Annotated in this window: 47 protein-coding genes (1 of these 47 running past the window's edge); 36 read left to right on the forward strand and 11 right to left on the reverse strand. The window is 64.1% G+C overall.

What is annotated here, in order from left to right; all coding sequences use genetic code 11:
- Window positions 1–218 precede the first annotated feature (218 nt).
- The gene (locus P5705_RS17140; protein ID WP_277462054.1) at window positions 219–1,169 is read left to right on the forward strand and encodes a transposase; all 951 of its coding nucleotides are present in this window, start codon (window positions 219–221) and stop codon (window positions 1,167–1,169) included.
- A gap of 223 nt (window positions 1,170–1,392) precedes the next feature.
- On the opposite strand, the gene P5705_RS17145 is transcribed toward P5705_RS17140, so the two are convergent.
- The 5 genes from P5705_RS17145 to P5705_RS17165 all read right to left on the reverse strand — a co-directional run bounded on the left by P5705_RS17145 (window position 1,393) and on the right by P5705_RS17165 (window position 6,337).
- Entirely contained in the window at window positions 1,393–1,848 is a 456-nt protein-coding gene (locus P5705_RS17145) for an REP-associated tyrosine transposase (protein ID WP_277462056.1), read from the reverse strand.
- A 184-nt stretch (window positions 1,849–2,032) separates the two neighbouring features.
- Complete coding sequence (gene speA / locus P5705_RS17150) at window positions 2,033–3,946, reverse strand: arginine decarboxylase (RefSeq protein WP_011535862.1); 1,914 nt, start codon at window positions 3,944–3,946, stop codon at window positions 2,033–2,035.
- A 152-nt stretch (window positions 3,947–4,098) separates the two neighbouring features.
- The gene (locus tag P5705_RS17155; RefSeq protein WP_277462058.1) at window positions 4,099–4,470 is read right to left on the reverse strand and encodes a translation initiation factor Sui1; all 372 of its coding nucleotides are present in this window, start codon (window positions 4,468–4,470) and stop codon (window positions 4,099–4,101) included.
- Between the two features lie 261 nt (window positions 4,471–4,731).
- The gene (locus tag P5705_RS17160) at window positions 4,732–5,268 is read right to left on the reverse strand and encodes an NUDIX hydrolase (protein ID WP_277462059.1); all 537 of its coding nucleotides are present in this window, start codon (window positions 5,266–5,268) and stop codon (window positions 4,732–4,734) included.
- 1 nt (window position 5,269) lies between these two features.
- The gene (locus P5705_RS17165; RefSeq protein ID WP_213658463.1) at window positions 5,270–6,337 is read right to left on the reverse strand and encodes a DUF2333 family protein; all 1,068 of its coding nucleotides are present in this window, start codon (window positions 6,335–6,337) and stop codon (window positions 5,270–5,272) included.
- A 247-nt stretch (window positions 6,338–6,584) separates the two neighbouring features.
- Here P5705_RS17165 and P5705_RS17170 point away from each other — a divergent pair, with 247 nt between their 5' ends.
- From P5705_RS17170 to P5705_RS17235, 14 genes are all read left to right on the forward strand, one after another.
- A complete protein-coding gene (locus P5705_RS17170; RefSeq protein WP_277462061.1) occupies window positions 6,585–8,201 on the forward strand; it encodes a response regulator in 1,617 nt (538 codons plus the stop codon).
- 1,378 nt (window positions 8,202–9,579) lie between these two features.
- Entirely contained in the window at window positions 9,580–10,359 is a 780-nt protein-coding gene (locus P5705_RS26450) for a methyl-accepting chemotaxis protein (protein ID WP_431196954.1), read from the forward strand.
- Between the two features lie 226 nt (window positions 10,360–10,585).
- Window positions 10,586–12,343: a protein-disulfide reductase DsbD gene (locus tag P5705_RS17180; RefSeq protein WP_277462063.1), complete on the forward strand. Its 1,758-nt coding sequence runs from the start codon at window positions 10,586–10,588 to the stop codon at window positions 12,341–12,343.
- 177 nt (window positions 12,344–12,520) lie between these two features.
- Entirely contained in the window at window positions 12,521–12,973 is a 453-nt protein-coding gene (gene aroQ / locus P5705_RS17185; RefSeq protein ID WP_011535870.1) for a type II 3-dehydroquinate dehydratase, read from the forward strand.
- A gap of 98 nt (window positions 12,974–13,071) precedes the next feature.
- Entirely contained in the window at window positions 13,072–13,539 is a 468-nt protein-coding gene (gene accB, locus P5705_RS17190; RefSeq protein ID WP_277462066.1) for an acetyl-CoA carboxylase biotin carboxyl carrier protein, read from the forward strand.
- A gap of 17 nt (window positions 13,540–13,556) precedes the next feature.
- Window positions 13,557–14,912 (forward strand): acetyl-CoA carboxylase biotin carboxylase subunit, encoded by a 1,356-nt coding sequence (gene accC / locus P5705_RS17195; RefSeq protein WP_277462067.1) that lies wholly within the window; start codon window positions 13,557–13,559, stop codon window positions 14,910–14,912.
- A gap of 310 nt (window positions 14,913–15,222) precedes the next feature.
- A complete protein-coding gene (gene prmA, locus P5705_RS17200) occupies window positions 15,223–16,101 on the forward strand; it encodes a 50S ribosomal protein L11 methyltransferase (protein WP_277462068.1) in 879 nt (292 codons plus the stop codon).
- Between the two features lie 43 nt (window positions 16,102–16,144).
- Window positions 16,145–17,482, forward strand: a complete 1,338-nt coding sequence (locus P5705_RS17205; RefSeq protein ID WP_277462069.1) for a DUF3426 domain-containing protein — start codon at window positions 16,145–16,147, stop codon at window positions 17,480–17,482.
- A 311-nt stretch (window positions 17,483–17,793) separates the two neighbouring features.
- Window positions 17,794–18,807 (forward strand): tRNA dihydrouridine synthase DusB, encoded by a 1,014-nt coding sequence (gene dusB, locus P5705_RS17210; protein ID WP_277462070.1) that lies wholly within the window; start codon window positions 17,794–17,796, stop codon window positions 18,805–18,807.
- The gene (fis, locus tag P5705_RS17215; RefSeq protein ID WP_011535876.1) at window positions 18,804–19,124 is read left to right on the forward strand and encodes a DNA-binding transcriptional regulator Fis; all 321 of its coding nucleotides are present in this window, start codon (window positions 18,804–18,806) and stop codon (window positions 19,122–19,124) included. The genes dusB and fis overlap by 4 nt, the downstream gene beginning before the upstream one ends.
- 79 nt (window positions 19,125–19,203) lie before the next feature.
- Window positions 19,204–20,811 (forward strand): bifunctional phosphoribosylaminoimidazolecarboxamide formyltransferase/IMP cyclohydrolase, encoded by a 1,608-nt coding sequence (purH, locus tag P5705_RS17220; RefSeq protein ID WP_277462071.1) that lies wholly within the window; start codon window positions 19,204–19,206, stop codon window positions 20,809–20,811.
- 132 nt (window positions 20,812–20,943) lie between these two features.
- The gene (gene purD, locus P5705_RS17225; protein ID WP_277462072.1) at window positions 20,944–22,239 is read left to right on the forward strand and encodes a phosphoribosylamine--glycine ligase; all 1,296 of its coding nucleotides are present in this window, start codon (window positions 20,944–20,946) and stop codon (window positions 22,237–22,239) included.
- Between the two features lie 135 nt (window positions 22,240–22,374).
- On the forward strand, window positions 22,375–25,149 hold the full coding sequence (locus P5705_RS17230) for a hybrid sensor histidine kinase/response regulator (RefSeq protein WP_277462073.1): 2,775 nt from the start codon (window positions 22,375–22,377) through the stop codon (window positions 25,147–25,149).
- A 130-nt stretch (window positions 25,150–25,279) separates the two neighbouring features.
- The gene (locus tag P5705_RS17235; RefSeq protein WP_011535880.1) at window positions 25,280–25,876 is read left to right on the forward strand and encodes a MarC family protein; all 597 of its coding nucleotides are present in this window, start codon (window positions 25,280–25,282) and stop codon (window positions 25,874–25,876) included.
- A gap of 56 nt (window positions 25,877–25,932) precedes the next feature.
- Here P5705_RS17235 and P5705_RS17240 read toward each other — a convergent pair whose 3' ends face one another.
- The 5 genes from P5705_RS17240 to cobG form a co-directional block, all read right to left on the reverse strand.
- Window positions 25,933–26,280, reverse strand: coding sequence for a hypothetical protein (locus P5705_RS17240; RefSeq protein WP_277462074.1), 348 nt, complete (start codon window positions 26,278–26,280; stop codon window positions 25,933–25,935).
- A 69-nt stretch (window positions 26,281–26,349) separates the two neighbouring features.
- Window positions 26,350–28,041, reverse strand: coding sequence for a precorrin-3B C(17)-methyltransferase (gene cobJ / locus P5705_RS17245; protein ID WP_277462075.1), 1,692 nt, complete (start codon window positions 28,039–28,041; stop codon window positions 26,350–26,352).
- The gene (locus P5705_RS17250; protein ID WP_277462076.1) at window positions 28,038–28,772 is read right to left on the reverse strand and encodes a precorrin-2 C(20)-methyltransferase; all 735 of its coding nucleotides are present in this window, start codon (window positions 28,770–28,772) and stop codon (window positions 28,038–28,040) included. Before P5705_RS17250 ends, cobJ begins: the two co-directional genes overlap by 4 nt.
- The gene (locus P5705_RS17255; RefSeq protein ID WP_203648111.1) at window positions 28,769–29,395 is read right to left on the reverse strand and encodes a precorrin-8X methylmutase; all 627 of its coding nucleotides are present in this window, start codon (window positions 29,393–29,395) and stop codon (window positions 28,769–28,771) included. The genes P5705_RS17250 and P5705_RS17255 overlap by 4 nt, the downstream gene beginning before the upstream one ends.
- Complete coding sequence (gene cobG / locus P5705_RS17260) at window positions 29,388–30,713, reverse strand: precorrin-3B synthase (RefSeq protein ID WP_277462077.1); 1,326 nt, start codon at window positions 30,711–30,713, stop codon at window positions 29,388–29,390. Before cobG ends, P5705_RS17255 begins: the two co-directional genes overlap by 8 nt.
- A gap of 215 nt (window positions 30,714–30,928) precedes the next feature.
- On the opposite strand from cobG, the gene cbiE reads away from it, so the two are divergent.
- From cbiE to P5705_RS17330, 14 genes are all read left to right on the forward strand, one after another.
- A complete protein-coding gene (cbiE, locus tag P5705_RS17265) occupies window positions 30,929–32,140 on the forward strand; it encodes a precorrin-6y C5,15-methyltransferase (decarboxylating) subunit CbiE (RefSeq protein ID WP_277462078.1) in 1,212 nt (403 codons plus the stop codon).
- On the forward strand, window positions 32,133–33,227 hold the full coding sequence (locus P5705_RS17270) for a cobalt-precorrin-5B (C(1))-methyltransferase (protein WP_277462079.1): 1,095 nt from the start codon (window positions 32,133–32,135) through the stop codon (window positions 33,225–33,227). The genes cbiE and P5705_RS17270 overlap by 8 nt, the downstream gene beginning before the upstream one ends.
- Entirely contained in the window at window positions 33,224–33,952 is a 729-nt protein-coding gene (locus P5705_RS17275; protein ID WP_277462080.1) for a cobalt-precorrin-6A reductase, read from the forward strand. The genes P5705_RS17270 and P5705_RS17275 overlap by 4 nt, the downstream gene beginning before the upstream one ends.
- A gap of 82 nt (window positions 33,953–34,034) precedes the next feature.
- Window positions 34,035–34,265, forward strand: a complete 231-nt coding sequence (gene vapB, locus P5705_RS17280; protein WP_011535889.1) for a type II toxin-antitoxin system VapB family antitoxin — start codon at window positions 34,035–34,037, stop codon at window positions 34,263–34,265.
- Entirely contained in the window at window positions 34,265–34,675 is a 411-nt protein-coding gene (gene vapC, locus P5705_RS17285) for a type II toxin-antitoxin system tRNA(fMet)-specific endonuclease VapC (protein WP_277462081.1), read from the forward strand. The genes vapB and vapC overlap by 1 nt, the downstream gene beginning before the upstream one ends.
- A gap of 72 nt (window positions 34,676–34,747) precedes the next feature.
- Window positions 34,748–35,185: an NfeD family protein gene (locus P5705_RS17290; protein ID WP_277462082.1), complete on the forward strand. Its 438-nt coding sequence runs from the start codon at window positions 34,748–34,750 to the stop codon at window positions 35,183–35,185.
- 27 nt (window positions 35,186–35,212) lie between these two features.
- Complete coding sequence (locus tag P5705_RS17295; RefSeq protein ID WP_277462083.1) at window positions 35,213–36,067, forward strand: SPFH domain-containing protein; 855 nt, start codon at window positions 35,213–35,215, stop codon at window positions 36,065–36,067.
- 229 nt (window positions 36,068–36,296) lie between these two features.
- Complete coding sequence (locus tag P5705_RS17300; RefSeq protein WP_277462084.1) at window positions 36,297–36,686, forward strand: DUF2946 domain-containing protein; 390 nt, start codon at window positions 36,297–36,299, stop codon at window positions 36,684–36,686.
- A 47-nt stretch (window positions 36,687–36,733) separates the two neighbouring features.
- Window positions 36,734–37,216 (forward strand): copper chaperone PCu(A)C, encoded by a 483-nt coding sequence (locus tag P5705_RS17305; protein WP_277462085.1) that lies wholly within the window; start codon window positions 36,734–36,736, stop codon window positions 37,214–37,216.
- A gap of 24 nt (window positions 37,217–37,240) precedes the next feature.
- Window positions 37,241–37,666: a DUF2946 domain-containing protein gene (locus P5705_RS17310; protein ID WP_277462086.1), complete on the forward strand. Its 426-nt coding sequence runs from the start codon at window positions 37,241–37,243 to the stop codon at window positions 37,664–37,666.
- 69 nt (window positions 37,667–37,735) lie between these two features.
- Window positions 37,736–39,793 carry a TonB-dependent copper receptor gene (locus P5705_RS17315; RefSeq protein WP_277462087.1) on the forward strand — a complete coding sequence of 686 codons (2,058 nt, stop codon included), beginning with the start codon at window positions 37,736–37,738 and terminating at the stop codon, window positions 39,791–39,793.
- A 58-nt stretch (window positions 39,794–39,851) separates the two neighbouring features.
- Complete coding sequence (locus P5705_RS17320; protein WP_277462089.1) at window positions 39,852–41,216, forward strand: PepSY-associated TM helix domain-containing protein; 1,365 nt, start codon at window positions 39,852–39,854, stop codon at window positions 41,214–41,216.
- Between the two features lie 256 nt (window positions 41,217–41,472).
- Entirely contained in the window at window positions 41,473–42,879 is a 1,407-nt protein-coding gene (gene cycA / locus P5705_RS17325; RefSeq protein ID WP_277462091.1) for a D-serine/D-alanine/glycine transporter, read from the forward strand.
- A gap of 183 nt (window positions 42,880–43,062) precedes the next feature.
- Window positions 43,063–50,358, forward strand: coding sequence for a neuraminidase-like domain-containing protein (locus P5705_RS17330; RefSeq protein WP_277462092.1), 7,296 nt, complete (start codon window positions 43,063–43,065; stop codon window positions 50,356–50,358).
- A gap of 51 nt (window positions 50,359–50,409) precedes the next feature.
- Here the strand turns inward: P5705_RS17330 and P5705_RS17335 are convergent, their stop codons facing one another.
- Window positions 50,410–50,709 carry a hypothetical protein gene (locus P5705_RS17335; protein ID WP_277462093.1) on the reverse strand — a complete coding sequence of 100 codons (300 nt, stop codon included), beginning with the start codon at window positions 50,707–50,709 and terminating at the stop codon, window positions 50,410–50,412.
- A gap of 645 nt (window positions 50,710–51,354) precedes the next feature.
- On the opposite strand from P5705_RS17335, the gene urtA reads away from it, so the two are divergent.
- From urtA to P5705_RS17370, 7 genes are all read left to right on the forward strand, one after another.
- The gene (gene urtA, locus P5705_RS17340; protein WP_277462094.1) at window positions 51,355–52,620 is read left to right on the forward strand and encodes an urea ABC transporter substrate-binding protein; all 1,266 of its coding nucleotides are present in this window, start codon (window positions 51,355–51,357) and stop codon (window positions 52,618–52,620) included.
- A 123-nt stretch (window positions 52,621–52,743) separates the two neighbouring features.
- Entirely contained in the window at window positions 52,744–54,231 is a 1,488-nt protein-coding gene (gene urtB / locus P5705_RS17345) for an urea ABC transporter permease subunit UrtB (protein ID WP_277462095.1), read from the forward strand.
- Window positions 54,231–55,310 carry an urea ABC transporter permease subunit UrtC gene (urtC, locus tag P5705_RS17350; protein ID WP_277462096.1) on the forward strand — a complete coding sequence of 360 codons (1,080 nt, stop codon included), beginning with the start codon at window positions 54,231–54,233 and terminating at the stop codon, window positions 55,308–55,310. Before urtB ends, urtC begins: the two co-directional genes overlap by 1 nt.
- The gene (urtD, locus tag P5705_RS17355) at window positions 55,307–56,164 is read left to right on the forward strand and encodes an urea ABC transporter ATP-binding protein UrtD (RefSeq protein WP_277462097.1); all 858 of its coding nucleotides are present in this window, start codon (window positions 55,307–55,309) and stop codon (window positions 56,162–56,164) included. Before urtC ends, urtD begins: the two co-directional genes overlap by 4 nt.
- Before the next feature lie 100 nt (window positions 56,165–56,264).
- Window positions 56,265–56,963 (forward strand): urea ABC transporter ATP-binding subunit UrtE, encoded by a 699-nt coding sequence (urtE, locus tag P5705_RS17360; protein ID WP_277462098.1) that lies wholly within the window; start codon window positions 56,265–56,267, stop codon window positions 56,961–56,963.
- Window positions 56,964–56,994: 31 nt separating this feature from the next.
- Window positions 56,995–57,519, forward strand: coding sequence for a GNAT family N-acetyltransferase (locus tag P5705_RS17365; protein ID WP_277462099.1), 525 nt, complete (start codon window positions 56,995–56,997; stop codon window positions 57,517–57,519).
- 5 nt (window positions 57,520–57,524) lie between these two features.
- On the forward strand, window positions 57,525–57,671 hold part of the coding region annotated (locus P5705_RS17370; protein ID WP_277462100.1) for a GNAT family N-acetyltransferase (this coding region is incomplete at its 3' end). Its footprint extends 263 nt past the window's final position; 147 of 410 annotated nt are visible.

Genomic DNA, 57,671 nt, shown 5'->3' on the forward strand with positions numbered 1-57,671 from the left:
GCCGCTTGTGTCTTGATGGGGGATTAGAATCTGGAGTGAGAGCGGTGAATGGCAAGCTGAATGCCGCAGGTGCCTTGAGCACGAGTAGGAGCACAAGCTGCCATTCACCGTTCCACTTTGGCGAGAGCCCGAACAGTTGGATGCGGCTCTGATCTCGAATCACAAGCGTGGGCCAAGCCAAAGTCCTCTCACTGTGTTGAGTCTAGGAGGTTTTGGTGATGGCTTCCTTCTTGGGTATCGATGTTTCCAGTCTCTCCCTGGATGTCGCGGTGCGGCCCCAGGGCATCAAGATTCATGTGAGCAATGATCCGGCAGGCTTTGAGGCGCTACTGAAGAGCCTTCGCAAGCTCAGTATCAAGCGCGTCCTGTTAGAGGCAACGGGTGGCTACGAGCGAGAGGTCATGCGTTTTCTACAGGACTCTGGCTACAAGGTCATACGCGTCAATCCCAAGCGAGCCAGGTCATTCGCTGATTCCTTGGGCATCAAGGCCAAGACCGACGCCATCGACGCCGAGGTTCTGGCGCACTATGCCGAAGTCATTCCAGATCAACCCTCTCTGCGAATCAGCCCAGAACGAGTCCTTCTGCGAGAGCTGCTTCAGCAACGTGATCGGTTGGTTCAACAGCGAGATGACGACCTGAGGCGCCTGAAGCAGGTGCAATCGACTGCAGTTGCTAACTACCTGAATGCCAACCTGAAACACTTCAAAGCGCAGATCAAACTGGTTGAACGTGAGATCGAACAGCAAACCCCGATGCTAAACGACGAGCGGGTTGCCCAGCTGATTGAGGTGAAAGGCATTGGGATGGTGACAGCGGGCAAACTAATCGCGCTGCTGCCGGAGCTGGGTCGGGTTGAGTCCAAAGAAATTGCCTCCCTGGTCGGAGTGGCGCCCTTCAACCACGACAGCGGGAAATCCGTGGGTAAGCGTTCTATCTCTGGCGGGCGATTTGCGGTCAGGCGATCGCTGTACATGGCATGCCTTGTGGCGATGAAGTACAACCCAGCACTCAAGGCTCGTTATCAGTCACTGCGCGAGCGCGGAAAACTTCCCAAGGTCGCTATCGTGGCCTGCATGAGGACGTTCATCGTGCGGCTAAATGCCATGCTCAGAACGGGTACATCATGGCGCGACCTAGTGCTACCGCAGCCTGAAAGTACAACGTAAATCCAGAACGCAGCATGAGCCGCGTGGAAGCGGCCTTGCCCACGAAGTCGACACCGTGGTGGATGCACGGGCTTCGCCCGTGTTCGCGGGACAAGCCCGCTCCCACAGGGGTCACGCTAGATTCTAGAAATTGAGCAAGACAGTTGCTCCTACAAGAATTCGCGACCGCCTGTAGGAGCGGCCTTGTGCCGCGAAATGAGGGCGCAGCCCTCACCTACAAAAGCTACAGCCACACACAATCCCAATGTGAATACTCGCCAACGCGTTTGACCAGCCCTGCACGAATAGGATTGGCAATGATGTAACGGGCAGCTGCCTTGATGTCATCATCTTTACGCAAAGCCCGATCGTGAAAGCCTGGCTGCCAGATACGTTGACGGTCTGCTCCGGCACGAAAGAGCGCGCAACTGCTTCTGGATTTGAATGCACACATCAGACTGCTCAAGCTGTCTTTCCTGAGTTCGACTAGCCAGTGCAGGTGATCTGGCATAAGTACCCAAGCCAAGGACTGGCAAGCGCCTTCCTGCTCACTCAAACAAAATTGTTGGATGACTGTCCTGGCGAAGAGCAGGTCAGTGAAGAGCGGTATGCGATTTCGGGTAATGGTTGTAAGCAGGTATGGACGACCTGTCTCTGAATAGCGCCCTCTGCGCAGACGATGGTTGCCTTGATGTTCCATGCTTCACTCCTTTGAACATTGCATTCAAAGTTAGCCGCATGGGCCGAACTACTTTAGGAGAAAGCATTTCAGATTGTGCTTTCGGTGGCGCCCTTTCGCGGCACAAGGCCGCTCCTACAGGTAGTCGCGACCTGCTGTAGGAGCGGCCTTGTGCCGCGAAAGGGCCGCAAAGCGGCCCCAGTGATTACGAAGACAGGTAGGAAGACCGGGTCAAGCCAAGACGCAGCGCATCGAGGAACTGCGTGCGTTCCCGCGCGCTGATGCGTGCGCTGGCCACCTTGTCGCGGTAGTGGGTCATCAACTCCTCCGGCGACAGGTGCACATAGCGCAGCATGTCCTCGATGGTGTCGTGAGTCTCGATACCGGCGTGGTACACGCTGCCATCGGCATTCTGGTAGATGTTCACCGAGTCGGTGTCACCGAACAGGTTGTGCATGTCGCCCAGGATCTCCTGGTACGCGCCCACCAGGAACACACCCAGCAGGTAGTCCTCGCCCACCTTGACCGCATGCACCGGCATGCTGGTCTCGATGCTCTGCTCGTCGACGTACTGGTTGATCTTGCCGTCGGAGTCGCAGGTCAGGTCCTGCAGCACCGCGCGACGCAGCGGCTCTTCGTCCAGGCGGTGCAGCGGGATGATCGGCAGTACCTGGCCGATAGCCCAGGTGTCCGGCAGGCTCTGGAACACCGAGAAGTTGCAGATGTACTTGTCGGCCAGCTTGTCGTTCAGCTCGTCCAGCACCTGGCGGTGCGAACGCTGGCGGGCCTTGAGCGAGTTGTGCAGGCGACGGCACACGGCGAAGTAGCACTGTTCGGCCAGTGCCTTCTCGGCCAGGGTCAGCTTGCCATCAGCGTACTGCGCGGCCACGTCACCCATGTAGTGGGTGGCGCGCCAGTAAGTTTCGGTGACCATCTCGATGTCGGTCGGACCCAGCAGGTCGGCCAGCCACTGCACGGTCTCGGGCAGGCTCTCCTTGTTCTCGATCACCGGCATTTCGTCGTTGTGGCTCTCGACGTCGGTCACCTGGATCACCAGCATGGCGTGGTGCGCGGTCAGCGAGCGGCCGCTCTCGGAGAAGATGTGCGGGTGCGGCAGGCCCTGCGCGTCGCAGAACTCCTTGAGCATCCCGACCACCACGCCGGCGTAGTCGTCCATGTCGTAGTTGATGGAGCTGGCGTTGCGCGAGTGGGTACCGTCGTAGTCAACGCCCAGGCCACCGCCGACGTCGATATGATCGACTGGCAGGCCCAGGGCACGCAGCTCGCCGTAGTAGCGAATGGCCTCCTTGAAGCCGTGCTGGTAGTCGGCCAGGTTGGCGATCTGCGAGCCCATGTGGAAGTGCAGCAGGCGGATGCCCTGGTCGAGCCCGGCGTCACGGAAGCGCTGCACCACCGAGATCAGCTGGGCGGCGGACAGGCCGAACTTGGACTTCTCGCCCCCGGTGTCTGCCCACTTGCTCGACGCCAGCGACGACAGGCGCACGCGCAGGCCGACCTGCGGCTTGACCTTCAGCTCCGCGGCTTCCTCGATCACCAGGGCGACCTCGGACTCCTTCTCGATCACGATGAACACATTGTGGCCGAGCTTCTGGCCCATCAGCGCCAGGCGGATGAACTCACGGTCCTTGTAGCCGTTGCAGACGATGGTGCCGCCTTTCGGAGCCAGCGCCAGCACCGCCAGCAACTCGGGCTTGGAGCCGGCTTCCAGGCCGATGGAAACGTTCTGGGTGGCGATGATGTTCTCGACCACCGCTTCCTGCTGGTTGACCTTGATCGGGTACAGCGCGGTGTACTGGCTCTGGTATTCCAGGCGCGCGATGTTGGCGTCGAAGGCGCCGGTCAGCTGGCGCACGCGGTCCTGCAGGATGTCCGGGAAACGGACCAGCAGCGGCAGCGACAAACCACTCTGGCGCAACTCCTGGACCTGCTCGAACAGGTCGATCGGGGCGCTGTCCGGGCCGTTGGGGCGCACTTCGACGCGCCCGGCTTCATTGATGGCGAAATAACCAGCGCCCCAATGGCGGATGCCATAAACACTGCGGCTGTCGGCCACGGTCCACTGGCTGCCATCGTCTTTGCGTGTGCGTCGTACGGACATTCAAGTCCCCTATAGATAAGTCCAAGACACTGCCCCGTCAGGTGGCGGGCGCAGTGTAGAAGCTGAAAATGACGAATCGTCCGTGCCCCCGGATAGACCCTGGCCACGGCATCGAGTTTAGAAAGCGCTGGGCGAAAAGTCGCGCGACGGCCTCAGCCGCCGGATTTCTTCGCCTTGAAGCCCTGTTTGATCAGCTCGCCGAGCAACAGTTCGACGTGGTCGCCCTGAATCTCGATGACCCCGTCCTTGAGCGCGCCGCCGGTGCCGCAGCGACGCTTGAGCGTGCTGGCGAGCTCCTTGAGCTGGTCGAGGGGCAGGGGCACGCCGGTGATGGTGGTCACGGTCTTGCCGCCACGCCCCTTGCTTTCACGGCGCACACGGGCGATGCCATCCCCTTCGGGGATGACCGATTGGCTGCAGATGCAGGCGTCCACCGGTTTGCCACAGTCGGGGCAGTGCCGACCGGCATCGGTGGAATATACGAGACCGCCTAGGGCGGCGAAGGAAGAAGCTTTCTTGGCCACTTTTGTTCCTCTGTGCTGAGGACAAAAACTGGTCGACGGGAGCCGACCGCGAAGCCCCACTCTGGCAGGGGCGGCGCTACTGTCGCAAGGTCCTGCGACAGCCCGAAAAGGGCGCGCAGTGTAACGATAAATCCGGCGGTTGCTAAGTACAGGATTGCGCCATTTTACGAATGTTTTGCGACCTCGCTGGCCTGTTCGCCGGCAAGCCGGCTCCCACGGACGGTGCAGGAGCCGACTTGCCGACGAACAGGCCCAACGCAATCATCCCTGACTCGCCGTGTACCGCTGCAAGGCCACCAGCGAATCCGGACAGTACGGCTTCTTTACACACTCGTCCTCGACCGCCTGCAAGCTGACGAACCGCGCCTCGCTCACCTCTTCCGGCTGCAACCGCAGCGGCCCGTCCCAGACCGCCGAATACACCGCGCACCACAAGCGATTGCCCGGCTGCTCGAAGTAGAACGTCTCGTGAAAACGCAACTCGACGCCGCTCACGCCCAGCTCCTCGGCCAGCTCCCGGGCCGCCGACTGGTCATAGCTTTCCTGGCAGGCGACCATGCCACCCGCCGCCACATCCCAGTAGCCCGGGTACAGCGCCTTGCTCAGGGTGCGACGATGCACGCACAACTCACCACGGCTGTTGAACAGCAGAATGAAGGTGCAGCGCCCGATCAGGCCGCGCTCGCGCAGTTCGGCCCTGGGCAGGGCGCCGAGCAATTGGTCATGCTCGTCGACCCAGGCCACCAGTTCGGCGTCGGAGGCCGCGCGGTGCGCGACCTCGGCAGGGTTGATAGGCATCTCAGCCCTGGGACAGCAGTTGGCGCAGGTCGATGACCGCGGCGTTGGCTCGGGAAATGTAGTTGGCCATCACCAGCGAGTGGTTGGCCCACATGCCAAAGCCGCTGCCGTTGAGCACCATCGGGCTCCACAGCGCTTCCTGCGAGGCTTCCAGTTCGCGGATGATCTGCCGCACGCTGACCGTGGCGTTCTTCTTCGCCAGCACGTCGGCGAAATCCACCTCGATGGCGCGCAACAGGTGCGACAGGGCCCAGGCCTGGCCACGGGCCTCGTAGAACACGTTGTCGATCTGCAGCCAAGGCGTCTCGACCACTTCCTCGTCGACCTGCGGTGCCTGGCCAGGTGCCACGGACTCGGTCTTCAGGGTGTTGTTGAGCTTGACCCGGCCAACGCTGGCCGACAGGCGTTGCGACAGCGAGCCCAGGCGGGTGGCCACGTCACCCAGCCAGTTGTTCAGGTTGTCGGCACGGGTGTAGAAGATCGCGCCCTGGTCGCCCTTTGCCAGGCGAGTCTGGTAACGGCTCAGCGACTTGATGCCCTCTTCGAACTCCGACTCGCTCGACGGCAGGATCCAGCTCTTGTTGTCGAAGTTGAAGCGCGGCTCGGCCTTGGCCAGGTCGGCGTCTTCGGTCGACTGCGACTGGGAACGGGCAAAATCCTTGCGCAGGGCGCGGGACAAGTCGCGGACCTGGACCAGCACGCCGTACTCCCAGCTCGGCATGTTGTCCATCCACAGCCCCGGCGGGAAGCGGTCGTTGGAGATATAGCCACCCGGCTTGTCGAGCAGGGTGCCGGCGACGGTCTTGAGGGTTTCGACAGTGGTATAGCCGACCACCATCTGCTGGCCGTTGCGCTCGGCAGCGGCCTGGGCATTCTGTTGCACCGGGAACAGCGCCGGCTCCTGGCTCCAATACCAGCCCAGGCCGACGCACACCAGCAGGTACAAGCCGATCAGGGTCCCCAGGGCCCGGCTCCAGAGGCCGCCCAGGTAGCTACGGGTGGCGGCGCGACGGGTATCGACCCGCTCGCGGGGCTCGGCCTTGGCCTCGCGGTTTTTCCAATCCAGCATGGCATTGTCCTTAATCAGTCTCGACAGTTCAGGGCTTGGACCACAGGCCGCAGCCAGGGTGCCACGACAAGCCCGCGTCGCAGCACTATAAAGCAGACGCCGCCATTCGTATAAGCGACCAGTGGGTCAGCAACTGAATATTCGTCCCGTAAACACTTTGTTGACCTCGGGCACTCGCTTGTCGGAAAGCAGTGCTAGCATAGAGCCATCATCGAACCTGAACCCTCCCCTTATAAGTAGTCAGGACATGACCCAGTCAGCCGAGCCCAGCCACGAGCGCCTCAAGCAGCATTTCGCCCAACGGGTCATCCACCAGGCCCGGCAGATCCTCGAGATCTGGCAACGCCTGCAACGTGGCGAATGGTCCAACGGCGACCTGGGCGAGCTGTGCGAGGCCAACCTGCGCCTGCAGCGCTACGCCGAGCGCTTCGAACAACCCGAGCACGGCACCCTGTCGGCGGCCATCGGCCAGACCTTGCGCGCCATCGAGGCCAACAGCGCACGGCTGAACTCCGAGCTGATCGGCGAACTCAACCGCCTGATGCAGCGCCTGTCGCGCACCGGCCTGCGCAAGGGCGACCAGCTCGACAACGTGCCCCTGCCGCCCCTGCGCAAGCCGGTGTACATCGTCCTGCAGGACCATGACCGCGCCGAGCGCCTGGCCCAGCAGCTGGAATTCTTCGGCCTGACCGTGCAGGCCCTGTACAGCGCCGAGGCGTTCCAGGCGTCGATGAGCGAGCGCCTGCCGTCGGCGATCATCATGGACGTGGATTTCACCGGCCCCGGCATCGGCCTGCAATTGGCCGCCCAGTCCCAGCAGGGGCTGGAGCAACGCATTCCGCTGCTGTTCTTCAGCCTGCACGAAACCGACACCCCGACCCGCCTGGCCGCCGTGCGCGCCGGCGGCCAGGAGTTCCTGACCGGCACCCTGGAGGCCTCCAGCCTGCTGGAAAAGGTCGAGCTGCTGACCAGCGCCACCCAGTACGACCCGTTCCGCGTGCTGGTGATCGACGACTCCCGTGCCCAGGCCATGCATACCGAGCGCCTGCTCAACAGCGCCGGCATCATCACCCGCACACTCACCGAGCCGATCCGTACCATGAGCGAGCTGGCCGACTTCCAGCCCGACCTGATCATCCTCGACATGTACATGCCCGAGTGCAGCGGCACGGAACTGGCCAAGGTGATCCGCCACAACGACCGCTATGTCAGCGTGCCGATCATCTACCTGTCGGCCGAGGACGACCTGGACAAGCAGCTCGATGCCATGAGCGAAGGGGGTGACGACTTCCTCACCAAGCCGATCCGCTCGCGCCACCTGATCACCACGGTGCGCAACCGCGCCGCCCGCGCCCGCCACCTCAAGGCGCGGATGGTGCGCGACAGCCTGACCGGGCTGTACAACCACACGCATATCCTGCAGTTGCTCGAGGACTGCAGCTTCCGCGCCCGCCGCGAGGAACAGCCGTTGAGCTTCGCCATGCTCGACATCGACCATTTCAAGAAGATCAACGACCGCCATGGCCACCCCATGGGCGACCGGGTGATCAAGAGCCTGGCGCTGTTCCTCAAGCAGCGCCTGCGCAAGACCGACTACATCGGCCGCTACGGTGGCGAGGAGTTCGCCATCGTCATGCCCAACACCGCGCTCGAGGCCGCGCACAAGGTGCTGGACGAGATCCGCCGACGTTTCGCCGAGATCCACTACCCCGCGCAACCTCATGACCTGCAGTGCACGTTCAGTGCCGGGGTGGTGCAGTTGGCCGACCGTCTCGATGCGCTGACCATGGCCAGCGCGGCGGACGAAGCGCTGTACCGGGCCAAGCATGCCGGCCGCAACTGCGTCGTGAGAGTCGACCCCTGACCTGATCTGTAGGAGCCAGCCTTGCTGGCGAACCGACACACCCGGACCATCGGCGCTGGCATCTTCGCCAGCAAGGCTGGCTCCTACGGATACCGGCACTGTGCCACTTTTTTAGGGCGCCAACCCGCCACCGTCATCACCCCGTCACAAAACAGCAATAACTTCAGGCGCCTCCCCCCGCAGGAAGTTCGCGGCTATGCGCCTGAAGTGGCTGACCAATTTCAACACCCTGTTGCTGGTGACCGTGTGTATCGCCCTGGGCGCCACCCTGTGGTGGTCGCAGCGCGCCCTGGAGCGCCCTTATCAGATGATGGAGCGCTACCTGGGCCTGTCGCAGCAGTTCCAGAACGATGCCGCGCGCAACACCCAAGCCTACCTGGCCAGCGGCGACGCGTTGCGCCATGCCTCGGCCATGGAAGCCAGCAAACAGTTGCAGGCGGCCCTGGCGGACTGGCCGGAAAACCTGTCGGCCAAGCTGCGGCCAAGCCTGGACAGCCTGCAAGCCTTCACCGCCAATGAACTGCTCGCCGCCGGCAAACTGGCCGGCGACCCCCAGGCCCTGTTGCTGCAAGCCGAGCGGGAGCAGGGAGCGAATCTCGAACAACTGGCCGGCTACGCCCGCGACAGCGGCAGCCCTGACGCCGGTCGCTACCTGGCGCCCCTGTTCGAGGCTTCGCTGCACCTCGGCCGCCTGTCCCTGGCCCGCGACAAGCTGGTCAGCAGTGGCCGCGCCGAGCTGGCCGACGAGGTGGAGCGCGAGCTGCAACTGATCGCCGCCCAAGCCCAGGTCATCGACGGCCTGCCACTGCTCGGTGTCACCCGCGCCGCCGAATCCAATGCCGACGACTTCGCCGCGATGATGGGCCTGCAGGCCCAGGCCAGCGCCCAGCAGGAGGACATCGCCGTGGGCCTGAAGCGCGAGCTGCACAGTTTGCTCGGCCGCTACCCCGCCGAACTGCAGCGCACCCGCGAACAGATCGAGCGCCGCGCCGCCCTGGCCGCCAGCACCGGCGAGCGCCTGGAGGCGGTGCAGCAGGCCATCGCCGGCCTCGAGCCCGAGGTGCGCGGCCTGCACGCCACGATCGCTGGCGAGGTACGCCTGATCCAGGGCCTGATGATCGGCCTGATCCTGCTCATCGCCCTGCTCATCGACACCCTGCAACGTCGCCTGGCCCGCACCCTCACCGGCCTGGCCCCGGCCCTGTCGCGCTGGGCCGAGGGCGATTTCGCCCAGGCCATCGCGCTGGGCAGGAGCAACCGCGAACTGCACGACATCCAGGCATCGCTCAACCGCCTGCGCCAGTACCTGGTGGAACTGGTCGGCACCATCCGCCACAACGCCGAGCAGGTCGCCGGCAGCAGCCACGCCCTGGCGGGCATGAGCAGCGCCCTGCACGACGGCGCCGAGCGCCAGGCCGGCGACACCGCGCAGATCCGCGATGCCCTGGGCGAACTGGAGGCGACCATCCAGCAGGTGGCCGGCGATGCCAGTTCGGCCGCTGACGCCAGCCGCGATGCCGGGCGCGCCGTGGAGCAGGGCCAGGCGGTGATTGGCCAGAGCCTGTCCGGCCTGCGTTCGCTGGTCGACGAAGTGCAGGGCAACGCCCGCATGATCGAGCAACTGGCCGAGGAGTCGGCGACCATCGGTGGCGTGCTCACGGTGATCCGCGCGATCGCCGAGCAGACCAACCTGCTGGCCCTCAACGCGGCCATCGAGGCGGCCCGGGCCGGCGAGATGGGCCGTGGTTTCGCCGTGGTGGCGGATGAAGTGCGCTCGCTGGCCCAGCGCACCACGGGCGCCACCGGGGAAATCCAGGCGCTGATCGATCGCCTGCAACAGGCCGCTCGCGAGTCGGTGCTCGGCATGCGCGCGCAGTTGGAGCATGCCGAGGCCACTGCCAGCCAGGCGCAATCGGCCGATGGCGCGCTGGACGAGATCGTCAGCGCAATTCGCACCATTTCCGACACCGCGGTGCGCATCGCCGATGTGACCGCGCAGCAGACCGGGGCGGTGAGCGAGATTCGCGATCACAGCGAAAGGATTCATGAATTGGGTGAGGACAACCTGCAGCGCATTGGTGAAGGGCGTGAGCAGGGGGAGCAGTTGCTCAAGCTGGGAAGTGAGCTGAACACGGCAGTGCGGGCGTTCCGCCTTTGAGAAAAATGCCAGCAATACCGGCCCTTTCGCCGGCAAAGCCGGCTCCTACAGGTATGGCGTCGATCCTGAAGCTGGCAGGGCACATGTAGGAGCCGGCTTTGCCGGCGAAAGGGCCTGCACAGGCACCGACAAGCCAGCGGCCATGTGTCGCCCCCGCAGGCAACGTGGCCCCAACTGCAGCCAACTCCGCTATCATGCCCGCCACGTTCCACCTCGCGAGTCCGCCATGCGCCGCCTGTTTTTCCTGCTGTTCCTGCTGCTGGCCAGCCCCGCCTTCGCCACGGGCCTGCTCGACAACCGCCCCAGCGCCACCCTCGGCGCCGCCTCCAACAACGCCGATTTCCTGCCAGTGCACGAGGCCTTCAAGCTCAGCCTGGTCCAGGCCGACGCGCAAAGCATCAAGCTGCGCTTCGTCGCCACCGACGGCTACTACCTCTACCGCCACCGCTTCCAGTTCCGCAGCGAACCTGCGGACATCAAGCTCGGCACCCCGGACATCCCCAAGGGTGAAGCCAAGCACGACGAGTTCTTCGGCGACGTCGAGGTGTACCACGGCGTGCTCGACATCGAGGTGCCGCGCAACGACCCGCGCGCCTTCACCCTGCTGGTGGGCTACCAGGGCTGCGCCGACAAGGGCCTGTGCTACCCACCGGAAACCGAACGGCTGGCCATCGATGGCGAAGGCGCCCCGCTGCCAGTGGCCGGTGAGCAGGGCTGGACCTGGAAATCCCTGCTGCTGTTCTTCCTCGCCGGGGTCGGCCTGACCTTCACCCCGTGCGTGCTGCCCATGCTGCCGATCCTCTCCGGCGTGGTGTTGCGCGGCCAGGTCGGTGGCCTGCGCGGGCTGTCGCTGTCGCTGGCCTACGTGTTGCCGATGGCGGCCAGCTTCGCCGTGCTGGGTGCGTTGATGGGCCTGTTCGGCGCCGGCCTGAACCTGCAGGCGCGCCTGCAATCGGCCTGGGTGCTGGTGCCGTTCGCGGCGTTCTTCGCGCTGTTCGCCCTGGCCATGTTCGGGCTGTTCGACCTCAAGCTGCCGCATGCCCTGAGCAGCCGCCTGGACACCCTCGCCCATCGCACCAAGGGCGGCTCGCTGCTGGGCGCGGCGGTGCTCGGTGTGCTCTCCAGCTTGCTGGTATCCCCCTGCGTCTCGGCGCCCCTGGCCGGCGCGCTGCTGTACATCAGTGCCAGCGGCGATGCCTTGGGCGGCGCCCTGAAACTGTTCGCCCTGGGGCTGGGCATGGGCGCCCCCCTGCTGCTGGTGGCCACCGGTGGCGCCGCCTGGCTGCCCAAGAGCGGCCCATGGATGAACACGGTAAAGAACGCCATCGGCGTATTGCTGCTGGGCTTGGCCATCGGCCTGCTCAGCCGCGTGCTGCCTGGCCCGGTCACACTGCTGCTGGTCGGCTTGCTCGCCGGCGGCGTGGCGCTGTTCCTCGGCGCCCTGGAATTCGTGGTCAAGACCCCACGCCAGCGCCTGGCGCAACTGCTCGGCCTGGCCCTGCTGGTGTACGCCCTGGCCTGCGGGTACGGCGCCCTGAGCGGCCAGGGCGACCCGCTGCGCCCGCTGCCCCCACCGGTCGTCGCCAGCACCGCGACGGCGGTGCAAACCAATACCTGGCAAACCATCACCACCCCGTCCGCCCTCGACGCCGCCCTGGCCGAAGCCAAGGCCGCAGGCCAACCGGTGCTGCTGGACTGGTACGCCGACTGGTGCATCAGTTGCAAGGTGATCGAGCACGAAGTGCTCAACGCCGAGCAGGTACGGGCGCAACTGGGCGCCTTCCGCCTGCTGCGCTTCGACATCACCGAGAGCAACGCCGAACAGCGCGCCCTGCTCGACCGCTACCGCCTGTTCGGCCCGCCCGCGTTGATGTTCTTTGCGGCGAACGGCAGCGAACTGACCACTGATCGGGTGATTGGCGAGATAAACGCCGGCGATTTCGCCCAGGTTCTGGCGCGCGTGCGTGGCCAACTCGGTCTATAACTCCCTGCGGCCGGTGAAAAATCTCGCAACAAGTGACCAGAGTTAATCATCTGGTCACATACTTTGCGCGAACCTCGGACATCGTGCCGGCTATTGCCGGGAACTGGACACCCAGCGCCGGTTCCGGCATAGTCGCCGCGCTATGTCGAATTGCCCTACAAAACCAAGGAATCGCAGATGGCAACCCTACTGGTGCTGCACGGCCCCAACCTGAACCTGCTCGGGACCCGCGAACCGGGTCACTACGGTGCCGCCACTCTGGCGCAGATCAATCAGGACCTGGAGCAGCGCGCCCGCGCCGCCGGCCATCATCTGCAATACCTGCAGAGCAATGCCGAGTACGAATTGATCGACCGTATCCACGCCGCGCGCAACGAAGGCGTGGACTTCATCCTGATCAATCCGGCCGCTTTCACCCACACCAGCGTCGCATTACGTGACGCATTGCTTGCGGTGAGCATCCCATTCATCGAAGTGCACCTCTCCAACGTGCACAAGCGTGAACCGTTCCGTCACCACTCCTACTTCTCCGATGTCGCGGTGGGAGTGATCTGCGGCCTCGGCGCCACCGGTTACCGGTTGGCCCTGGAGTCGGCGCTGGAACACCTGGCTGCCAACGCACAGCCCTGATGACACAAGGTCTTGGCCCACGGGCCGAGGCTCAGAAGAAACGTTTTCGACACGTTTTCAAATTACGTCCCCGACCGAACCTTGGGAGTTGATGATTAATGGATATCCGTAAAGTCAAGAAGCTGATCGAACTGCTGGAAGAGTCTGGCATCGACGAACTGGAGATCAAGGAAGGCGAAGAGTCCGTTCGCATCAGCCGTCACAGCAAGACCCCGGCCGGCGCCCAGTACTTCGCCGCCCCGGCTCCGATGGCCGCCCCGGTCGCCGCCGCTGCACCGGTTGCCGCTGCCGCCCCGGCCGCTGAAGCCGCTGCCGCCGCGCCAGCCCTGAAAGGCACCGTGGTGCGCTCGCCAATGGTCGGCACCTTCTACCGCAAGCCTTCGCCAACTTCGCCGAACTACGCTGAAGTCGGCCAGGCCGTGAAGAAGGGCGACACCCTGTGCATCGTCGAAGCCATGAAGATGATGAACCACATCGAAGCCGAGATCGGCGGTGTGATCGACGCCATCCTGGTGGAAGACGGCCAGCCGGTTGAGTTCGACCAGCCGCTGTTCACCATCGTTTGATTCGCGGAGAACCAACGATGTCTGGGAAGCTTGAAAAAGTCCTGATCGCCAACCGCGGGGAAATTGCCCTGCGGATCCTGCGTGCCTGCAAAGAGCTGGGCATCAAGACCGTCGCCGTGCACTCCACGGCCGACCGTGAACTGATGCACCTGGGCCTGGCGGACGAGTCGGTCTGCATCGGCCCGGCATCGTCCAAGGAATCGTACCTGCACATCCCGGCGATCATCGCCGCCGCCGAAGTGACAGGCGCCACCGCCATCCACCCGGGCTACGGCTTCCTCGCGGAAAACGCCGACTTCGCCGAGCAGGTGGAAAAATCCGGCTTCGCCTTCATCGGCCCGAAAGCCGACACCATTCGCCTGATGGGCGACAAGGTTTCGGCCAAGGACGCCATGATCAAGTCGGGCGTGCCGACCGTACCAGGCTCCGACGGCCCGCTGCCGGAAGACGAAGAGGTTGCCCTGGCGATCGCTCGCGACGTCGGCTATCCGGTGATCATCAAGGCCGCCGGTGGCGGTGGTGGTCGCGGCATGCGCGTGGTGCACAAGGAAGAAGACCTGATCGAATCGGCCAAGCTGACCCGTACCGAAGCCGGTGCCGCGTTCGGCAACCCGATGGTGTATCTGGAAAAGTTCCTGACCAACCCACGCCACGTGGAAGTGCAGGTACTGTCCGACGGCCAAGGCAACGCCGTGCACCTGGGCGACCGTGACTGCTCGCTGCAGCGCCGTCACCAGAAAGTACTGGAAGAAGCCCCGGCCCCGGGCATCGACGAGAAGGCCCGCCAGGAAGTCTTCAAGCGTTGCGTCGATGCGTGCGTCGAGATCGGCTACCGCGGCGCCGGTACCTTCGAGTTCCTGTACGAGAACGGCCGCTTCTACTTCATCGAGATGAACACCCGCGTCCAGGTCGAGCACCCGGTCTCGGAAATGGTCACCGGCATCGACATCGTCAAGGAGATGCTCAGCATCGCCGCTGGCAACAAGCTGTCGTTCCGCCAGGAAGACGTGGTCATCCGTGGCCACTCGCTGGAGTGCCGGATCAACGCCGAAGACCCGAAGAAGTTCATCCCGAGCCCAGGCAAGGTGAAGCACTTCCACGCCCCGGGCGGCAACGGCGTGCGCGTCGACTCGCACCTGTACAGCGGCTACTCGGTTCCGCCGAACTACGATTCGTTGATCGGCAAGCTGATCACCTACGGCAAGGACCGCGACGAAGCCATGGCGCGCATGCGCAATGCCCTGGACGAGATCGTCGTCGACGGCATCAAGACCAACATCCCGCTGCACCGCGACCTGGTGCGCGATGAAGGTTTCTGCAAAGGCGGCGTCAACATCCACTACCTCGAGCACAAACTGGCCAACCAGGAGTGATCGCGTTAGCGTGATGAAAAACCCCGGCCCCGTGCCGGGGTTTTTTATTGCTTGCCAAAAGGCCCGCACGGACCTGTAGGAGCGGCCTTGTGCCGCGAAAGGGCTGCACAGCAGCCCCAGCAATCCATGCCCCACACTGAAACCCTAGGACTGCTTCGCAGTCCTTTCGCGGCACAAGGCCGCTCCTACAAGTGCCGCGCGCTGTTCGCCGCCTCCTGCCCTGCTCTACAAACCCCCAACTCTCGCGTAAACTGGCGGCCTTTTCGCGCAGCCTCGGGCTGCCCCTGTCGATTTACCAAAGGTGCCCGCCATGCCCTGGCTGCAAGTACGCCTGGCCATCAGCCCGGAACAAGCCGAAACCTACGAAGACGCCCTGCTCGAAGTAGGCGCCGTCTCGGTGACGTTCATGGACGCCGAAGACCAGCCGATCTTCGAACCCGACCTCAACACCACCCCGCTGTGGTCGCACACGCACCTGCTGGCCCTGTTCGAGGCCGACGCCGAGCCTGACGCGGTGTTCGCCCACCTGCAATTGCTGACCGGTGCCGAATTGCCCGAGCACCAGGCCGAAGTGATCGAGGACCAGGACTGGGAGCGCAGCTGGATGGACAATTTCCAGCCCATGCGCTTCGGCCAGCGCCTGTGGATCGTCCCGAGCTGGCACGAGGCGCCGGAGAAGGACGCGGTCAACTTGCTGCTCGACCCGGGCCTGGCCTTTGGCACCGGCACCCACCCGACCACCGCGCTGTGCCTGGAATGGCTCGACGGACAACAGCTGCAAGGCACCCAAGTGCTGGACTTCGGCTGCGGCTCGGGCATCCTCGCCATCGCCGCGCTGTTGCTCGGCGCCCGAGAAGCGGTCGGCACCGACATCGATGTGCAGGCCCTGGAAGCTTCCCGCGACAACGCCCAGCGTAATGGCATCGCCGACAATCTGTTCGCCCTGTACCTGCCCGAGCAGATGCCAGCCATGCAAGCCGACGTGCTGGTCGCCAACATCCTGGCCGGCCCGCTGGTATCGCTGGCACCGCAACTGTCCGGCCTGGTTCGCCCCGGCGGCCTGCTGGCATTGTCGGGCATCCTCGCCGAACAAGGTGAGGAGGTGGCCGCCGCCTATGCCGCCGACTTCGAGCTGGACCCGATCGTCGTTCGCGATGGCTGGGTACGCATCAGTGGCCGCCGCCGCTAAGCGCGCCTAGACTCAACTCCTGCACAGCTCCCCGGACCGCCGCATGACCGACAGTTTCGTCACCCAGTGCCCGCATTGCCAGACCAGCTTTCGCGTCACCCATCACCAGTTGAGCGTGGCCCGCGGCGTGGTGCGCTGCGGCAACTGCCTGCAGGTGTTCAATGCGGCGAAGCAGCTGCTGGAGCAGAACCGCGCCGCCAGCGACCGGGGCGCCGCCGCGCCTGCCGAGCCTGCCGAGCCTGCGCCCACGGCCCCAGTGATGCCCGTGGCACCGCCGGTCGCCGAACCACCCGCAGCGGACGAAGACGACTGGGCGGTGACCGCCGAGGAGCTGGACGCCCTCGATCTGGACTCGGAGCTCGCGCGCCTGGAACGTCGCAGCCCGGCCGAGCGCCAGGCGGCCATCACCGGTAGCACGCTGCACGCCCGGCGTGACGATCAAGGCACCGAGGAACCTGCAGACGAGCTGTTCGGCACCGCCACCGACGATGACCTGGCCCCGGCAGCGGAGCGCGAAACGGCCCCGGTGCTGGTGGAACAGGCGCCGCTTGAACGGGACCCGGTCATCGACGAACGCACCGAACCCACCCTGGGCACGACCGATCTCGACCTCGACGATGAGCCACCGGTACGCCACCAGGCGCTGGACGATGACTTCGACACGCCGGGCACGCCTCTCGCCACTCACGATGAACCGCTACCTGAAAAAGGCTTGTCCGCAGTGGACGACGAGGTGCGTGGCGAACGCCTGTCAGCCCATGACGAAGACGATCTGGACGATCACCCCATCGAGCGCCTGGAACCCAGCCTGCAGGGCAAGCCTGAGCGCCCGAACAAGGAACCCTTGGTCGACGTGGTCGACGATCCGCTGCAACTGGCCTGGGAAAAGCCCGCACCGAATTGGGGCAAGCGCCTGCTGTGGGGTTTCCTGACCCTGCTGGCCGCCGGCCTGCTGGCGTTCCAGTACGTCTGGTTCCATTTCGACGAGATGGCCCGCCAGGACCAGTACCGCCCCTGGTTCCAGCAGCTGTGCCCGATGGTCGGCTGCCAGGTACCGACCCGTGTCGACATCTCGCGCATCAAGAGCAGCAACCTGGTGGTGCGCAGCCACCCGGACTTCAAGGGCGCGCTGATCGTCGACGCGATCATCTACAACCGTGCGCCCTTCGCCCAGCCCTTCCCCCTGCTGGAGCTGCGCTTCGCCGACCTCAACGGCCAGCTGATTGCCAGCCGGCGCTTCAAGCCCAGCGAGTACCTGTCGGGCGAACTGGCGGGCCGTGGCGAGATGCCCAGCCAGACCCCGATCCACATCGCCCTGGACATCCTCGACCCGGGGCCGAAGGCGGTGAACTACAGCCTGAGCTTCCGTTCGCCGGAGTAGCCGACGGACGGCAAGGCCCCAGGTAACAACGCGCTCTGTAGGAGCGGCTTCAGCCGCGATGCGGGTATCACGCTTCCGGGCACCCGCTTCGCGGGTGATCGCGGCTGAAGCCGCTCCTACAGAGGTCGAGTCAGGCCAGTGGGGCCCCGGATGCGCATGAGCGGCTGAAAACCCAGGCTCACGCCCTCGTGTCATAACGCCGCAACTGTTCAGATTTTATCCAGATTCATCTTTATCCGGTCATCGAGAGCGGGTATCATGCCATCCCTTTTTCGAACTCCAATGATTCGGCCCCACAACAGGGAACACCTATGTCGGCGGTACGCATCGGCCCTTACACACTGCAGAACAACCTGATCCTCGCGCCCATGGCCGGGGTCACGGACCAGCCTTTCCGCACACTTTGCAAACGCCTCGGGGCGGGCATGGTGGTATCGGAGATGGTCACCAGCGACATGAGCCTGTGGAACAGCCGCAAGTCGAGCCTGCGCCGCATCCATGAAGGCGACGCGGAGCCGCGTTCGGTGCAGATCGCCGGTGGCGATGCACAGATGATGGCGGCGGCGGCCCGGGCGAATGTCGAAGCCGGCGCACAGATCATCGACATCAACATGGGCTGCCCGGCAAAAAAAGTCTGCAACAAAGCCGCAGGCTCTGCTTTATTGAGAGATGAAGCCTTGGTCAGCGAGATCCTCCACGCCGTGGTCGGCGCAGTGGAGGTGCCGGTGACGCTGAAGATCCGCACCGGCTGGGACCGGGCGAGCAAGAACGGCCTGAACGTGGCGAAGATCGCCGAACAGGCCGGTATCCAGGCGCTGGCGGTGCATGGCCGCACACGCGCCGACCTGTACACCGGTGACGCCGAGTACGACACCATCGCCGCGATCAAGCAGGCGGTGTCGATCCCGGTGTTCGCCAACGGCGACATCACCTCGCCACACAAGGCCCGGGCGGTGCTGGACGCCACCGGCGCCGACGGCCTGCTGATCGGCCGCGCCGCCCAGGGGCGGCCGTGGATCTTCCGCGAGGTCGAGCATTACCTGCGCACGGGCGAGCACCTGCCCGCACCGGCGCTGGATGAAGTGGAACGCATTCTGCTGGAACACCTGGCCGCGTTGCATGCCTTCTATGGCGATGTGATGGGCGTGCGTATCGCCCGCAAGCACGTTGGCTGGTACCTGGCGACCCGACCCGGCGGCAAGGAGTTCCGCAGCCGGTTCAACGCCTTGGAAGACACACAAGCGCAGTGCGCCAACGTTCAGGCCTTTTTCTCTGAACGTCGACAGAGCCTTGGGACAGAGGACGAACAAGGGGTGGCCGCATGACGATGATGACCGAGACATTAGTGAGTGGAACAACGCCCGTGAGCGACAACGCCAACCTCAAGCAGCACCTGAACACGCCGAGCGAGGAGGGCCAGACGCTCCGCGACAGCGTCGAGAAGGCGCTGCACAACTACTTCGCCCACCTGGAAGGCGCCACCGTCACGGACGTGTACAACCTGGTGCTCTCGGAAGTCGAGGCGCCCTTGCTCGAATGCGTGATGAACTACGTCAAGGGCAACCAGACCAAGGCCAGCGAGATGCTCGGGCTCAACCGAGGCACGCTGCGCAAGAAGCTCAAGCAGTACGATCTGTTGTAAGGCCAGAACCCCAACCAGAAAAGGCGCTCATGCAAAGAGGCGCCTTTTTTGCTGACTCCACCGCGTTATGGAATCTGAAATGACCGACCAGACTACCCGCCTGCCGATCCGCCGCGCCCTGATCAGCGTCTCCGACAAGACCGGTATCCTCGAATTCGCCCGTGAGCTGCAGCAGCTCGGTGTCGAGATCCTGTCCACCGGCGGCACCTACAAGCTGCTCAAGGATAACGGCGTGAACGCGGTGGAAGTGGCCGACTACACCGGCTTCGCCGAAATGATGGACGGCCGGGTCAAGACCCTGCATCCGAAGATCCACGGCGGCATCCTCGGCCGTCGCGGCACCGACGACGCCATCATGAACGAGCACGGCATCAAGCCGATCGACCTGGTCGCGGTCAACCTGTATCCGTTCGAAGCCACCATCAGCAAGCCGGGCTGCGACCTGCCCACCGCCATCGAGAACATCGACATCGGCGGCCCGACCATGGTCCGTTCGGCGGCGAAGAACCACAAGGACGTCGCCATCGTGGTCAACGCCAGCGACTACGCCGGTGTCGTCGACAGCCTCAAGGCTGGCGGCCTGACTTACGCCCAGCGCTTCGACCTGATGCTCAAGGCCTTCGAGCACACCGCCGCCTACGACGGCATGATCGCCAACTACATGGGCACCATCGACCAGGCTAAAGCGACCCTGTCGACCGAAGACCGCAGCGAGTTCCCGCGCACCTTCAACAGCCAGTTCGTCAAGGCCCAGGAAATGCGCTACGGCGAGAACCCGCACCAGAGCGCGGCGTTCTACGTCGAGGCGAAGAAAGGCGAAGCCAGCATTTCCACCGCCATCCAGCTGCAGGGCAAAGAGCTGTCGTTCAACAACGTGGCCGACACCGACGCCGCGCTGGAGTGCGTGAAGAGCTTCGTCAAGCCAGCCTGCGTCATCGTCAAGCACGCCAACCCGTGCGGCGTCGCGGTCGTCCCGGAAGACGAAGGCGGCATCCGCAAGGCCTACGACCTGGCCTACGCCACCGACACCGAATCGGCCTTCGGCGGCATCATCGCCTTCAACCGCGAGCTGGATGGCGAAACCGCGAAAGCCATCGTCGAACGCCAGTTCGTCGAAGTGATCATCGCCCCGAAAATCTCCCAGGCCGCCCGCGAAGTCGTGGCCGCCAAGCAGAACGTGCGTCTGCTGGAGTGCGGCGAATGGCCAACCGAGCGCGCCGCCGGTTGGGACTTCAAGCGCGTCAACGGTGGCCTGCTGGTGCAGAGCCGCGACATCGGCATGATCAGCGCCGACGACCTGAAGATCGTCACCCAGCGCGCCCCGACCGAGCAGGAAATCCACGACTTGGTGTTCGCCTGGAAAGTCGCCAAGTTCGTCAAGTCCAACGCCATCGTCTACGCCAAGAACCGCCAGACCATCGGCGTCGGCGCCGGCCAGATGAGCCGTGTCAACTCCGCGCGCATCGCCGCTATCAAGGCCGAGCACGCCGGCCTGCAGGTGCAGGGCGCGGTCATGGCCTCGGACGCGTTCTTCCCGTTCCGCGACGGCATCGACAATGCGGCTAAAGTGGGTATCAGCGCCGTGATCCAGCCGGGTGGTTCGATGCGTGACGCCGAGGTGATTGCTGCCGCTGATGAAGCCGGCATCGCCATGGTGTTCACCGGCATGCGCCACTTCCGCCACTAATCAGATACCAGGCCGATCCCGGGCCCTGTAGGAGCGGATTCATCCGCGATGCGATGCTGGACTCACCGCCGCAATCGCGAATGAATCCGCTCCTACAAGGGCCGGGGATCGCCGCCAGACAGAGGTTTTGACATGAAAGTTTTGATCATCGGCAGCGGCGGCCGCGAGCACGCCCTGGCCTGGAAAGTCGCCCAGGACCCACGCGTCGAGAAAGTCTTCGTCGCCCCGGGCAACGCCGGCACCGCCATTGAAGCCAAGTGCGAGAACGTCGCCATCGACGTCACCGCCCTGGAACAACTGGCCGACTTCGCCGAAAAGAACGTCGACCTGACCATCGTCGGCCCTGAGGCACCGCTGGTCATCGGCGTGGTCGACCTGTTCCGCAGCCGTGGCCTGGACTGCTTCGGCCCGACCAAGGGCGCGGCCCAGCTGGAAGGCTCGAAAGCCTTCACCAAGGATTTCCTGGCTCGCCACAAGATTCCCACCGCCGACTACCAGAACTTCACCGAGATCGAGCCGGCCCTGGCCTACCTGCGTGAGAAAGGCGCCCCCATCGTGATCAAGGCCGACGGCCTGGCCGCCGGCAAGGGCGTGATCGTCGCCATGACCCTGCAGGAAGCCGAAGACGCCGTACGCGACATGCTCGCCGGCAATGCCTTCGGTGAAGCCGGTTCGCGTGTGGTGATCGAAGAATTCCTCGACGGCGAGGAAGCCAGCTTCATCGTCATGGTCGACGGCCACAATGTGCTGCCCATGGCCACCAGCCAGGACCACAAGCGCGTAGGCGACAAGGACACCGGCCCGAACACCGGTGGCATGGGCGCCTACTCCCCCGCCCCGGTGGTCACCGCCGACGTGCACCAGCGCGTGATGGACCAGGTGATCTGGCCGACCGTGCGTGGCATGGCCGAGGAAGGCAACGTCTACACCGGCTTCCTCTACGCGGGCCTGATGATCGACAAGGCGGGCAACCCCAAGGTCATCGAGTTCAACTGCCGCTTCGGCGACCCGGAGACGCAACCGGTCATGCTGCGCCTTGAGTCGAGCCTGGTACTGCTGGTGGAAGCCGCGTTCGCCAAGGCCCTGGACAAGGTCGAAGCACAGTGGGATCCACGCCCGAGCCTGGGCGTGGTGCTGGCTGCCGGTGGCTACCCGGGCGACTACAACAAGGGCGACGTGATCAGCGGCCTGGACGCTGCCGCCAAGCTCGAAGGCAAGGTGTTCCATGCCGGTACCTCGCTCAAGGATGGCCAGGTCGTGACCCACGGCGGCCGCGTACTGTGCGCCACCGCGATGGGCGACACCGTGGCCCAGGCGCAGCAGCAGGCCTACCGCCTGGCCGAGCAGGTCAAGTGGAACGGCAGCTTCCACCGTACTGACATCGGCTATCGGGCCATCGCCCGCGAGCGCGGTGAACACCAGCAGTAATACTGCACCGAATGGCCGCCGCGCCCGGTGCGTGCGGCCTTCGGCTCGTCGACAAGGCCCTTCGGGGCCTTGCCTTCGCCTTGGCGCGCCGCGCATAGTTGTTACCCGGCACATTAGCTAAGAAGGGATTTCGTCGTGCGTCGGCTTCGGATTGCCATTGCCCTGATCGTCAGCCTGCTGACCCTGCTCTGCCTGCTCCCGGCCAACGCCGACCAGGCCGGGGGTTGGTCCGCGCTGCTCGACGAGCAGGCCAACCTGCAGCTTTCCGACGTACGCTCCGAGCGTTACCGCAACCAGTTCAGCCCACTGGCCCTCGAAGAACTGGATGCCGCCCTCCCCGACCAGGCGCTGTGGCTGCATTACCGCCTGGAACCGAACGACCAGGAGCAACTGGTCCGTATCTTCGCTCCCGACCTGTCCCGCCTGGACCTCTACGCCCTCGAAGACGGCAAGCTGCTACGCCAGTTGCACCACGGCAGGCAAGGAGATGGCATCAGCCCAACCCAGCGTGGCCGGGACCATGTGCTGCCGTTGCCGCACAGTAGCCAACCGCTGGATATCTACCTGCGGCTGGTCTCCGAGCACCAGTTGCGCCCGGCCATCAGTGTCGAGTCCACCGCCCACGCCGCCGCCGACCAGCGCCAGTCGCTGCTGTTCGGCCTGCTGTTCGGCGGGCTGATAATGCTGATCCTGCATAACCTGATCCGCTTCGCCTACACCCGCTCCAGCACCACGCTGGTGCTGGCGCTGTACCACGCCCTGATGCTGCTCAGCGCCCTTATCCTGCTTAACCTCAGCGGCCCCTGGTGGCACCTGTGGTACAGCGCCCAGACCCCGGCCGCCTACCTCACCCTGGTGCTGGCGGGCCTGGCCGGCCTGTATTTCACCGTGCATTTCTTCTCACCCTGCGGCTCGGCGCGGCTCACCCGTCTGTTGCATCTGGAAATGCTGGTGGCAGGTGTCAGCGGCCTGGTGTTGCTGTTCGTCGATACGTTGCCGCTGAATCTGATGACCTATGCCCTGCTCGCCATCGGCAGCCTGAGCATGTTGCTGGTCAGCTGCTATCACTGGCATCGGGGCTACACGCCTGCGCGCCTGTTCGCCGTGGCCATGCTGGTCTACAACCTCGGTGGCCTGGTGCTGCTGCCGGCGCTGCTGGGCCTGACCCGCACCCCGACGCCCTGGCTGCTGTGCATCCTCATGGCCTTGACCGTGGCCAGCGGCCTGCTGCTCAACCTGGCCGTCAGCGAACGCCTGCGGCGCATCAGCGAGGAACGCTTCCGCGCCAGCCGCGCCCTGGCTGCCAGCGACGCCGAGATCAACGCCAAGGCCGAGTTCCTGGCCAAGATCAGCCACGAAATCCGCACCCCCATGAACGGCGTGCTGGGCATGACCGAGCTGCTGCTGGACACCCCCCTGTCGGTCAAGCAGCGCGACTATGTGCAGACCATCCACAGCGCCGGCAACGAATTGCTCACCCTGATCAACGAGATTCTCGATATCTCCAAGCTCGAGTCGCGGCAGATCGAACTCGACGATGTGCAGTTCGACCTCAACGCCCTGATCGAGGACTGCCTGAACATCTTCCGGGCCAAAGCCGAGCAGCAGAACATCGAACTGATCAGTTTCACCCAGCCACAGGTGCCACGGGTGGTCAGTGGCGACCCGACGCGCCTGCGCCAGGCGCTGTCGAGCCTGCTCGACAACGCACTGAAAAACACCGACCAGGGCGAGATCCTGCTGGTGGTCGCCCTCGACCAGCGTGGCGACGCCCCGCGCCTGCGCATCGCCGTGCAGGACAGCGGCGAGCCCATGCCACCGGCCGAGCGCGACGCCCTGCTGCAAGCCGAACTGCACAGCCGCCACTTCCTCTCCAGCAACAAGCTCGGCGGCCACCTCGGGCTGGTGATCGCCAAGCAACTGATCGGGCTGATGCAGGGCGAATTCGGCATCAAGACCAGCACCAGCATGGGCAACACCCTGTGGCTGACGCTGCCACTCGACCCGCTGCGCCTGGAGCAACCGCCCACCGACCTCGACGGCCCGCTGCGCGACGCGCGGGTGCTGGTGGTCGACGACAACGACACCTGCCGCAAGGTGCTGGTGCAGCAATGCAGTGCCTGGGGCATGAACGTCAGCGCGGTGCCATCGGGCAAGGAGGCGCTGGCACTGCTGCGCACCAAGGCGCACCTGCGCGACTACTTCGATGCCGTGCTGCTGGACCAGAACATGCCCGGCATGACCGGCATGCAACTGGCGGCCAAGATCAAGGAAGACCCGAGCCTGAACCATGACATCCTGGTGGTCATGCTCACTGGCATCAGCAACGCACCCAGTAAAGTCATCGCGCGTAATGCCGGGGTCAAGCGCATTCTCGCCAAGCCGGTGGCCGGCTACACGCTCAAGACCACCCTCGCCGAAGAACTGGCCCTGCGTGGCCGCGAGCAAGCGCCCCCAGCATTACCGGGCAGCATCCCGCAGCCATTGGACCTGCCCAACGACTTCCGCATCCTGGTGGCCGAGGACAACAGTATCTCGACCAAAGTCATCCGCGGCATGCTCGGCAAGCTCAACCTCGAGCCGGACACCGCCAGCAATGGCGAGGAAGCCCTGCAGGCGATGAAGGCCAGGCACTACGACCTGGTCCTGATGGACTGCGAGATGCCGGTGCTCGATGGCTTCTCCGCCACGCAACAGCTGCGCGCCTGGGAATCCGCCAATGGCCGCCCACGCACCCCGGTGGTGGCATTGACCGCGCATATCCTCAGCGAGCACAAGGAGCGCGCGCGCCTGGCGGGCATGGACGGACACATGGCCAAGCCGGTGGAGCTGTCGCAGTTGCGCGAGCTGATCCAGTTCTGGGCGGGGCAGCGGCAGGTGGTCTCCGACGACACCACGCACATCCTGTAGCAGCGGCTTCAGCCGCGATCACCCGCAAAAGCGGGTGCCACGCACCGAGGCGGCTGCTTCGCGGCTGAAGCCGCTCCTACAGGTTCCGTGCTATACAGGTGCCACCCATTCCCGCCGCGGACTCAGCGCCATGCTCCATGAGTTGTTCAGCGTCTACCTGAAGATGCTCGTGCTCTACAGCCCATTCTTCGTGCTGTCGTGTTTCATCGGGCTCACCCGTGGCCACTCCAGCAAGGAGCGCAAGCAACTGGCCTGGCGCGTGGCCATCGCCACATTGGTCGCCAGCGTGCTGCTCTATCTGTTCGGGCGGGTGATCTTCGGCGTGTTCGGCATCACCGCCGACGCATTCCGCATCGGTGCCGGCTCGGTACTGTTCATCTCGGCGCTGGGCATGGCCCAGGGCAAGTCGGCGGTGCAGACCGACAACGTGCAGCAGGACGTGACCATCGTGCCACTGACCATCCCCTTGACCGTCGGCCCCGGCACCATCGGCGCGCTGCTGGTGATGGGCGTGGGCCAACCGCATTGGGACGACAAACTGCTGGCCATCGTCAGCATCGCGCTGGCCAGCTTCACCGTGGGCCTGGTGCTGTACCTCTCGCACCGCATCGAGCGGTTGCTCGGCGACCAGGGCCTGCAGATCGTCAGCCGGCTGATGGGGCTGTTCGTCTGCGCCCTGGCGGCACAGATCATCTTCACCGGGATCAAGGGCTACCTGGTACCCTGACCTTGCTTGCCGGGATTACCGCCTGCCAGCACGGCGTAGACGGCAAACAGGCTGAATCAGAATTCGTATTCCAGTACGTTGTCGAAGCGGCGATCACCCAGGCGCTTTTCCACATGCTCACGCACACTGGCGTAATGTTGGGTGTTGAACGCCAACAACGCGGTGCCCGAGTAGTGATATGCCGCATGGTTTTTCCACTCGAACGCCAGGGTATCCAGGTCCCGGACCATGCCTTTGGTACTGACAGCGGTCTGCACCAGCATCACCTGCCCATCCTCCATCTCCAGGCAAGTCGTCAGGCCAACGGTGCCCCTTTCCTTATCCTTGAAGTTTCGCTTGAAAAGCTCCTGGGCCTCGGTGATCTTGCCCAGCCCCTCAAGGGCCGCCTCGGCGACCTTGCCCATGGCCTCGGCGATTGGCCCACCGAACGCGGCCTGGGATGCGCTGTTCAGAAGGCCGGTTTTCCTTTCGGGTCAGGGCTTCACTGGGTACCAGCGTGGGGTATAGACCCACTCGCCACCGTCGCCACGGGGGAAGGTGCAAGTGGTCGAGGAGCCGACCAACACCATGGTGCGCATGTCGACCATCCCCGGCAGCAACTCGCCCAGGGTGACAACCCGCAGCGTCTGCCCCGGCCGCCCGATATCACGGCCCAGGACCACCGGCGTGCTGGCATCGCGATGTCGGCGTACAACCGCCAGCGCCTGGCCCAGTTGGTGAGGCCTTGCCTTGGAAATCGGGTTGTAGAAGGCCAGGACCAAATCCGCCTCGGCGGCCAGGTCCAGCCGCTTCTCGATGATCGACCAGGGCTTGAGGTTGTCCGACAGCGACATCACGCAGAAGTCATGCCCCAGCGGCGCGCCCGCTTGCGCGGCGGTGGCCAGCGAGGCCGAGACACCAGGCAGGATCTCCAGATCGACACGCTGCCAGGCGGGGTCAGTGGACTCATGCAGCGCTTCGAGCACCGCGGCGGCCATGGCGAACACGCCTGGGTCACCCGACGATACCACCACCACCGAACGCCCCTGGGCCGCCAGTTCGAAGGCATGGCGGGCACGCTGCATCTCTTCGCGGTTGTCGGTGCAATGCAACACCTGATCCGCGCGGAACGGGCCCGCCATGCGCACGTAGGTTTCGTAGCCAAGTACGTCCTCGGCGCGCGCCAGCTCCGCCTTGACCGCCGGCACCATCAGTTCGGCGGCGCCCGGTCCCAGGCCGATCACGGCCAGACGGCCACGGCGCCGGCCAACGCGGTCGATGTCGACAGGTGCTGCGCAAACGGCGTGGGCCAGCCCCATGGACGAACCTACACGCGCTTGTGGTAGTGCATCAGCCAGCATCCGTTCCAGGCTCTCGGCGGCTGGGGCGAAGCGCAAGCCAACATTCAGTGCCTGGGCAGCCTCGTGCAGGGTTGCTTGCGCCATCTCGGTTTCGCTCGCCAACAGGCAGGCCAACGCGGGTTCGGCGATGTTCGCCCGCAGCAGTTCCTCCCGCACCTGTTGCACCAGGTCTGCGCTACCGGCTGTGACCGCCACCACCACGCAACGCGCATGGATCACCAGTTCGTCACGGCTGGCCGGACGCAGTGCGCTGCCCACGTGGATACTGCGTTGCGCGTCGTCACTGGCGGGCAACTGCGCGTGCGCGAGCCACGGCGCGTCACCTTCGACACGCACCGCTTCGCCCGCCAGCAGGTCGGAGACGAAGCGCTTGCCCTGCTCCAGGTCCGCCAGCGCGTAACCCTCGGGCGGGTTGAGCAGGCAGGTGCCGAAGCGCAACTCGCCACTGGTGGTGATCGCCGCGCTTACACCCAACGTTTCACCGATTTCCCGGGCCATGACGTTGACTCCGCCCAGACCACCGAGCAGCGGCACCACGGCGCTGCCGTCCTCGGCCACGGCCAGAACCGGCGGTTCGACACCTTTTTCGCTCAACAGCGGCGCCAAGGTGCGAATGACGATGCCCGCCGCGCACAGGGCGATGATCGGCGTGTCTTGTTGGTACAGCTCGCGCAGGGTGTCACCGAAGACTGCGTAGTAACGGTCGGCCTCCTCCACACGCCCTTGCAGGCCATGGATCACGGCCTGTGGATAACGTTGCTGGAGACGCTGCGCGGTGGCCAGGCTGCCCGGGCCGAGAATGACGATTGCCGGTGCCTTGATCATCCCTGCCATTTCTCACCCGGCACGATGATCAGCGAGAAGTACGGCGAGGACTGCGGATCGACTTCATCCAGCGCGACGATCCTCTGGTTGGCCATGGTCGCCCGCTCCACGTACAGCGCACGCCCATCCAGCCCCAGCTCCGCCAGCACCTGGCGCACCTTGGGGAAGTTGCGCCCCAGCTTCATGATCACGGCGGCGTCGGCATCGGCCAGGCGGCGCTTGAGCGCCTCGTGGGGTAGCACGCCGGAGAGCACGGTGAGGGTCTGGTTGCGATACACCAGCGGCGCACCGAGCACCGAGGCGCCACCGAGCATCGAACAGACACCTGGGATCACCTGCGCTTCGTAGCGCGAAGCCAGGCGGTCATGCAGATACATGTAGGAGCCGTAGAAGAAGGGATCGCCTTCGCAGATCACCGCCACATCGCGGCCGGCATCCAGGTGCGCGGCCACTTGCAAGCCGGCTTCGTCGTAGAAGTCACTGATCACCTGTTCGTAGGAGAGCGGCGCCGGCAGCACTTCGGTGGTCACCGGGTACACCAGCGGCAGCAGGGTCTGTTCGGCTTGCAGGTGCGCCTCGATGATGCCGAAGGCATTCCCACGCTTGCCCTTGGCCACGAAGTACGCCACCACAGGCGCCTCGCGCAGCAGGCGCAGGGCCTTGAGCGTGATCAGCTCCGGGTCGCCAGGGCCCACGCCCAGGCCCAGCAGTCGTCCGCGTGCGTGCATCATTCCACCTCCGTGGCCAGGGCGTTGACCGCGGCGGCGGCCATCGCGCTGCCGCCCAGGCGGCCCTGCATGATCACGAACGGCACGCCACGGCTGTCGGCGGCGAGCATCGCCTTGGATTCGGCGGCACCGACGAAACCGACCGGGAAGCCGAGGATCAGTGCCGGCTTCGGCGCGCCGGCGTCGAGCATTTCCAGCAGGTAGAACAGCGCGGTCGGCGCATTGCCGATCACCACCACGCTGCCTTCCAGGTGTGGGCGCCACAGTTCCAGGGCCACCGCCGAACGGGTGTTGCCCTCGGCCTTGGCCAGGTCCGGCACGCTCGGGTCGCGCAGGGTGCAGATCACCGGGTTGTTCGCTGGCAGCCGGGCACGGGTAATGCCCTCGGCGACCATGTGCGCGTCGCAGAGGATCGGCGCACCCTTGGCCAGGGCTTCACGGCCAGCGCTGCCGGCGCCATCGGAGAACTGCAGGCCATCGATGGCCTCGACCATGCCGCAGGCATGGATCACGCGCACGGCGAGCTTTTCAAGATCGGCGGGGATTCGCTCGAGCCGGGCTTCTTCACGGATGATCCGGAAGGAATTGCGATAGATCTCCTGACCATCGCGGATGTAGTCAATCATCAAGGTGCTCCGTCGGCAGGTCGAGCATGGCGCCTGCTTCTTCTGGGGTGAGGTCGGCGGCGCGCAGCTTGCCGAAGCCCGGCAGGCGCGCGTCGCGCAAGTAAAGGTCATAGCGGCCCGGGGCTCGGGCCAGCAGGGTGGCCGGGGCGGCGTGGGCCATGGCGCAGGAACGTGGGCAGCCGGACAGGTGCACGCTACCCGGGGCGCCGTGGTGCAACAGGTTGGCCAGGGTGACGGCGTCAGCCTTGGTGTCGGCCTGGGCCTTGGCGCAACCGCTGGAGCCGGTGCAGGCGACAACGCGTGCCAGCGGATGCTCGTTGTGACAAAGCATGCCGGATGCTGCCAGTTGTGCGCGTGCGTTTTCCAGCTCGGTCGGCTCAAGGGAGGTCAGCACCAGGCTCTGCCAAGGGCTCAGCCGCAGGCTGCCATCGCCCCATTGCCGGGCAATGCGCGCGACACCACGCAGCATGGCGGGGGTCAGGCGCCCGAGGGGGGGCGCGACGCCCAGGGCCACGCCCTGGTGCTGGGGCAACACGCCCAGCCATGGGCTTGTCGCCGCCGGGCGCCGCCAGGCCATCGACGTGGTGTCAATCTGGACCGCCAGCCCTTCGAGGAAGTGCTCCACCGGGCACACCTGCAGCAATTGACGCATGCGCGACTGCTCGGGCGTCGCCAGGTCGAGGAAACGCTCCAGCACCGCACGCACCAGCGCCAGCCCCTGCTCCACCGGCACCACGCCCAGAGCCTGGCCATTCGACAGGCTGCTCGCAAGGCCGAACCGCAACCAGATGCGCCCTTCGTGCTGCATCGCCGACAGCCACAGGTCATGGGCGTGTTCGAGCATCGCCAGCGCTTCGCCGCCATCGAGCTGCACGGCGAACTTGGCCGACAGTTTGTGGAACCTGAGAGTGCTTTCCAGCAGGTCGAGGATCCGCCCGGCCAAGGGCCGGGTGTCGAACAGCATGGCCGGATCGAGCCCGGCCAATGGGCTGAGCATGAGATTGCGGACATCATCACCCGCCGCGTCACGCGGGCCGAGCCCTGCGGCCAGCAGATGCTCGACCAGGCCCCGGTGGTCGTCACCGATGCCACGGATCTGCAGATTGGCCCGGTTGGTCGCCTCGATCACCCCACCCGCGAAGCGCTCGGCGGCGTCAGCCACGGCATCGGCCTGGTCGGCCAGCAGCAGGCCGCCAGGCAGCTTGACCCGGCAGATGCCTCCGTCGCGTGCGGCGACGATGCGCCACAACCCCGGGCAGGCCGAGGGGCGCGGTGAAACTTCGGGGGACGGGGGCTGCGTCAAGGGGGTATCCGGCAATCGTGAAAGTGCGCTTCAGTGTAGAAGGCGCGGTATTATGCCTGCTTTGTCCGGCGGCATGAAAAACCGGTGGTCGAACGTTCAATTTCGGGGCTGCTGCGCAGCCCTTTCGCGGCACAAGGCCGCTCCTGCAGGGTTTGCGCTGTACCTGTAGGAGCGGCCTTGCGCCGCGAAAGGGGCACGCAGTGCCCCCATGCGGTGTTGAAGAGGACACGATGGCCCCCTGGCTGACAGTAATAGGCATCGGCGAAGACGGCTTCAGCGGCCTGGGCAAACAGGCCCGGCGCGCCCTGCTATCGGCCAAGCGAATCATCGGTGCCCCACGCCAGCTGGCGCTGCTGCCCCGCTGCGTGACCGCCGAGCAACTGCACTGGCCCAGCCCTTTTTCCCTGGCCCCGGTCATGGCCCTGCGCGGCGAACCGGTGTGCGTGCTGGCCAGCGGCGACCCGATGTTCTACGGCGTCGGCGCCAGCCTCGCGCGCCAGTTGCCCGCCGAAGAACTGCAGGTGCTGTCGATGCCCTCCTCCTGTGCCCTTGCCGCGGCTCGCCTAGGCTGGCCATTGCAAGATGTGCAGGTGGTGTCGGTGGTGGCCCGCCCGCTGGCCGCGCTCAACGCCCACCTGCACAGCGGTGTGCGCCTGCTGGTGCTGAGCAACGATGAGAGCAGCCCGGTCGCCATCGCCGCGCAGCTGCGCGAGCGTGGCTTCGGCCCCAGCCGTCTCCAGGTGTTCGAACACCTCGGCGGCCCACAGGAGCGAACGCTGGGCGGCACCGCCGACGACTGGCCACACACCGACATCGCCACGCTCAACCTGGTCGCCATCGAATGCCAGGCCTTGCCCGATACCCCGCGCCTGCCTCGCGTGGCCGGCCTGCCTGACAGCGCCTTCCGTCACGACGGCCAGCTGACCAAGCGCGACGTGCGCGCCATCACCCTGGCCCGCTTGGCACCGCAACCCGGCGAGCTGTTGTGGGACGTGGGCGCGGGCTGCGGTTCCATCGGCATCGAGTGGATGCGCGCCCACCCCAGCTGCCGCACCCTTGCGATCGAGGCTGACGAAGGCCGCCAGGGCTACATTGAACACAACCGCGACACCCTTGGCGTGCCCGGTCTGCAACTGATCCGCGGCAAGGCCCCCGAAGCCTTGGTTGGGCTGGAACGTCCGGATGCGATCTTCATCGGCGGCGGCGTCACCCGCGAAGGCGTGCTCGACCTGTGCTGGGAGCGCCTGCTGCCGGGCGGGCGCCTGGTGGCCAACGCCGTCACGCTGCAAAGCGAGGTCGCCCTTGCACAGTTCCGCGAACGGCACGGCGGCGAACTGACCCGTATCCACATCGCCCACACGCAACCACTGGGCAGCTTCGACACCTGGCGCCAGGCCCTGCCGATCACCCTGCTCGACGTGGTGAAACCCCTCGATGCGTGAAGAGACCCGTGAACAGCCGGCGCCCCTGCGCAGCGGCCTGACCACCGGCAGTTGCGCCACCGCCACCAGCCTGGCGGCAGCGCGCCTGCTGCTGACCGGCCAGCAACACGACGCGGTGGAAATCACCCTGCCCAAGGGCAAGGTGGTGCAGATGCGCCTGGAGTTCTGCCACCTCAAGGGCGACACGGCCGAAGCCGGCACGTTGAAGGATGCCGGCGACGATCCCGATGTGACCCATGGCGCCCTGCTCTACAGTCAGGTGCGCCTGCTTGCCGAGCCCGGCATTCGCTTCGTCGCGGGCGCGGGCGTCGGCACCGTGACCCGCCCCGGGCTGGTACTGGCGGTCGGTGAACCGGCCATCAACCCGGTACCCCGCAAGATGATCAGCGACCACTTGCAGCAACTGGCCAGCGACTGCGGCTATGGCGGCGGTTTCGAAGTCACGGTCAACGTCCAGGGCGGCGAACAGCTGGCCCTCAAGACCATGAACCCGCGCCTGGGCATCCTCGGCGGGCTGTCGATCCTCGGCACCAGCGGCATCGTCCGGCCGTTCTCCTGCTCGGCCTACATCGCCTCGATCCACCAGGGCATCGATGTCGCCCACACCAACGGCTACACCCATATCGCCGCCTGCACCGGCAACGCCAGCGAAGACACCATGCGCCGGGTCTACAACTTGCCGGAGATCGCCCTGATCGAGATGGGCGACTTTGTCGGCGCCGTGCTCAAGCACCTGCGCAAGGTGCCCGTGCCGCGCCTCACGCTATGCGGTGGTTTCGGCAAGATCAGCAAGCTGGCGGCCGGGCACATGGACCTGCACAGCCGCCATTCCAGCATCGACCTGCCACAGCTCGCGGGCTGGGCGGCGGCGATTGGCGCGGACACGGCGCTGCAACAGGCGATCGTCGCCGCCAATACCAGCCAGCAGGCCCTCGCACTTGCCCATGCTGCCGGCATCGCCCTCGGTGACGAAGTGTGCCGCCACGCCCTGGTCTTCGCCCGTAGCGTGGTGCCGGCCCAGGTGCAGGTGGAAGTGTTCGCCATCGACCGCCAGGGCGGCATCGTCGGCAAGGCGGGCGTGGCATGAACGGTCGCATCCTGCTGCTCGGCGGCGTCACCGAGGCCCTGGCAATCGCGCGCCAGCTTGGTCCCCAGCATGTCTACAGCCTCGCCGGCATTGGCCGTGTGCCCCAAGACCTGACCTGCCAGGTGCGGGTCGGTGGTTATGGCGGTGCCGAAGGCCTGGCCAACTACCTGCGCGAAGCAGGCATCGACCTGCTGGTTGACGCCACTCACCCCTACGCCGCGCAGATCAGCCGCAACGCGGCTCTCGCCGCAAACAGCGCAGGCATTCCCTGCTGGGCCCTGCGCCGCCCGGCATGGCAGGCGCAGCCCGGTGATGACTGGCGCGAAGTCGAGGGCTGGGCCGGGCTGATCGAGGCGCTGGCCTCGTTCGAGCGCCCCTTGTTCACGCTGGGTCGCGAACCCCTGCAACATCTGGACGACATTCCACCACACCAGTTCTGGACCCTGCGCGCCCTCGAGGCGTGCCCCGGCAATGAGCGCTGCGAGGTGATCGGTGCTCGCGGGCCATTTTTCATCGACGATGAGCGCGCCTTGTTCGAACGTCGGCAGATCGACGTGCTGGTGAGCAAGAACAGCGGCAGCATGGCCACCGAGCCAAAGCTGGAGGTGGCGCGTGAGCGTGGGCTGCCGGTGCTGGTGCTTGCGCGGCCGACGCTGCCACATGTGGATCGGGAATTTGAGAGCGCGAAGCAGGTTCTGGAGGCGCTCGACCTGATCGACGCTTGAGCGCCACAGGTATATCCCATTGACATATACATCACGAGAATTAAACTCCGGACATACATTTGCGCTTTCAAGGAGGCACATCATGGAGCAAGGTGCAGTCTTCAAAAGCAACCGCAGCCAGGCTATCCGCATGCCAAAAGCCCTCGCCCTTCCAGAAGACGTCACCCGCGTGGACATTGTCGCGGTCGGGCGTTCGCGCATCATCTCGCCCGCTGGCGAAAGCTGGGACAGCTGGTTCGAGGGTGACGATGTGAGTGCGGACTTCATGGCAAGCAGGGAGCAGCCAGCCGACCAGGAGCGCGAAGGATTCTGATGCTCAGGTACATGCTCGACACCAACATCTGCATTTTCACCATCAAGAACAAACCACAGGCAGTGCGCGAGGCGTTCAATCGTCATCATGGCCAACTGGCCATCAGCACGGTAACCCTGATGGAGTTGATCTACGGCGCGGAGAAGTCCGCCACTCCAGAGCGTAATCTGGCCATTGTCGAGGGGTTTGCCGCACGCCTCGATGTACTTGATTACGACATCCAGGGCGCTGCTCATACCGCGCAACTGCGAGCAGAGCTGGCCAAGGCCGGTACCCCCATCGGCCCCTATGACCGAATGATCGCCGGCCACGCCCGTGCCCGTGGCCTCACCCTCGTGACCAACAACCTACGCGAATTCCAGCGTGTTCCCGGGCTGCGTGTGGAGGACTGGATCACACCGGCACGCTGATCACCGCGAGATGGCCCTATGCCTTGATCCTGCCTTACAATCACTTCCCCTCTTCTGGAAGGCTCCACCCATATGGAAATGCAATGGTGGATCTGGCTCGTCTTCGGCGTGGCCCTGATCCTGCTGGAACTGGTGCTCCCCACCTTCTTCATTCTCTGGTTCGGCATCGGCGCCGTGCTGGTGTCGCTCATTTCACTGCTTGCCCCCAGCCTGCAACTCGATATGCAGGGCCTGCTGTGGGTGGTGTTCTCGTCGCTCACTACCGTGCTCTGGTTCAAGGTGTTCCGGCGCAAGAAGCCGGACGTGCGCTGGACCGCCGACAGCGTGATCGGTGAGGTCGGCCTGCTGACCGCCAACGTGTCGCAGTTCCAGAAAGGCCGGGTGCGCTTTCAGAAACCCATCCTCGGCAACGAGGAGTGGACCTGCGTCTCGGACAACGAAATCCCCGCCGGTGAGCGCGTGCGCCTGGCCGCCATCGAAGGCAACACCGCCCGGGTCACCCGGGCCTGAATCCGCACTAAAAGGAAGTTCGCAAGCATGACCAGCCTCATCGTCGTCGCCACCCTCGCCGCATTCGTACTGATCACCGTGTTCAAGGGGGTGCGCATCGTGCCCCAGGGCGAGGAATGGATCGTCGAGCGCCTGGGCCGCTACCACAGCACCCTCAAGCCGGGTCTGAACATCGTCATCCCATACATGGACGTGGTCGCCTACCGCCTGCCCACCAAGGACATCATCCTCGACGTGCAGCAGCAGGAGATCATCACCAAGGACAACGCGGTGATCGTCGCCAACGCCCTGTGCTTCGCCAAGGTGGTCGACCCGCAGAAAGCCTCCTACGGCGTGCAGAACTTCTCGTTCGCCGTCACCAGCCTGACCATGACCTCGCTGCGCGCCATCGTCGGCGCCATGGACCTGGACGAAGCGCTGTCCAGCCGCGAGCAGATCAAGGCGCGCCTGCGCGAGGCGATGTCCGAGCAGACCGAAGACTGGGGCGTGACCGTGCGCTCGGTGGAAATCCAGGACATCAAGCCGTCGCCGAGCATGCAGACCGCCATGGAGCGCCAGGCTGCCGCCGAGCGTGAGCGTAAAGCCGACGTGACCCGCGCCGAAGGCAACAAGCAGGCGGCGATTCTCGAAGCGGAAGCGCGCCTGCAGGCGGCCAAGCTGGATGCCGAGGCCCAGGTCAATTTGGCCGAAGCCTCGGCCCGGGCGATCACCCTGGTCAAGGAAGCGGTGGGCAGCGAGACCGTGCCGGCCATGTACCTGCTGGGTGAGCGTTACATCGGCGCGATGGAGAACCTGGCGGCCAGCGACAATTCGAAAGTCGTGGTGCTGCCGGCCGATCTGCAGGAGACCGTGCGCGGGCTGATGGGGCGTGGCAAGGCCTGATAGCCCCGTTCCATCCCGTAGGAGCCAGCCTTGCTGGCGAACCAAACGACGCGGTGCATGGCACCGGCTATGCCGGTGTTCGCCGGCAAGGCCGGCTCCTACGACGATCGCGCCAGCTTTATCCTGGCGTGGTGTACTCTGCCCCAGGTGCGGCACTTCACCGCACCCCGGCATTTTTTCCTATACTCCGCCGTACAATAGCCACCACGATTCCTGACCGGATCTCTCCATGCCCCCACGTCGGCACATCGCCTGGATAGCCTGCCTTGCAGTGCTGTTCAACCTGCTGGCCATGCCGCTGTCCTCTGCCGCGCCGAAAGGCCCGGCCGAGCAGCTGCTGTGGGGGGCGTTCTGTTCCAGCATGGCGAACAAAGCCAAGGTCGATGTCCAGGCCCTGGCCAAGATCGACCTCGGCACGCAAAGCGACGACAGCGCCAGCATGATGAACTGCTGGTGCTGCCTGGGCGCCGCGCCCCTGCTGGCCCTGCCCGGCTACCCGCCGCAGCTGCACAACCCTCCCGTGCAGCCGGCAAGCCACTCGCCGCAACTCGCCGACTACCAACCCACGCCGCGCCAGCTATGGCCCGCGCTCAATCCCCGTGCCTCTCCCCTGGCCTGAGTTCACTACGCTGTCTGCCTGAACCTCAACAGATCGGAGACTCACCCATGCTCAAGCAAGCCCTCGTCCTGGCCGCCCTGCTGCTGCCCGGCGCCTATGCCAACGCCCACGAATACAGCAAAGGCGACCTGCACATCGCCCACCCCTGGTCGCTGGAGCTGCCGCCGAACGCGCCCAATGTCGCGGCGTACTTCGTCGTGCACAACAACGGCAAGAGCGATGACCGCCTGCTCTCGGCGGACACACCCATCAGCACCGACGCCCAACTGCATGAACATACGATGAGCGCCGCCGGCGCCATGAAGATGCAGCAGGTGCAAAGCGTGGTGGTGCCCGCCGGCAAGGACCTGACCTTCGCCCCCAGCGCCTACCATGTGATGATCATGCAGCCCAAGGACCGCAGCCTGCTGACCGATGGCAAGCGCTTCCCGCTGACCCTGCACTTCGAGAAGGCCGGTGACATCACCGTCGAGGTCGCCGTGCAGAAGCAGCCGCCCGCCGACCAGGCGCAGCACGAGCACACGCACTGATCAGCTAGCTGACTGGCGCTCGCCATGAGCCTGCCGCGCTACAGCTCCGCCCGTACTACCCGCCCTGATCGCAGGCGCGTCGGTGGCGGCTGGCTGAGCCTGTTCGCCATGTGGATGATCTTCATCGGCCCGCTGGTTTCCCAGTCGATGCCGATGGAGCACCACGCCGGCATGCCCATGGACATGTCGATGAGCATGCCCATGGCGCATGGCCACGACGAGCACCACGGCCACGGCAACGATGGCCAGTTGCATGTGATGTGGGAGAAGTGCGGCTACTGCAGCCTGCTGTTCAACTGCCCCGCCCTGCCCCAGACCCTCAGCCCGCTCAGCGCGGGCAGCGTCACCCCACCCAGCCACCTCACCGTCGCCACGCGCCAGGGCCATGCCCGGCAGGCTGTATTCCCCGGCGCCCGCAGCCGCGCGCCGCCCCGTTCTATCGTCGTTTGAACACAACACGATAAACGCCCGAAGCCAGGAGGCTTCGCGCTGACTCACGACTGATCGACTGGAATCACTATGTCCGGCTGCACCCCTGTTTTTACCCTTTCCCTGCGCGGCACCGTCGCCGTGCTCTGCGGCTCGCTGCTCGCGCCACTGGCCTTTGCCGCCGAAACCGGCCATGAAGGCCATGTACACGACCCGGCCGAGCTGAGCCCGACGGTGATCACCGCCATCGCCCCCAGCTCGCCGCTGACCGTGGTCACCAACCCCAAGGACCCGCGCCAACCCGTGCCGGCCAGCGACGGTGGCGACTACCTCAAGACCATCCCCGGCTTCTCGGTGATCCGCGCCGGCGGCACCAACGGCGACCCCGTGCTGCGCGGCATGTTCGGCTCGCGCCTGAACATCCTCACCAACGGCGGCATGATGCTCGGCGCCTGCCCTGGCCGCATGGACGCCCCGACCTCGTACATCTCGCCGGAAACCTACGACCGCCTCACCGTGATCAAGGGCCCGCAAAGCGTGATCTGGGGCCCGGGCGGCTCCGCTGGCACCATCCTGTTCGAGCGTGAGCCGGAGAAATTCGGCGAGCTGGGCAGCCGGGTCAACGGCAGCGTGCTGGCCGGCTCCAACGGCCGCTTCGACAAGGTGCTCGACGCTGCGGCCGGCAATCAGCTCGGCTATGTGCGCTTCATCGGCAACCAGTCGCACTCGGACGACTTCGAGGACGGCAACGGCGACACCGTGCCTTCGCGCTGGGACAAGTGGAACGGCGATGTCAGCCTCGGCTGGACCCCGGACGCCGACACCCTGCTCGAACTGACCGCCGGCAAGGGCGATGGCGAGGCGCGTTCGGCCGGGCGCGGCATGGACGGTTCGCAGTTCAAGCGCGAAAGCCTGGGGCTGCGTTTCGAGAAGTCCAACCTCGGCGAGGTGCTCGACAAGGTCGAGGCGCAGGTCTACTACAACTACGCCGACCACGTGATGGACAACTACACCCTGCGCTCGACCGTCGGGATGCCGATGGCCAGCAACGTCGACCGCCGCACCCTCGGCGCACGGATCAAGGCGACCTGGCGCTGGGCCGATGTACAACTGATCAGCGGCATCGATGCCCAAACCAACGAGCACCGCAAGCGCAACGGCATGGGCATCGACACGTACAAGGCCAAGCCCTGGGACAAGGACGCCGACTTCCATAACTATGGCGTGTTCGGCGAGTTGACCTGGTACGCCACCGGCGAAGACCGTTTGATCACCGGCGCGCGCCTGGACCGCGCCTCGGCCCGCGACTTCCGCAAGGGCGCTACCAGCGGCGACACCCGCGCCGACACCTTGCCCAGTGGCTTCGTGCGCTATGAGCACGACCTGGCAGCCGTGCCGGCCACCACCTACATCGGCCTGGGCCACACCCAGCGCTTCCCGGACTACTGGGAGCTGTTCTCGCCGACCCTGGCACCCACCGGTTCGGTGAATGCCTTCGACGGCATCAAGCCGGAAAAGACCACCCAACTCGACTTCGGCATCCAGTACCGCGACGAACGCCTGGAAGCCTGGGCGTCGGGCTACGTCGGGCAGATCCGCGACTACATCCTGTTCGACTACGTGCCAGGTATGGGCGGCATGGGCAGCCGACTCGTTTCCCAGGCGCAGAACGTCGACGCGCGCATCATGGGCGGCGAACTGGGCGCGGCCTACAAGCTGACCGAGAACTGGAAAGCCGATGCCACCCTGGCCTACGCCTGGGGCAAGAACAGCAGCGACGGCAAGGCCCTGCCACAGATGCCACCGTTGGAAAGCCGCCTGGGCCTGACCTACAGCCGCGACACCTGGAGCGTCGGCGCCCTGTGGCGCCTCGTAGCGGAGCAGAACCGCATCGCCAAGAACCAGGGCAACGTGGTCGGCAAGGACTACGACACCAGCTCAGGCTTTGGCGTGTTCTCGCTCAACGGCGCCTACAAGATCAACAACAACCTCAAGCTCAGCGCGGGTGTCGACAACCTGTTCGACAAGGCCTACGCCGAGCACCTGAACCTGGCCGGGAACGCCGGGTTCGGCTACCCGGCCAACGCCACGGAACCGGTGAACGAGCCAGGCAGGACCTTCTGGACCAAGGTCGACTTCAGCTTCTGACAACAACAAACGGGCGCGGGACCTGACCGCGCCCAACCAAGGTCTACGGGAGGCTCTCATGAGCAAACCAAACGTTTCCTTCTACAACCTTGCGTGGCGCTGGCATTTCTATGCCGGGCTGTTCGTGGCGCCGTTCATGATCCTGCTGGCGATCACCGGGATCATCTACCTGTTCAAGCCACAGCTCGACCCGCTGCTGTACCGCGAGCTGATGGTGGTCGAGGCCGGCCATCACCGGCAAAGCGCCGACACCCTGCTGGCCAACGTGCGCCAGGCTTATCCACAGGGCCATGTCGGCCAGTACCTGCCACCGCTGAATGCCGAACGCAGCGCGCAGTTCGTGGTGCATGACGGCGGCCGCGAGCTGAACGTGTTCATCGACCCGTACAGCGGCAAGGTGCTGGGCGAGCAGGACGGCAAGCAGAACCTGCAAGCCATCGCCCGCGCCCTGCATGGCGAACTGATGGTCGGCACGGTCGGTGACCGGCTGGTGGAACTGGCGGCCGGCTGGGGCATCGTTCTGGTCGTGTCCGGCCTCTATCTCTGGTGGCCACGCGGGCGCAACAGCGCCGGCGTGCTGTGGCCACGTTTCAGCGCACGCGGCCGGGTGCTGTGGCGCGACCTGCATGCCGTCACCGGCTTCTGGGGCTCGGCCCTGCTGCTGTTGATGCTGATCAGCGGCATGACCTGGACCGGGCTGTGGGGCAAGCAGTATGCCGACCTGTGGAACCGCTTTCCGGCGGCCATGTGGAATGACGTGCCGAAGTCCGATAAAGAAGCGCGTGACCTCAACAGTGCCCATCGCCAGACCGTGCCGTGGGCCCTGGAGAACACCCCGATGCCGGTGTCCGGCGCCCATGCCGAGCATGCCGGGCATCACAGGATGGACCACGCACCCGCGGCGCCGCAGGTCAGCCTGCAACAGGTCGAGGATGTCGCCACCCTGCGCCAGGTCGAGCCGGGCTACAGCATCACCCTGCCGACCCGTGCCGAGGGCGTGTTCACCATCGCGGTGTTCGCCGACGATCCGCGCAACGACGCCACCCTGCATGTGGACCAGTACACCGGAAAGGTGCTGGCCGATGTGCGCTGGCAAGACTACAGCCCGGTGGCCCGCGCCACGGAGCTGGGGGTGATGCTGCATGAGGGCAAGATGTTCGGGCCGTTGAACCAGATCGTCATCCTGCTGGTGTGCCTGATGATCCTGCTGGGCTCGGTGAGCGGGCTGGTGATGTGGTGGAAGCGCAAGCCGGATGGTGGGCTGGGGGTGCCGCCGCTGCGCCATGACCTGCCGCGCTGGAAGACGGCGGTGGGGGTGATGGTGGTACTGGGGGTCGCCTTCCCGCTGGTGGGGGCCTCGATGGTGGTGATGTGGGTGGTGGATAGCCTGGTGGTGAGACGCCGGGCCATGGTTCAGGCTTGAGATTGCCGGGGGCGCTTTGCGCCCCTTTCGCGGCACAAGGCCGCTCCTACAGGGGATCGCGGTCGCCTGTAGGAGCGGCCTTGTGCCGCGAAAGGGCTGCGCAGCAGCCCCACCCATCCATTGACCGCGATCATGTCCACGACCGCGCTGCACCGCCAAGATCGTGTCGATCTGCCACGCCCGTGATCGGAACACGACGTGATAGCCTACGCGGCTTTCGCTCACAAAAAGACTGACCCTCAATGGAATGCAGCCTATGACCCGGACCTCCCAGACACCCTCTGAAGAGCAACACCTGCAACGCAACCTGACCAACCGCCACATCCAGCTCATCGCCATTGGCGGCGCCATCGGCACCGGCCTGTTCATGGGCTCGGGCAAGACCATCAGCCTGGCCGGCCCGTCGATCATCTTCGTCTACATGATCATCGGCTTCATGCTGTTCTTCGTCATGCGCGCCATGGGCGAGCTGCTGCTGTCGAACCTCAACTACAAGTCGTTCATCGATTTCTCCGCCGACCTGCTCGGCCCCTGGGCCGGCTACTTCACCGGCTGGACCTACTGGTTCTGCTGGGTGGTCACCGGCATCGCCGACGTGGTGGCGATCGCCGCCTACACCCAGTTCTGGTTCCCCGACCTGCCGCAGTGGATACCGGCGCTGAGCTGCGTGGCCCTGCTGCTGTCGCTGAACCTGGTGACGGTGAAGATGTTCGGCGAGATGGAGTTCTGGTTCGCCCTGATCAAGATCATCGCCATCATGGGCCTGGTCGCCACCGGCCTGTACATGGTCATCACCGGCTTCCAGTCGCCAAGCGGGCACACCGCTAACCTGGCCAACCTGTGGAATGACGGCGGCATGTTCCCCAACGGTATGCTCGGCTTCTTCGCCGGCTTCCAGATCGCCGTGTTCGCCTTCGTCGGCATCGAACTGGTGGGCACCACCGCGGCCGAAGCGAAGAACCCCGAGCGCACCTTGCCGCGGGCGATCAACTCGATCCCGATCCGCATCATCGTGTTCTATGTACTGGCGCTGATCGCGATCATGGCCGTGACCCCATGGCGTGACGTGGTGCCGGGCAAGAGCCCGTTCGTCGAGCTGTTCGTGCTGGCCGGCCTGCCGGCGGCGGCAAGCATCATCAACTTCGTGGTGCTGACTTCTGCGGCCTCGTCGGCCAACAGTGGTGTTTTCTCCACCAGCCGCATGCTGTTCGGCCTGGCCCAGGAGGGCGATGCGCCCAAGGCGTTCGAGAAACTCTCGCGCCGCGCGGTGCCGGCCAACGGCCTGTACTTCTCCTGCACCTGCCTGCTGCTGGGCGCGGTGCTGATCTACCTGGTACCCAATGTGATCGAAGCCTTCACCCTGGTGACGACGGTGTCGGCGGTGCTGTTCATGTTCGTGTGGACGCTGATCCTGCTGTCGTACCTGAGCTACCGCAAGAACCGCGCGGCGCTGCATGAAGCGTCGAGCTACAAGATGCCCGGCGGGCGCTTCATGTGCTACGTGTGCCTGGTGTTCTTCGCTGGCATTCTGGTGCTGTTGAGCCTGGAGGCGGATACCCGCTCGGCGCTGGTGGTGACACCGATCTGGTTCTTGTTGCTGGCAGTGACCTACCAGTTTGTGCGCAGCAAGCGCCAGCCGCGGGTGGCCGTGTATAACCGTTGAGTAACCGGCGGGCCGCTACGCGGTCCGCCTCACCCAGCCAGCGCGAAGCATAGCTGGCCATGTGTGCCACCTGACAATTCTGCCAGTTGTGCGCTCCCCTGCACCGTTCTTGAATAGCGAGAAGTCATTCTCGCACCGGCTCTACGTCGCGTGCGCCCGCCACGCATCACGGAGCTAGTTGCCATGGCTACTCAACACACGGATAACAGTGCCAACACCTATGCAAAGTTGTTTCCCGAACAACTCGCCAATCTAGCGAACCCCGACGCGCCGGAATCGAACAGCGGCCCAATCGCCTATCTGCACGACCTATATAAAGAGGTGTTGGCGCAGGAGGGAAACAGCAGATCGACAGATCGCCTGACCCTGGCACAACGCCGCCCTGATATTGCGCAGTTGTTCCTGGACCCGGATAGCCTTGAGCAACCCATATCCGCGTTGACACTGGCCGTACGTAGCCTTGCTCGACAAGCACAAAGCCATGCCGGCGCCACGGCTTATTTGCCCGAAGTGCTCGCCAGCGCCGGTAAACATGCCGATCTGCCGTTCCACGCGGCTCAGGAGCAGATCAAGGCGACGCTAAAACAGCGAAAATTATCTTACTTCGACCTGCTGCAACAGGCTCAGTACAGTTACCCCAACTTCTGCAACCAGCACTTGCGAGATGATGATCTTCGCGAGGTCATGCTCAAGGCATGCGGCCTCAGCCCGGCGTTGAAAAGCCTCTTGCTGGATCACTCTGCAATCACTGAGGCCAGCTATAAGTGGCAATCGCTCTACGGTGTGCCGGACACGATCGAAGCCCCCCTCACCCACTTGCAGGATATCGACACCTACTGCCGCCAATCGGGTTTGACGACCCCAGAAGTTTTGCAACTCCTGGCCGTTTCCGGCATTGATGACAATGCCCAGACAGGCTTCACCTCCGTGCGATGCTCTCAACACTACAGCGCGGGGAAACCCGCCGACGGCCTGCAGTACGGCGCGATTTATCTCAATGCAGGGCGTACCACCGCGCTGACTGTAAAAGATGCCCGTACTGAGGCGGGTATCACTCTGCAGTTTGACCAACCCACACAATCCAGCCTGGTGCGCATGTACCAGATGGTTCGCCTGCAACGCGCACTGGAACTTCCCTTCGCCGAGGTCGACTGGCTGCTGGTATCGATCCTGCGCGCCCAGGGGCAGACCGGTGACTGGCGAATCACAGACGAGACCCTGCAAGCGCTGGGCGTGTACCTCTACCTCAACGAAGCCCATGCTGTCAGCGCCGAGCAGTTTGCGGCATTGATCTATCAGGTATGCCCTTACTCCACCAATGAAAACCCACCGCTGCTGGACCGTGTGCTGGATGGACCACGTGGTGAGCACGCTGCCGAGTTACAGGCACCGCTGCAGGTCAATGACGAGCCGTTCGACCCTGCGGATAATGACGCGGGCCAGCACCAGATCCTCGCCGGATTGAACGTTGCGCTTGGCTGCGATGAACACACAACCCTTGCTTACCTCGAGCAGGCAAGGCAGGCACTGAAGCTGCAACAACCGAATACGTCATTGCCAGTAATCTCCTCCCTGTACCGGCTCAGCCGGCTCCATCGCCTGCTGCAACGTGACTTTGCCCAGTACATAAGCATGCTTGCGCTGTTGGATCCGGCAGGCCAACGATTGCTACCACAGCTTGCTGGCACGCCGGCTGTGAGCAGTGACGTCGACACCGACATGCTTGATGTGCTGGTAGCGCTGAGTAACCTTGATCGCTGGCTACGCCAGGAGCAGGTAGCGCCTTTGGACCTGCTCGGCGCGCTGACCGAGGTCAAAGATGCCAAGCTCTCGTCCGACAGCTCGCTGGTCAGAGCAATCAATCAGCTGCTGCCGAAGAACGATGCCACAGCAGGGCCCACCGCACCTGCTGCGCCGATCGCTACGAAGAATACGGCCAGTGATGAGGCCACAACGGATACGTTCATCGCTCAGTTGCTGATGATGGCGTTCGCAGGCAGCGGCAAAGATGTCATATTCAGTCAAGCGCATGTCGGCACGTTGCTACGTTGGTGCAACACCACTGCCGGTGAGCTGTGGGCAGACATCGAGCGTGCCACCGACGAGCAGGGCTGCTTGCTACAGCCACAGCAGCTTGACGGCAGCCTGTGGCTGACGCTGAAGCGTCACGCGCAGGTCATCAACCTGCTGCGCCTGAGCCCAATGACGATCACGACCCTGTGCGACATGCCCGAACGCTTCGATCTGCAAGGCGATGTGAGTCTGGATGCAGAGGCCGGCTCGACCGACCAGAGCGGTGCCCAACAGGCACCCGCCAAGCCGCCGACCCTCGATCTGGATCTGTGCTATCAGCTCAGTCGCTATCGGCGCCTGATCGAAGTCAGTCGCGCCAATCGCCTCAGTGAGGCCGATACTGCCCGTTACCTGACAAACCATAGCCATAGCGAAGATTCCGCGGCAGTTGAGTCGGCCGTCGAAGCGCTGAGCGCACTGACAGGCTGGTCGAAAACCGAAACGGCTGAAGCCGTCCCCTACAACCGGACGCTTGTTGATTTCCAGAACCCCATTCCACGATTTGACACCTATCTTGCCGGGCTGACCGCGGAAGAAGCTGCGCTGATAAGGAAGGAGGGGCAAAAACGATTCGTTACTGACTTTGTGCTGCGTTATAAAGCTCCCGAGAAATATAACGACACGTTGCTTCAAAGTGCCGTAGAAAAGTTTGATAAGTTCCTCAAGGACAACCCCGGTCCCCTCAGGGTCACGAGCAAGCAATATGGGAACCTTGGCAACCCTGCCTACTGGACTCGAATGGCAGAAGAGTGGAAAGCCTACAATATCGCAAAGGGGAATACTTTTTACAAACATCGCCTCTTCAGCCCGATCTCATTCGAACAGCTACCCGAGGGTTGGGACAAGGAAGCGCGTTGGCACCCCTGTGTCCCCTCAACGGTCACTGATCTCGACTATGTTCTGCGCTTGCAGGCACTGTGTTATCAGACAGGTTTGAGCTGCAGCACCTTGACTGCCCTTGAGGGTCTGGAAGACGACAGTCCTTATCTGGCAGTCGAGGCCGTCAGTCATGCGCTGATGACGGGGCTTGACGCCGATTGCCGCGAAAACGTGGAGAAACGGCAGCATGAAGGCTGGCGCAACGCCCTGGCTGCGTACCTGATCGCTTATTGGGCACCCGCGAACACGAGCACTCAGTCAATTGCCACCTTCGACCAACTGTCGGACTACTGCCTTACCGACATCAAGGTCAGCAGCGAGGTCGTGACCACGCCTCTCAAACACGCCATTGGCAGCCTGCAACACTATCTGTTCCGATTGTTCGCCCATCTTGAGCCGGGCTACCCAGGTCTTGCGGCATCGGACGGGGAGATCACCGCATGGCAACGCGACCTGACTCAATACAAGACCTGGAAACGCCGCGTGGAACAGCGCAACCACCCTGCCAATCTTATTCACTACGCCAACCGCCCAAACAAGAGCGCAGCCTACAAGGACCTCGAGGTTGAACTCAGCCAGGGCAAGCTGGACAACGACCGGTTAGATGTCGCCATCGCCAACTACCTCACCAAGTTCGAGCGGATCAGCAACCTGCACGTGATCAGTGGCTACCTGGATGGCCACGATCCCAAGAAGGACGTTTATCACTTGATCGCGAGAACCAACAGTACCCCGGTGGAGTATTACTGGCGCACGTTGGATATCAGCCAGTGCGATAGCGAGGGGCAACTGAGACCCTCGGCCTGGAGCGAATGGGAAAAAATCACCCTGGCGCCAGGCGGTGAGATCGTGCGTTACGAGCGCGAGATCACGTCACCCAAAAAGCAGGACGTAGCCACTGAAGACAGTAAAGCTGCAACACCCGCCAAGGCCTGGACCGAACTGGTTCGCCCGGTGGTGATCGAGGGTCGCCGCTATGTGTTCTGGGTGGAACGCAGCACGACCGATTTGCCCGATGGCGAAAACCCTGGCAAGAGCAAGGTGGGAAAACGCAAATTTTCGGTTAATTACAGCTTCCAACAAAGCGACGAGAGTTGGAGCACCGCCAATGAAATAATGTGCCTGGATGGGTGGATCGACGGTGCCTGGAAAACGGACCAAGCCAGAGATGTAAATTTCAAGCCCGGATTGATCGTCATTGTGAATAAAGAAGGGCCGCGAGAGGAAGACCCTTGGCTGGTTGCCTTGCTCTATGACACTGCCGCAACCGATGCAAGCACAACGCTGGTCAGAAACAAAAATTACTATATCGAAGCGCGAGACCTATTACTGATAGACACTCAGCCACTCGAAGACCAAGCCAGTACAGAGCTAGCCTCTCTACTCCTCAAAACTTATGCCACCGAAAATCTTGTTCAGCATACTTATGACGGAGAGAAACAAGAACTCTCTCTTACCTACTCTGCAATTTTCTACAAACCTAAACTAAAAGCCGTTCAAGATAAATTAAAAGCTACGGTATATTTTACCACGGACTTTTTAGAGGAATACAAGACACAGTATAACATACCCAAAAAAACATCCCTCAGCGATGACTTTAATATCATCGAAAAGGATTTCTTTAAGTTATTCAACGCCATCAAAAGCAATGAAACCAATGAAAGCTATGAAAGCGATGAAAGAGATGACGACAAAAAGTTTTCATCAGCATTGCCATCCATAGACATTAAAGTATCGCTTGAAAACAATACGGCGACAGTTACACCCACCCTAAACCTAAAGCTACCCAAATACGCCAAAGCTTATGTAACTTATCACACCGACCTACCCGCCATCAGTCCAGGTTGCGTACCACTAGAGTCGGGCACTGTGATTCGCCTGGACAACTTTAATTCCAAAAGACTGTACATCACGGTGCTAATCATAATAGTCTATATAGATTGCAACAAAGCCACGGGCGCCTGCTTCGCGTACGATTTTCGCTACATTCATATCCACCACAAAAAAGACGAACTCTGGCAACTTGCAATACAGCGCTCACCGCGCCAAGCCCAGTACCTGGACCTTACCGCGGCCAAGGATATTGAGCCGCTTTTACTGGCTGAAAAATTCCGCCTGAATACTTTATTCGGCAAACAACTGGTCGCGCGCGCAACCCACGGCGTGCACAAGGTCCTGGAGTGGAAAACGCAAAACCTGCTCGAACCCACCCTGGACAACACAGAGGAGGATGTCGAAATGGATTTCCAGGGTGCCAATGCCCTGTACTTCCGCGAACTGTTCCTTCACGTGCCCGCCATGATTGCTTCGCGCCTGACCGAACAACAAAAATTCGAGGACGCCGAGAGCTGGTATCTGCGTTACCTGTTCAACCCTTACCGCATCCACGACGACGAACAGGGCAGGCCAGCCCCCTGGTGTACCCGCCCGTTGTCAGAAGCCCACAACTCAAGCTCGGTACTGGAGAAGGATGTCGTTCCGATCGAACAGGTATTTTTCCACTCGCAGTTCTATCAGGAAGCCGTCTTTCTGTCGCTGCTGGAAAACTGGCAGCTGAAGGGCGACCACTTCTATCGCCAGGGCACCGTCGGCTCGCTGAACCAGGCCTGGGTCTGCTATCAGCAAGCCTATGGTTTGCTCGGCTCACTCCCTGAAACGACTACCGCCTCTCGCTGGGTACCCGTTGCCCTGGACGCACTCGACGAGTCTACCCTGCGCAAGCCCATCAACCCTCGCGTGCAGCAACTGCGAGACACCCTCACCTCCCGGTTGTTCAACTTGCGGCACGGCCTTGACCTGGACGGCAGACGCCTGCCTCCTATGGACTTCAAGGACGACAGCGAGCAGAGCTTCATCCCTGGTGAAGGCGGCAAAGGCGATCAGCCCAACACCTCACATGCCGGCCTGGGCGCCGTGCCGGCATACCGCTTCCGCCAACTGTTACCGATTGCCCGGGCCGCTGCCCAGCAACTGCTGGACTTTGGCCGTCATTACCTGCGGCTGATGGAGCGAGAGGATGACCTGGAGGACGAACTCGAGCTCAAGGCACACGAAATCAAGATGGCCGAGTTCGCGGTGCGCCTGCAGAAAGAGGCGATCAACAGCCTTGCCGCCAGCAACAATGGCTTGATCATCAGCCGCAATGCTGCAACCGCCAGGCGCACCTACCTGAGCGACTTGATTGAGGTAGGGCGCTCACCCGAAGAACTGGCCGCGACGGCCCTGACCTGGGCGGCCAACGGCGCAACGCTGCTGAGCATTCCATTCGAGTTCGCAGCAGGCATGACCGATGCGGCAGTCCCGACCATCTATGGCTTCGCCTTCGGTGGCAACCGGCCTGGTTCGATCGGCAACAAGATAGCGCTGGGCCTGCGCATCGGCGGCGAAGCGGCACGAATGGCCGCCGACGAGTTGTTGCTTCAGGACCAATACAACCGCCGTGCTGCTGAGTGGAATTTCGAACGCCAGCAAGTGGATTGGGACCTCAAGCTGATCGATCAGGAAATTGTCGTCAGCGATATCGAACGCAAGGCTGCCAACCTGGCCCTGGCCCAGGCGCAAGCAGAACTCGCCCAATTGAAAGCGGTCTACGAGGACATGATCAGCGGCTTTATTGCGCCGGCCTCCTACAACTGGATGGTCGAACGTCAGCAACAAATCCATGCCAGCGCATATCACGCGGTACGCTCGCTGTGCCTGGAGGTAGAGACGGCCTGGCGCTACGAGATCGGCGACTACCGGCGTGACAGCTTCATCAACACCAATGCCTGGCAAGAGGACTACAAAGGCATGCTGGTAGGTGAATCGCTGCTGGTGGACTTGCAGGAAATGGAAAACGAGTACCTGGCCAAGAACAAGCGGCGGTTGACCATCAAGAGGTCGTTCAGCCTCAAGAAAAAACTAGGCGGCCAAGTTAAATGGGACAAAGTGTTTGAAGCAAATGCCGAGCGCACCGCCCCGCTGATCCATTCATTCGAGTTCACGGCAGAGGACTTCGACAAGAGTTATCCGGGCCAATACTTGCGCCAGCTCAAACATTTGTCGGTATCGCTGGTGCTCAAAGCGGGCAAGAACGTCGAGGAACTCTGTGCGCTGCTCAAGCAGACAGCCAGTACGACGCTGCTCAAACCCAACGAAGCGGCGGCCCGCTCGTTCTACCCGGGCAAAGACGATGACTCGACAGTAATAGCCGCACGTAATGACACCAAGCTGCTCCTGCGCAACCCGCGCGAAAACCAGCAGATCGCCTTGTCGTCGACAGTGGCCGAAGACGGGCTGGGCTACGATGCGGGTACCTGGGTCTACGAGTTGATGTTCCACGATGGCCGTTATCTGCCATTCGAGGGTACCGGGGCTATCTCGAAATGGACGCTGGAGCTGCTGGGCGATGAGGGCCTGCTCAAGGATCTTTCTGTTATCGACGACATCAAGTTCAACATGGTGTACACGGCCGAGGCCGGGGATGACACGTTCACCAAGGCAATTGGTGATATCAGAAAACCCTCAGCGCAGCAGAGCAAAGCTTAACGGCTAATGGCCCTGGGGCCGCTGCGCGGCCCCAGGACTTTCAGCCAGCCACTAACCCTGCTCCAGCCCCTCGAGCACCGCCTCGGCCAATGCCAACCCCTTCTCCAGCGAGTTCTCCGTCGCCGTCAGCAGACTGCGCAACGGCTCCCCCGCCTTCTCCAGCGCGGCGGCATTGGTCTCATACGCCGCCTTCAAGGCCGCCACGGCGCACACCAGCGCATCCTCGCTATCAACGCCAGCACGTACCGAGAGGATCGGATCGTGGGCGTGATTGCAGGTGCCGAAGTGGGAATTGGCGGTGACGGGACGGGATTTGCGGGGACTGTGGTTGACCAGCGATTCCGGGTTCATGGCTGCACCTCTCGATGAAAGGTGGCGATTTCAGCAAATGCGAACGGTGGATCTGGAACGATCTTCTTGAGCATGGTGCATCTCCTTGCGGCTCTCCGTAATGACGCTCCGCACCCACACGCCAATATGGGTGGACGGAGCCGTGCGGGTTGGCGTACCGGACAGAGAGAGCCGGTGAGCCCGAAGGCTCCCACACACGGCTCCGCCCATAACGGGTGCAGCCATGCAGGGCACTGTTGAAAGTGCCCGCTCTCTGTATCCGGGACGCCAATCCCGAACCGCAGAAGCTACTGCGGTGCGGCACGGTACTCAAGTACCGCCTATGTGTCAAAATGTTGGCCGGCAAACGCCTTCAGCAAGCCCCTTCCCCATACTGCGACCGCACACCTGAAGGGGACTGCTTTGCAGTCCATCGCGGATGAATCCGCTCCTACAGGTTGCGCCGTGCCTGTAGGAGCGGATTCATCCGCGATGGGCCGCACAGCGGCCCCAATCCTGTGCAGACCCAACCCGCAAGCACCATCCTGGCCCCAACCCGCGCCCCGATTCGTCGCACAACCGCTCTACCACGCCCATTCCATCGCTCGGCACAGCCCTTGCAACCTCCGACCTGGCCAACCCCCACCATCACATCGGAGTGAGCACATGAAGCGACGCAGTCTGATCAAGGCCTTCACCCTCGGCGCATCGATCGCCGCGATGGGCCTGAGCTGGAGCATCCAGGCCGCCGAGACCATCAAGGTCGGCATCCTGCATTCGCTGTCCGGGACCATGGCGATTTCCGAGACCTCGCTCAAGGACATGGCGCTGATGACCATCGACGAGATCAACGCCAAGGGCGGGGTCAACGGCAAGCAGCTCGAGGCGGTGGTGGTCGACCCGGCGTCCAACTGGCCGCTGTTCGCCGAGAAGAGCCGCCAGTTGCTGACCCAGGACAAGGTCGCGGTGGTGTTCGGCTGCTGGACCTCGGTGTCGCGCAAGTCGGTGCTGCCGGTGTTCGAGGAGCTCAACGGGCTGCTGTTCTACCCGGTGCAGTACGAAGGCGAGGAGATGTCGCCGAACGTGTTCTACACCGGCGCCGCGCCCAACCAGCAGGCGATCCCGGCGGTGGAGTACCTGATGAGCGAGGACGGCGGCGGCGCCAAGCGCTTCTTCCTGCTGGGCACCGACTACGTCTACCCGCGCACCACCAACAAGATCCTGCGCGCCTTCCTGCACAGCAAGGGCGTGGCCGACAAGGACATCGAAGAGGTGTACACGCCGTTCGGCCACAGCGATTACCAGACCATCGTCGCCAACATCAAGAAGTTCTCCGCCGGCGGCAAGACAGCGGTCATCTCCACCGTCAACGGCGACTCCAACGTGCCGTTCTACAAGGAGCTGGCCAACCAGGGGCTGAAGGCTACCGATGTGCCGGTGGTGGCGTTCTCGGTGGGTGAAGAGGAGCTGCGCGGTATCGACACCAAGCCGCTGGTGGGGCACCTGGCGGCGTGGAACTACTTCGAGTCGGTGGATAACCCGGTCAACCAACAGTTCGTCGCCGACTGGAAGGCCTACGCCAAGGCCAAGAACCTGCCGGGGGCCGACAAGGCGGTGACCAACGATCCGATGGAGGCCACCTACGTGGGCATTCACATGTGGGCGCAGGCGGCGCAGAAGGCCGGCAGCACCGAGGTGGACAAGGTGCGCGAGGCGCTGGCCGGGCAGAGTTTCAAGGCGCCGTCGGGCTTCACCCTGACCATGGACAAGAGCAACCACCACCTGCACAAGCCGGTGATGATCGGCGAGATCCAGGATGACGGGCAGTTCAGTGTGGTGTGGCAGACCGAGGAGCCGCTGCGGGCGCAGCCTTGGAGCCCGTTCATTCCGGGGAATGACAAGCGGCCGGATTATGTGGTGAAGGGTAATTGAGTGCATTGGGGCCGCTGTGCGGCCCTATCGCGGATAAATCCGCTCCTACAGGTCCGTGTGTGTGTGTGTGTAGGAGCGGATTTATCCGCGATGAATCCACCGCCGATTTCCAGGATTGCCCGCATGCTCAAACTCCTGCTCACAGTACTGCTGCTGTTGCCCCTGGCCACCCAAGCCAGCGAAGGCGAATTTTTCCTCACCGCCCAGCCCGCCGAACAGGCCCGTCTGCTTGAAACCTGGGCCGCGCAACCCGATGCCGCCCGCCTGCCGCTGCTGGAAAACCTGCGCCAAGGCCGCATCGCCGAAAACGACAGCCGCAAACTACGCCTGAACAACCGCCTGCGTGGCCTGATCGACAACGCCCTGGCCAGCCATCAACTGTTCAGCGACCAAGCCAACGTGCGCCTGACCGCCGCCCAGCAATTGCAGAAAACCGCACGACCCGCGCAAATGGCCTTCCTCGACCGCCGCTTCGCCAGCGAACCGGACGCCGCCGTGCACGCCGCCCTCGGCCTGGCCCTGGCCAACCTGCAACTGGGCGCGAATGAACCCGCAGTCCGCCTGGCCGCCGTGCGCCTGCTCGGTGAAACCGGCGACCCGCTGGCCCGCACCCGCCTCGAAGCCCTGCTGCAACCCGACGCCGAAACCGACGCCGCCGTGCGCACCGCCGCCGAAACCAGCCTGGCCCAGGTACAGCGCAAGCTGCTGGTCGGTGAATTGCTCGGCCAGGCCTTCAGTGGCCTGTCACTGGGCTCGATCCTGCTGCTGGCGGCGCTGGGCCTGGCGATCACCTTCGGCCTGCTGGGGGTGATCAACATGGCTCACGGCGAGATGCTGATGCTCGGCGCCTACAGCACTTACATGGTCCAGGTGCTGCTGCAACGCCATGCCCCCGGTGCCATCGAGTTCTACCCGCTGATCGCCCTGCCGGTGGCCTTCGCCGTCAGCGCGGGTGTCGGCATGGCGCTGGAGCGCACGGTGATCCGCCACCTGTATGGCCGCCCACTGGAGACCCTGCTGGCCACCTGGGGCATTAGCCTGATCCTGATCCAGGCCGTGCGGCTGATCTTCGGCGCGCAGAACGTCGAGGTGAGCAACCCGGCGTGGCTGTCGGGCGGCATCCAAGTGCTGCCCAACCTGGTACTGCCGTACAACCGCCTGGTGATCATCGGCTTCGCCCTGGCGGTGGTGCTGCTCACCTGGCTGCTGCTCAACCGCACGCGGCTGGGCCTCAACGTGCGCGCGGTCACCCAGAACCGCAACATGGCGGCCTGCTGCGGGGTGTCCACCGGGCGCGTCGACATGCTCGCCTTCGGCCTAGGCTCGGGCATCGCCGGGCTTGGTGGCGTGGCCCTGAGCCAGGTCGGCAACGTGGGGCCGGACCTGGGCCAGAGCTACATCATCGACTCGTTCCTGGTGGTGGTGCTCGGTGGCGTCGGGCAGCTGGCCGGCAGCCTGTGGGCGGCCTTCGGGCTGGGCATCGCCAACAAACTGCTGGAGCCGCAGATTGGTGCGGTGCTGGGCAAGATCCTCATCCTTGCGCTGATCATTCTGTTCATCCAGAAGCGCCCGGAAGGCCTGTTCGCCCTCAAGGGACGGGTAATCGACTGATGAACCAGCCATTGATTGTCACTGCCACGCGCACGGTCGGCACGCGTACTTCACTGGCCATCGGCGCCATTGTCGTCCTGGTGCTGCTGGCCCTGCCGCTGTTGTCGCTGCTGCCCGACGGGCACACCCTGCAGGTCTCGGCCTATACCCTGACCCTGGTCGGCAAGATCCTCTGCTACGCCATCGTCGCCCTGGCCCTGGACCTGGTGTGGGGCTATGCCGGGTTGCTGTCGCTGGGCCACGGCCTGTTCTTTGCCCTGGGCGGCTACGCCATGGGCATGTACCTGATGCGCCAGGCGGCCGGCGACGGCCTGCCGGGGTTCATGACCTTCCTGTCGTGGAGCGAGCTGCCCTGGTACTGGGCCGGCACCCAGCATTTCGCCTGGGCGCTGTGCCTGATAGTGCTGGCGCCGGGGCTGCTGGCGCTGGTGTTCGGCTTCTTCGCCTTCCGCTCGCGGATCAAGGGCGTGTACTTCTCGATCATGACCCAGGCCCTGACCTTCGCCGGCATGCTGCTGTTCTTCCGCAACGAGACCGGCTTTGGCGGCAACAACGGTTTCACCAGCTTCCGCACCATCCTCGGTTTCGACATCGCCGCCCAAGGCACCCGGGCCGTGCTGTTCTTGCTGACGGTCGGCCTGCTGCTGGGCAGCCTGTTCCTGTGCTGGCGTTTGACCCAGAGCAAGTTCGGCCGCCTGCTCACCGCCGTGCGCGATGCGGAAAACCGCCTGATGTTCTGCGGCTACGACCCACGCGGCTTCAAGCTGCTGGTGTGGGTGCTCAGCGCCGTGCTGTGTGGCCTGGCCGGGGCGCTGTACGTGCCGCAGGTGGGCATCATCAACCCCAGCGAGATGTCGCCGACCAACTCTATCGAAGCGGCCGTGTGGGTGGCCCTGGGCGGGCGTGGCACGCTGATCGGGCCGCTGCTCGGCGCCGGTCTGGTCAATGGCATGAAGAGCTGGTTCACCGTGGCGTTCCCCGAGTTCTGGCTGTTCTTCCTCGGCGCGCTGTTCATCCTCGTCACCCTGTACCTGCCCAAGGGCGTGGTCGGCCTTGTGAAGAAAAGGAGCCAGCCATGAGAAGCGTGCCCCCGGTGCATCCGGAATTCATGCTGGAGCCGATCTTCGACCAGATCGGCAGCGGCCGCGAGGCCATCGGCCTGGGCCGGCGCCGCGAAGCCGGGCTCGACACCCGCCACGGCACGGTGCTGAGCCTGGAAGGCATCAGCGTCAGCTTCGATGGCTTCAAGGCGCTCAACGACCTGAACCTGTACATCGGCGTCGGCGAACTGCGCTGCATCATCGGCCCCAACGGCGCCGGCAAGACCACGATGATGGACGTGATCACCGGCAAGACCCGCCCCGACAGCGGCACGGCGTATTTCGGCGACACCCTCGACCTGACCCGCATGAGCGAGTGCCAGATCGCCCAGGCCGGCATCGGCCGCAAGTTCCAGAAGCCCACGGTGTTCGAGGCGTTGACGGTATTCGAGAACCTGGAGCTGGCGCTCAAGGCCGACAAGTCGGTGTGGGCCAGCCTGCTGGCGCGGTTGTCCGGCGAGCAGCGCCAGCGCATCGAGGCGGTGCTGGCCACCCTGCGCCTGCTGCCCCTGGCCCAGCGCCAGGCGGGGTTGTTGTCCCATGGGCAGAAGCAGTTCCTGGAGATCGGCATGCTGCTGGTGCAGGAGCCGAGGTTGCTGCTGCTCGACGAGCCGGTGGCGGGGATGACCGATGCCGAGACCGAGTTCACCGCCGAGCTGTTCCGCTCATTGGCGGGCCGGCATTCGCTGATGGTGGTCGAGCATGACATGGGCTTCGTCGGCAGCATTGCCGACCATGTGACGGTGCTGCACCAGGGCAGTGTGCTGGCGGAAGGATCGCTGGCACAGGTGCAGGAGGATGAGCGGGTGGTCGAGGTGTACCTCGGCCGATAACCCCCACGCGCCCTGTAGGAGCCAGCCTTGCTGGCGAACCGCACACCCCGCATTCGCCAGCAAGGCTGGCTCCTACAGGGGTACAACCCAAGGACAAGACATGCTGAAGATCGACACCCTGCACCAATACTACGGCGGCAGCCATATCCTGCGCGGCCTGTCCTTCGAGGCCAAGGTCGGCGAGGTCACCTGCCTGCTGGGCCGCAACGGCGTGGGCAAGACCACCTTGCTGCGCTGCCTGATGGGCCTGCTGCCAGCCCGCGAGGGCCGCGTGGAGTGGGAAGGCAAGCCGATCACCACGCTCAAGCCCCAGCAACGGGTCCAGGCCGGCATCGCCTACGTGCCCCAGGGCCGCGAGATCTTCCCGCGCCTGACCGTCGAGGAAAACCTGCTGATGGGCCTGTCGCGCTTCCCCGCCCGCGAGGCACGGGAAGTGCCCGCCTTCATCTACGCACTGTTCCCGGTGCTGGAGCAGATGAAGCAACGCCGAGGCGGCGACCTCTCGGGCGGCCAGCAGCAACAACTGGCCATCGGCCGTGCCCTGGCCAGCCGCCCGCGCCTGCTGATCCTCGACGAACCCACCGAAGGCATCCAGCCGTCGGTGATCAAGGAGATCGGCGCGGTGATCCGCAAGCTCGCCGACCGGGGCGACATGGCCATCCTGCTGGTGGAGCAGTTCTACGACTTCGCCGAGGAGCTGGCCGACCACTACCTGGTCATGGCCCGCGGCGAGATCGTCCAGCGTGGCCGGGGCGAAAACATGCAGGCCGAAGGTGTGCGCGGCCTGGTTACCATTTAATCTGCAACCACTTCCCTTGCGAGACGCTGTCATGAGTTACCAGATCCGCGACGCCCTGATCGACGACGTGCCGGGCATCCTCGACATCTACAACGACGCCGTACGCAACACCACGGCGATCTGGAACGAAACCCCGGTGGAGCTGGCCAACCGCCTGGCCTGGTTCGAGGCCCGCGCGCAGCAGGGTTATCCGATCCTGGTGGCGATGGACGACAGCGGCGTGCTGGGCTATGCCTCATTTGGCGACTGGCGGCCGTTCGAGGGTTTCCGCCACACCGTCGAGCACTCGGTGTACGTGCGCGGCGACCAGCGCGGCAAGGGCCTGGGCCCGGTGCTGATGGAAGCGCTGATCGAACGGGCGCGCCGTTGCGACAAGCATGTGATGGTCGCCGCCATCGAAAGCGGCAACGCCGCGTCGATCCGCCTGCACGAACGCCTGGGTTTCAATATCACCGGGCAAATGCCGCAGGTGGGGGTGAAATTCGGGCGCTGGCTGGACCTGACCTTCATGCAGCTTTACCTGGATGACAACACCCTTCCCCCGTCAAGGACCTGAACCCCATGAACAGCGCCCAGCTGCACCGCGTGACCCACGAAGGCCTGGCGTTCTACCGCGACAGCCTGGTGGCCCTGTTGCTCGATGCGGTGCGCCAGGGCGCGTCGGTGGGGTTTCTTGCCGATATCGATGAGCAGCAGGCCAAGGCCTAC

The sequence above is a fragment of the Pseudomonas entomophila genome (assembly GCF_029478665.1).
In the GTDB taxonomy this organism is placed as follows: Bacteria; Pseudomonadota; Gammaproteobacteria; order Pseudomonadales; family Pseudomonadaceae; genus Aquipseudomonas; species Aquipseudomonas entomophila_F.

Excerpts from the sequence above, each read along its gene's own strand:
- P5705_RS17290 (WP_277462082.1), top strand. The coding sequence starts at position 34,748 with ATGGAAATGCAATGGTGGATCTGGCTCGTCTTCGGCGTGGCCCTGATC.
- purD (WP_277462072.1), top strand. The coding sequence starts at position 20,944 with ATGAAAGTTTTGATCATCGGCAGCGGCGGCCGCGAGCACGCCCTGGCC.
- P5705_RS17330 (WP_277462092.1), top strand. The coding sequence starts at position 43,063 with ATGGCTACTCAACACACGGATAACAGTGCCAACACCTATGCAAAGTTG.
- fis (WP_011535876.1), top strand. The coding sequence starts at position 18,804 with ATGACGATGATGACCGAGACATTAGTGAGTGGAACAACGCCCGTGAGC.
- purH (WP_277462071.1), top strand. The coding sequence starts at position 19,204 with ATGACCGACCAGACTACCCGCCTGCCGATCCGCCGCGCCCTGATCAGC.
- P5705_RS17235 (WP_011535880.1), top strand. The coding sequence starts at position 25,280 with ATGCTCCATGAGTTGTTCAGCGTCTACCTGAAGATGCTCGTGCTCTAC.
- dusB (WP_277462070.1), top strand. The coding sequence starts at position 17,794 with ATGTCGGCGGTACGCATCGGCCCTTACACACTGCAGAACAACCTGATC.
- P5705_RS26450 (WP_431196954.1), top strand. The coding sequence starts at position 9,580 with ATGAGCAGCGCCCTGCACGACGGCGCCGAGCGCCAGGCCGGCGACACC.
- aroQ (WP_011535870.1), top strand. The coding sequence starts at position 12,521 with ATGGCAACCCTACTGGTGCTGCACGGCCCCAACCTGAACCTGCTCGGG.
- P5705_RS17160 (WP_277462059.1), bottom strand. The coding sequence starts at position 5,268 with ATGCCTATCAACCCTGCCGAGGTCGCGCACCGCGCGGCCTCCGACGCC.
- urtC (WP_277462096.1), top strand. The coding sequence starts at position 54,231 with ATGAACCAGCCATTGATTGTCACTGCCACGCGCACGGTCGGCACGCGT.
- P5705_RS17295 (WP_277462083.1), top strand. The coding sequence starts at position 35,213 with ATGACCAGCCTCATCGTCGTCGCCACCCTCGCCGCATTCGTACTGATC.
- cycA (WP_277462091.1), top strand. The coding sequence starts at position 41,473 with ATGACCCGGACCTCCCAGACACCCTCTGAAGAGCAACACCTGCAACGC.
- vapB (WP_011535889.1), top strand. The coding sequence starts at position 34,035 with ATGGAGCAAGGTGCAGTCTTCAAAAGCAACCGCAGCCAGGCTATCCGC.
- P5705_RS17240 (WP_277462074.1), bottom strand. The coding sequence starts at position 26,280 with ATGGGCAAGGTCGCCGAGGCGGCCCTTGAGGGGCTGGGCAAGATCACC.
- P5705_RS17140 (WP_277462054.1), top strand. The coding sequence starts at position 219 with ATGGCTTCCTTCTTGGGTATCGATGTTTCCAGTCTCTCCCTGGATGTC.
- P5705_RS17320 (WP_277462089.1), top strand. The coding sequence starts at position 39,852 with ATGAGCAAACCAAACGTTTCCTTCTACAACCTTGCGTGGCGCTGGCAT.
- P5705_RS17305 (WP_277462085.1), top strand. The coding sequence starts at position 36,734 with ATGCTCAAGCAAGCCCTCGTCCTGGCCGCCCTGCTGCTGCCCGGCGCC.
- urtB (WP_277462095.1), top strand. The coding sequence starts at position 52,744 with ATGCTCAAACTCCTGCTCACAGTACTGCTGCTGTTGCCCCTGGCCACC.
- P5705_RS17315 (WP_277462087.1), top strand. The coding sequence starts at position 37,736 with ATGTCCGGCTGCACCCCTGTTTTTACCCTTTCCCTGCGCGGCACCGTC.
- urtD (WP_277462097.1), top strand. The coding sequence starts at position 55,307 with ATGAGAAGCGTGCCCCCGGTGCATCCGGAATTCATGCTGGAGCCGATC.
- accB (WP_277462066.1), top strand. The coding sequence starts at position 13,072 with ATGGATATCCGTAAAGTCAAGAAGCTGATCGAACTGCTGGAAGAGTCT.
- P5705_RS17165 (WP_213658463.1), bottom strand. The coding sequence starts at position 6,337 with ATGCTGGATTGGAAAAACCGCGAGGCCAAGGCCGAGCCCCGCGAGCGG.
- P5705_RS17180 (WP_277462063.1), top strand. The coding sequence starts at position 10,586 with ATGCGCCGCCTGTTTTTCCTGCTGTTCCTGCTGCTGGCCAGCCCCGCC.
- P5705_RS17270 (WP_277462079.1), top strand. The coding sequence starts at position 32,133 with ATGCGTGAAGAGACCCGTGAACAGCCGGCGCCCCTGCGCAGCGGCCTG.
- P5705_RS17310 (WP_277462086.1), top strand. The coding sequence starts at position 37,241 with ATGAGCCTGCCGCGCTACAGCTCCGCCCGTACTACCCGCCCTGATCGC.
- cobJ (WP_277462075.1), bottom strand. The coding sequence starts at position 28,041 with ATGATCAAGGCACCGGCAATCGTCATTCTCGGCCCGGGCAGCCTGGCC.
- urtA (WP_277462094.1), top strand. The coding sequence starts at position 51,355 with ATGAAGCGACGCAGTCTGATCAAGGCCTTCACCCTCGGCGCATCGATC.
- P5705_RS17335 (WP_277462093.1), bottom strand. The coding sequence starts at position 50,709 with ATGAACCCGGAATCGCTGGTCAACCACAGTCCCCGCAAATCCCGTCCC.
- P5705_RS17275 (WP_277462080.1), top strand. The coding sequence starts at position 33,224 with ATGAACGGTCGCATCCTGCTGCTCGGCGGCGTCACCGAGGCCCTGGCA.
- vapC (WP_277462081.1), top strand. The coding sequence starts at position 34,265 with ATGCTCAGGTACATGCTCGACACCAACATCTGCATTTTCACCATCAAG.
- P5705_RS17365 (WP_277462099.1), top strand. The coding sequence starts at position 56,995 with ATGAGTTACCAGATCCGCGACGCCCTGATCGACGACGTGCCGGGCATC.
- P5705_RS17255 (WP_203648111.1), bottom strand. The coding sequence starts at position 29,395 with ATGATTGACTACATCCGCGATGGTCAGGAGATCTATCGCAATTCCTTC.
- P5705_RS17205 (WP_277462069.1), top strand. The coding sequence starts at position 16,145 with ATGACCGACAGTTTCGTCACCCAGTGCCCGCATTGCCAGACCAGCTTT.
- accC (WP_277462067.1), top strand. The coding sequence starts at position 13,557 with ATGTCTGGGAAGCTTGAAAAAGTCCTGATCGCCAACCGCGGGGAAATT.
- speA (WP_011535862.1), bottom strand. The coding sequence starts at position 3,946 with ATGTCCGTACGACGCACACGCAAAGACGATGGCAGCCAGTGGACCGTG.
- cbiE (WP_277462078.1), top strand. The coding sequence starts at position 30,929 with ATGGCCCCCTGGCTGACAGTAATAGGCATCGGCGAAGACGGCTTCAGC.
- P5705_RS17170 (WP_277462061.1), top strand. The coding sequence starts at position 6,585 with ATGACCCAGTCAGCCGAGCCCAGCCACGAGCGCCTCAAGCAGCATTTC.
- urtE (WP_277462098.1), top strand. The coding sequence starts at position 56,265 with ATGCTGAAGATCGACACCCTGCACCAATACTACGGCGGCAGCCATATC.
- P5705_RS17145 (WP_277462056.1), bottom strand. The coding sequence starts at position 1,848 with ATGGAACATCAAGGCAACCATCGTCTGCGCAGAGGGCGCTATTCAGAG.
- prmA (WP_277462068.1), top strand. The coding sequence starts at position 15,223 with ATGCCCTGGCTGCAAGTACGCCTGGCCATCAGCCCGGAACAAGCCGAA.
- P5705_RS17300 (WP_277462084.1), top strand. The coding sequence starts at position 36,297 with ATGCCCCCACGTCGGCACATCGCCTGGATAGCCTGCCTTGCAGTGCTG.
- P5705_RS17250 (WP_277462076.1), bottom strand. The coding sequence starts at position 28,772 with ATGATGCACGCACGCGGACGACTGCTGGGCCTGGGCGTGGGCCCTGGC.